This is a genomic window from Tessaracoccus sp. MC1627 (assembly GCF_014164725.1).
Taxonomy (GTDB): domain Bacteria; phylum Actinomycetota; class Actinomycetes; order Propionibacteriales; family Propionibacteriaceae; genus Arachnia.
The window spans coordinates 57,672-115,342 of record NZ_JACJGA010000003.1 but is presented as its reverse complement, the minus strand read 5'-3'; the positions used below and the strand labels follow the sequence as shown (position 1 = coordinate 115,342).

At 69.7% G+C, this 57,671-nt stretch carries 48 protein-coding genes (2 of these 48 cut by a window edge); 20 read left to right on the top strand and 28 right to left on the bottom strand.

All coding sequences use genetic code 11. From position 1 onward, the window contains the following. The 3 genes from H5399_RS08435 to mraZ form a co-directional block, all read right to left on the bottom strand. Positions 1 to 72, bottom strand: the 5' portion of a protein-coding gene (locus H5399_RS08435) for a hypothetical protein (RefSeq protein WP_182782603.1). The gene continues 438 nt to the left of window position 1, outside the view; the window shows 72 of its 510 coding nt (coding positions 1-72); its start codon is at positions 70 to 72; its stop codon lies off the left edge, out of view. Then, on the bottom strand, positions 69 to 1,031 hold the full coding sequence (gene rsmH, locus H5399_RS08430) for a 16S rRNA (cytosine(1402)-N(4))-methyltransferase RsmH (protein WP_182782602.1): 963 nt from the start codon (positions 1,029 to 1,031) through the stop codon (positions 69 to 71). Before rsmH ends, H5399_RS08435 begins: the two co-directional genes overlap by 4 nt. 132 nt (positions 1,032 to 1,163) lie before the next feature. After that, positions 1,164 to 1,598 (bottom strand): division/cell wall cluster transcriptional repressor MraZ, encoded by a 435-nt coding sequence (gene mraZ, locus H5399_RS08425; protein ID WP_182782601.1) that lies wholly within the window; start codon positions 1,596 to 1,598, stop codon positions 1,164 to 1,166. Between the two features lie 233 nt (positions 1,599 to 1,831). Here mraZ and H5399_RS08420 point away from each other — a divergent pair, with 233 nt between their 5' ends. The 4 genes from H5399_RS08420 to H5399_RS08405 all read left to right on the top strand — a co-directional run bounded on the left by H5399_RS08420 (position 1,832) and on the right by H5399_RS08405 (position 7,050). Next, entirely contained in the window at positions 1,832 to 2,731 is a 900-nt protein-coding gene (locus tag H5399_RS08420) for a MoxR family ATPase (protein WP_182782635.1), read from the top strand. 4 nt (positions 2,732 to 2,735) lie between these two features. After that, positions 2,736 to 3,962 carry a DUF58 domain-containing protein gene (locus H5399_RS08415; RefSeq protein WP_182782600.1) on the top strand — a complete coding sequence of 409 codons (1,227 nt, stop codon included), beginning with the start codon at positions 2,736 to 2,738 and terminating at the stop codon, positions 3,960 to 3,962. Then, positions 3,959 to 6,112: a transglutaminase domain-containing protein gene (locus tag H5399_RS08410; RefSeq protein ID WP_182782599.1), complete on the top strand. Its 2,154-nt coding sequence runs from the start codon at positions 3,959 to 3,961 to the stop codon at positions 6,110 to 6,112. Before H5399_RS08415 ends, H5399_RS08410 begins: the two co-directional genes overlap by 4 nt. Before the next feature lie 542 nt (positions 6,113 to 6,654). Further along, entirely contained in the window at positions 6,655 to 7,050 is a 396-nt protein-coding gene (locus H5399_RS08405; RefSeq protein ID WP_182782598.1) for a DUF3040 domain-containing protein, read from the top strand. A gap of 6 nt (positions 7,051 to 7,056) precedes the next feature. Here H5399_RS08405 and H5399_RS08400 read toward each other — a convergent pair whose 3' ends face one another. From H5399_RS08400 to H5399_RS08380, 5 genes are read right to left on the bottom strand one after another with little or no spacing between them, the layout of a single operon-like run. Beyond that, positions 7,057 to 7,794 carry a gamma-glutamyl-gamma-aminobutyrate hydrolase family protein gene (locus H5399_RS08400; protein ID WP_182782597.1) on the bottom strand — a complete coding sequence of 246 codons (738 nt, stop codon included), beginning with the start codon at positions 7,792 to 7,794 and terminating at the stop codon, positions 7,057 to 7,059. 37 nt (positions 7,795 to 7,831) lie between these two features. Beyond that, on the bottom strand, positions 7,832 to 9,031 hold the full coding sequence (gene dinB / locus H5399_RS08395) for a DNA polymerase IV (protein WP_182782596.1): 1,200 nt from the start codon (positions 9,029 to 9,031) through the stop codon (positions 7,832 to 7,834). Between the two features lies 1 nt (position 9,032). After that, positions 9,033 to 12,845 carry a DNA polymerase III subunit alpha gene (locus H5399_RS08390; RefSeq protein WP_182782595.1) on the bottom strand — a complete coding sequence of 1,271 codons (3,813 nt, stop codon included), beginning with the start codon at positions 12,843 to 12,845 and terminating at the stop codon, positions 9,033 to 9,035. Further along, positions 12,845 to 13,303, bottom strand: coding sequence for an SAV_6107 family HEPN domain-containing protein (locus H5399_RS08385; protein ID WP_182782594.1), 459 nt, complete (start codon positions 13,301 to 13,303; stop codon positions 12,845 to 12,847). Before H5399_RS08385 ends, H5399_RS08390 begins: the two co-directional genes overlap by 1 nt. Next, positions 13,303 to 13,659, bottom strand: a complete 357-nt coding sequence (locus H5399_RS08380) for a DUF6504 family protein (protein ID WP_182782593.1) — start codon at positions 13,657 to 13,659, stop codon at positions 13,303 to 13,305. Before H5399_RS08380 ends, H5399_RS08385 begins: the two co-directional genes overlap by 1 nt. 209 nt (positions 13,660 to 13,868) lie before the next feature. Between H5399_RS08380 and H5399_RS08375 the strand changes: the two genes are divergently transcribed. Then, the gene (locus H5399_RS08375) at positions 13,869 to 15,038 is read left to right on the top strand and encodes a hypothetical protein (protein WP_182782592.1); all 1,170 of its coding nucleotides are present in this window, start codon (positions 13,869 to 13,871) and stop codon (positions 15,036 to 15,038) included. Position 15,039: 1 nt separating this feature from the next. On the opposite strand, the gene H5399_RS08370 is transcribed toward H5399_RS08375, so the two are convergent. Beyond that, on the bottom strand, positions 15,040 to 15,885 hold the full coding sequence (locus tag H5399_RS08370) for a formate/nitrite transporter family protein (protein ID WP_220489354.1): 846 nt from the start codon (positions 15,883 to 15,885) through the stop codon (positions 15,040 to 15,042). A 516-nt stretch (positions 15,886 to 16,401) separates the two neighbouring features. Here H5399_RS08370 and H5399_RS08365 point away from each other — a divergent pair. Next, positions 16,402 to 18,600, top strand: a complete 2,199-nt coding sequence (locus H5399_RS08365) for a UvrD-helicase domain-containing protein (RefSeq protein ID WP_220490917.1) — start codon at positions 16,402 to 16,404, stop codon at positions 18,598 to 18,600. A gap of 279 nt (positions 18,601 to 18,879) precedes the next feature. On the opposite strand, the gene H5399_RS08360 is transcribed toward H5399_RS08365, so the two are convergent. Continuing rightward, positions 18,880 to 19,779, bottom strand: a complete 900-nt coding sequence (locus tag H5399_RS08360) for a methylenetetrahydrofolate reductase (RefSeq protein WP_182782591.1) — start codon at positions 19,777 to 19,779, stop codon at positions 18,880 to 18,882. A 37-nt stretch (positions 19,780 to 19,816) separates the two neighbouring features. Here H5399_RS08360 and H5399_RS08355 point away from each other — a divergent pair, with 37 nt between their 5' ends. Continuing rightward, positions 19,817 to 20,908 (top strand): polyprenyl synthetase family protein, encoded by a 1,092-nt coding sequence (locus tag H5399_RS08355; protein ID WP_370585722.1) that lies wholly within the window; start codon positions 19,817 to 19,819, stop codon positions 20,906 to 20,908. A 47-nt stretch (positions 20,909 to 20,955) separates the two neighbouring features. Further along, a complete protein-coding gene (locus tag H5399_RS08350) occupies positions 20,956 to 23,301 on the top strand; it encodes an HAD-IC family P-type ATPase (protein WP_255422174.1) in 2,346 nt (781 codons plus the stop codon). On the opposite strand, the gene H5399_RS08345 is transcribed toward H5399_RS08350, so the two are convergent. Further along, positions 23,291 to 23,971, bottom strand: coding sequence for a thiamine phosphate synthase (locus H5399_RS08345; RefSeq protein ID WP_182782589.1), 681 nt, complete (start codon positions 23,969 to 23,971; stop codon positions 23,291 to 23,293). The two genes, H5399_RS08350 and H5399_RS08345, sit on opposite strands and share 11 nt — an antisense overlap. A 150-nt stretch (positions 23,972 to 24,121) precedes the next feature. Between H5399_RS08345 and H5399_RS08340 the strand changes: the two genes are divergently transcribed. From H5399_RS08340 to H5399_RS08330, 3 genes are all read left to right on the top strand, one after another. Continuing rightward, positions 24,122 to 26,302 (top strand): Stk1 family PASTA domain-containing Ser/Thr kinase, encoded by a 2,181-nt coding sequence (locus tag H5399_RS08340; protein WP_182782588.1) that lies wholly within the window; start codon positions 24,122 to 24,124, stop codon positions 26,300 to 26,302. Between the two features lie 269 nt (positions 26,303 to 26,571). Next, on the top strand, positions 26,572 to 27,468 hold the full coding sequence (locus H5399_RS08335) for a DMT family transporter (RefSeq protein WP_182782587.1): 897 nt from the start codon (positions 26,572 to 26,574) through the stop codon (positions 27,466 to 27,468). Between the two features lie 257 nt (positions 27,469 to 27,725). Next, positions 27,726 to 28,934, top strand: a complete 1,209-nt coding sequence (locus tag H5399_RS08330) for a hypothetical protein (RefSeq protein ID WP_182782586.1) — start codon at positions 27,726 to 27,728, stop codon at positions 28,932 to 28,934. 237 nt (positions 28,935 to 29,171) lie between these two features. Here the strand turns inward: H5399_RS08330 and H5399_RS08325 are convergent, their stop codons facing one another. From H5399_RS08325 to H5399_RS08305, 5 genes are all read right to left on the bottom strand, one after another. Then, positions 29,172 to 30,200, bottom strand: a complete 1,029-nt coding sequence (locus H5399_RS08325) for a GntG family PLP-dependent aldolase (protein WP_182782585.1) — start codon at positions 30,198 to 30,200, stop codon at positions 29,172 to 29,174. Then, a complete protein-coding gene (locus H5399_RS08320) occupies positions 30,197 to 31,582 on the bottom strand; it encodes a class II 3-deoxy-7-phosphoheptulonate synthase (protein WP_182782584.1) in 1,386 nt (461 codons plus the stop codon). The genes H5399_RS08325 and H5399_RS08320 overlap by 4 nt, the downstream gene beginning before the upstream one ends. Positions 31,583 to 31,749: 167 nt before the next feature. Beyond that, entirely contained in the window at positions 31,750 to 32,391 is a 642-nt protein-coding gene (locus H5399_RS08315) for a response regulator transcription factor (protein ID WP_182782631.1), read from the bottom strand. Between the two features lie 22 nt (positions 32,392 to 32,413). After that, positions 32,414 to 33,625 carry a sensor histidine kinase gene (locus H5399_RS08310; RefSeq protein WP_182782583.1) on the bottom strand — a complete coding sequence of 404 codons (1,212 nt, stop codon included), beginning with the start codon at positions 33,623 to 33,625 and terminating at the stop codon, positions 32,414 to 32,416. Further along, a complete protein-coding gene (locus H5399_RS08305; RefSeq protein WP_182782582.1) occupies positions 33,618 to 34,376 on the bottom strand; it encodes a 1-acyl-sn-glycerol-3-phosphate acyltransferase in 759 nt (252 codons plus the stop codon). The genes H5399_RS08310 and H5399_RS08305 overlap by 8 nt, the downstream gene beginning before the upstream one ends. A gap of 660 nt (positions 34,377 to 35,036) precedes the next feature. Between H5399_RS08305 and H5399_RS08300 the strand changes: the two genes are divergently transcribed. Next, complete coding sequence (locus H5399_RS08300) at positions 35,037 to 35,819, top strand: carboxylesterase (protein WP_182782581.1); 783 nt, start codon at positions 35,037 to 35,039, stop codon at positions 35,817 to 35,819. Between the two features lie 54 nt (positions 35,820 to 35,873). On the opposite strand, the gene H5399_RS08295 is transcribed toward H5399_RS08300, so the two are convergent. Together H5399_RS08295 and H5399_RS08290 are read right to left on the bottom strand one after the other, a co-directional pair. Further along, entirely contained in the window at positions 35,874 to 36,968 is a 1,095-nt protein-coding gene (locus H5399_RS08295; protein ID WP_182782580.1) for a C40 family peptidase, read from the bottom strand. A 119-nt stretch (positions 36,969 to 37,087) separates the two neighbouring features. Continuing rightward, positions 37,088 to 37,294, bottom strand: a complete 207-nt coding sequence (locus H5399_RS08290; RefSeq protein WP_182782579.1) for a hypothetical protein — start codon at positions 37,292 to 37,294, stop codon at positions 37,088 to 37,090. A gap of 62 nt (positions 37,295 to 37,356) precedes the next feature. On the opposite strand from H5399_RS08290, the gene H5399_RS08285 reads away from it, so the two are divergent. Beyond that, positions 37,357 to 39,123 (top strand): DEDD exonuclease domain-containing protein, encoded by a 1,767-nt coding sequence (locus tag H5399_RS08285; protein ID WP_182782578.1) that lies wholly within the window; start codon positions 37,357 to 37,359, stop codon positions 39,121 to 39,123. A gap of 102 nt (positions 39,124 to 39,225) precedes the next feature. On the opposite strand, the gene H5399_RS08280 is transcribed toward H5399_RS08285, so the two are convergent. Next, positions 39,226 to 39,792 (bottom strand): RES family NAD+ phosphorylase, encoded by a 567-nt coding sequence (locus H5399_RS08280; RefSeq protein ID WP_182782577.1) that lies wholly within the window; start codon positions 39,790 to 39,792, stop codon positions 39,226 to 39,228. Between the two features lie 74 nt (positions 39,793 to 39,866). Further along, positions 39,867 to 40,652 carry a hypothetical protein gene (locus H5399_RS08275; protein ID WP_182782576.1) on the bottom strand — a complete coding sequence of 262 codons (786 nt, stop codon included), beginning with the start codon at positions 40,650 to 40,652 and terminating at the stop codon, positions 39,867 to 39,869. Positions 40,653 to 40,793: 141 nt separating this feature from the next. Here H5399_RS08275 and H5399_RS08270 point away from each other — a divergent pair, with 141 nt between their 5' ends. Genes H5399_RS08270 through H5399_RS08260 form a run of 3 tightly spaced genes read left to right on the top strand, consistent with a single transcriptional unit; the run spans position 40,794 to position 42,819 of the window. Continuing rightward, positions 40,794 to 41,138: a PLD nuclease N-terminal domain-containing protein gene (locus H5399_RS08270; RefSeq protein ID WP_182782575.1), complete on the top strand. Its 345-nt coding sequence runs from the start codon at positions 40,794 to 40,796 to the stop codon at positions 41,136 to 41,138. Continuing rightward, positions 41,135 to 42,067 carry an ABC transporter ATP-binding protein gene (locus H5399_RS08265; protein WP_182782574.1) on the top strand — a complete coding sequence of 311 codons (933 nt, stop codon included), beginning with the start codon at positions 41,135 to 41,137 and terminating at the stop codon, positions 42,065 to 42,067. Before H5399_RS08270 ends, H5399_RS08265 begins: the two co-directional genes overlap by 4 nt. Further along, complete coding sequence (locus tag H5399_RS08260) at positions 42,064 to 42,819, top strand: ABC transporter permease (RefSeq protein ID WP_182782573.1); 756 nt, start codon at positions 42,064 to 42,066, stop codon at positions 42,817 to 42,819. Before H5399_RS08265 ends, H5399_RS08260 begins: the two co-directional genes overlap by 4 nt. Before the next feature lie 126 nt (positions 42,820 to 42,945). Here the strand turns inward: H5399_RS08260 and H5399_RS08255 are convergent, their stop codons facing one another. Next, positions 42,946 to 43,422 carry a UPF0158 family protein gene (locus H5399_RS08255; protein WP_182782572.1) on the bottom strand — a complete coding sequence of 159 codons (477 nt, stop codon included), beginning with the start codon at positions 43,420 to 43,422 and terminating at the stop codon, positions 42,946 to 42,948. Between the two features lie 451 nt (positions 43,423 to 43,873). Between H5399_RS08255 and H5399_RS08250 the strand changes: the two genes are divergently transcribed. After that, the gene (locus H5399_RS08250; RefSeq protein WP_182782571.1) at positions 43,874 to 45,976 is read left to right on the top strand and encodes a nuclease-related domain-containing DEAD/DEAH box helicase; all 2,103 of its coding nucleotides are present in this window, start codon (positions 43,874 to 43,876) and stop codon (positions 45,974 to 45,976) included. Between the two features lie 296 nt (positions 45,977 to 46,272). On the opposite strand, the gene H5399_RS08245 is transcribed toward H5399_RS08250, so the two are convergent. Both H5399_RS08245 and H5399_RS08240 read right to left on the bottom strand, forming a co-directional pair. Next, positions 46,273 to 46,782 carry a peptidylprolyl isomerase gene (locus tag H5399_RS08245; RefSeq protein WP_182782570.1) on the bottom strand — a complete coding sequence of 170 codons (510 nt, stop codon included), beginning with the start codon at positions 46,780 to 46,782 and terminating at the stop codon, positions 46,273 to 46,275. 58 nt (positions 46,783 to 46,840) lie between these two features. Next, positions 46,841 to 48,286, bottom strand: coding sequence for a MauE/DoxX family redox-associated membrane protein (locus H5399_RS08240; protein ID WP_182782569.1), 1,446 nt, complete (start codon positions 48,284 to 48,286; stop codon positions 46,841 to 46,843). Between the two features lie 257 nt (positions 48,287 to 48,543). Between H5399_RS08240 and H5399_RS18520 the strand changes: the two genes are divergently transcribed. Continuing rightward, positions 48,544 to 49,497, top strand: a complete 954-nt coding sequence (locus tag H5399_RS18520; RefSeq protein ID WP_182782568.1) for a hypothetical protein — start codon at positions 48,544 to 48,546, stop codon at positions 49,495 to 49,497. Between the two features lie 550 nt (positions 49,498 to 50,047). Here H5399_RS18520 and H5399_RS08230 read toward each other — a convergent pair. From H5399_RS08230 to H5399_RS08220, 3 genes are read right to left on the bottom strand one after another with little or no spacing between them, the layout of a single operon-like run. Continuing rightward, positions 50,048 to 50,965: a hypothetical protein gene (locus H5399_RS08230; RefSeq protein ID WP_182782567.1), complete on the bottom strand. Its 918-nt coding sequence runs from the start codon at positions 50,963 to 50,965 to the stop codon at positions 50,048 to 50,050. 4 nt (positions 50,966 to 50,969) lie between these two features. Next, positions 50,970 to 51,500, bottom strand: a complete 531-nt coding sequence (locus tag H5399_RS08225; protein WP_182782566.1) for a hypothetical protein — start codon at positions 51,498 to 51,500, stop codon at positions 50,970 to 50,972. Then, entirely contained in the window at positions 51,500 to 53,368 is a 1,869-nt protein-coding gene (locus H5399_RS08220; RefSeq protein WP_182782565.1) for a hypothetical protein, read from the bottom strand. Before H5399_RS08220 ends, H5399_RS08225 begins: the two co-directional genes overlap by 1 nt. A gap of 59 nt (positions 53,369 to 53,427) precedes the next feature. Here H5399_RS08220 and H5399_RS08215 point away from each other — a divergent pair, with 59 nt between their 5' ends. After that, positions 53,428 to 53,697 (top strand): hypothetical protein, encoded by a 270-nt coding sequence (locus tag H5399_RS08215; RefSeq protein ID WP_182782564.1) that lies wholly within the window; start codon positions 53,428 to 53,430, stop codon positions 53,695 to 53,697. Between the two features lie 1,168 nt (positions 53,698 to 54,865). Beyond that, positions 54,866 to 55,534, top strand: a complete 669-nt coding sequence (locus H5399_RS18515) for a serine O-acetyltransferase (protein ID WP_370585721.1) — start codon at positions 54,866 to 54,868, stop codon at positions 55,532 to 55,534. Between the two features lie 47 nt (positions 55,535 to 55,581). On the opposite strand, the gene H5399_RS08205 is transcribed toward H5399_RS18515, so the two are convergent. Together H5399_RS08205 and H5399_RS08200 are read right to left on the bottom strand one after the other, a co-directional pair. Next, positions 55,582 to 56,748 carry a nucleotide sugar dehydrogenase gene (locus H5399_RS08205; protein WP_182782563.1) on the bottom strand — a complete coding sequence of 389 codons (1,167 nt, stop codon included), beginning with the start codon at positions 56,746 to 56,748 and terminating at the stop codon, positions 55,582 to 55,584. A 99-nt stretch (positions 56,749 to 56,847) separates the two neighbouring features. Continuing rightward, positions 56,848 to 57,671, bottom strand: partial view of a lipid II flippase MurJ gene (locus tag H5399_RS08200; RefSeq protein WP_182782562.1) — the 3' portion only. 649 nt of this gene lie beyond the right edge of the window; only the last 824 of its 1,473 coding nucleotides appear in the window; the start codon falls outside the window, past its right edge; the stop codon is at positions 56,848 to 56,850.

Here is a 57,671-nt window from a genome sequence, read left to right as displayed (position 1 = left end):
GCCGGGCATCCTGACGACGCGCAGGCGTGGGGCGGGCGGGCTCCCGGCGGCGGTGATCGGCTGGGCGCTCATGCGGTGGCCTCCCTGATTCGTGTCGCTGCCCTGAGCCGCGCGGAGGCGGCCCGGGGGTTGCTGGCGGTCTCGTGCTCGCTGGGCCGCTCGGCGCCGCGGGTCAGCAGCATCAACTCGGCCTTGAGGTACTCGGGGACGACGGGGAGGTCGCGGGGTGCGCGGTCCGCGGACTTCGCGGCCAGGGTGCGCTTGACCAGGCGGTCCTCCAGCGAGTGGTAGCTGAGCACCGCGATCCGGCCGCCCACGGCCAGGGCGTCGACGGCCGCCGGCAGGACCCCCTCGAGGGCGGCCAGCTCCCGGTTGACCTCGATCCGCAGCGCCTGGAAGGTGCGCTTGGCGGGATGGCCGCCGGTGTGGCGGGCGGCGGCGGGGATGGCCGCCGAGATGGTCTCCACCAGGCGCCCCGAGCTGGTGAACGGGGCGCGCTGCCGCTCGTCGACGACGGCGCGGGCGATGCGGTCCGCGAACCGCTCCTCGCCGTACCACTTGAGGATCCGCGACAGTTCACGGGCCGGGTAGGTGTTGAGCACGTCGGCGGCGGTGGGGCCCTCCGTCGGGTTCATCCTCATGTCCAGGGGCGCGTCGACGCGGTAGGCGAAGCCGCGCTCCAGGCGGTCGATCTGGAGCGAGGAGAGGCCGAGGTCCAGCAGGATGGCGTCCACCTTCGCGACGCCGAGCTCCTCCAGCACCTCGGGGAGCTCGTCGTAGACGGCGTGCACGAGGGTGGCCCGCTCGGCCAGCGGGCCCAGGCGGTCGCGGGCGACGGCGTGGGCGTCGGGGTCCCGGTCGATGCCGATCAGGCGGGCCTCCGGGCAGGCCTCCAGCACGGCGATCGCGTGGCCGGCGAGGCCGAGGGTGCCGTCGACGTAGACCGATCCCGGGCGCTGCAGGGCCGGGCGCAGGAGTTCGACGATGCGGTCTTTCATGACCGGTTCGTGAACGTCCGCGTAGCCCTGCATGTGTTTCGACCCTTGTCTTCTGATGGAAATTCGTCCGTCTCGTGCGCCCCACCCGGAGGTTCCCTTCCGGAGTGGACCTGACATCGGGGAAGTGAGGTCAGGGCCGCCGGCCGGGAGCCACCGGGTGGGCCGTCAGAGCCTGTGGAAGGCGCTGAGTTCGTCGTCCATGCCGGCGAAACCCTCTTCGCTGGCCGCCGAGTAGGTCTGCCAGGTCTCGGCGTCCCAGATCTCGGCGCGGTTCATCGCTCCGATCACCACGACGTCGCGATCCAGGCCGGCGTAGTCGCGCAGGATCTGGGGGATGGTCACCCGCCCTTGCCGGTCCGGAACTTCGAAGCTGGCGCCCGCCGTCATCATGCGCTGATAGTCGCGGACCTGCTTCACGGTGCTCGGGGCGCTCATGGCCTCTGCCATCAGCGCCTCGAACGTGTCCTTGGGGTAGACGGCCAACGCCCGCTCCTGGGTGCGGGTGACCACCAGTCCGGCCTCCAAGGCGTCGCGGAACCTGGCGGGCAGGATGAGGCGCCCCTTCTCGTCCAACTTGGGTGTGTAGGTCCCCAGAAACATCGGTGTGCGCCCCCCTTCGCTCCACTAGCCATCCACTTCGCTCCATTTCGCCCCACCGTACCCCACTTCCCCCCACAAGGGCACCACTTTGTGGCGTGTTGGCTGGTCGTTGCCGCTGGCAACTACGCTGGAACCGCCGTCCCGGCCCGCCACCAGAAGGAGTCCCGGTGAACCAGCCCGTCACCCCCTCGCTCGCCGAGGTCTCCAAGCTCGCCCGCGACATCGCCGCAGAGATGGGCCGGGTGATCGAGGGCAAGCCGCATCAGATCCGGATGGCCGTGGCGGTGCTGCTCGCGGAGGGCCACCTGCTCATCGAGGACGTCCCCGGGGTGGGGAAGACTGTGCTGGCGAAATCGCTGGGCCGCGCCATCTCCGGCAACGTCAAGCGCATCCAGTTCACGCCTGACCTGCTGCCCAGCGACGTGACCGGCGTGTCGGTGTTCAACCAGGCCACGCGCGAGTTCGAGTTCAAGCCGGGCGGCATCTTCGCCCACATCGTGCTGGGCGACGAGATCAACCGCGCCTCCCCCAAGACGCAGTCCGCGCTGCTGGAGGCCATGGCCGAGGGCCAGGTGTCCGCGGACGGGCACACGTATCAACTGAGCGAGCCCTTCATGGTGATCGCCACCCAGAACCCCATCGAGATGGAGGGCACCTATCCCCTCCCCGAGGCGCAGCGCGACCGGTTCATGGCGCGCATCACCATGGGCTACCCGGCGCGGCAGGCCGAGGTGGCGATGCTCACCCACAACGCCGGCGGGGACCAGTTGGCCAGCATCTCGCCGGTCACCGACGCCGCCGCCATCGCCGCCGCCGTCCGCACCATCCGCAGCGTCTACGTGGCCCCGGTGATCAACGACTACATCGTCGCCATCTCCGAGGGCACCCGGCGCCACCCGGACCTCCGGCTGGGGGCCAGCCCCCGCGCGTCGCTGCACCTCATGCGGGCCTCCCGCGTGGAGGCCGCGCTGGCGGGCCGGGACTACGTGATCCCCGAGGACGTGCGCAGCCTCGCGGTGGCCGTGCTGGCGCACCGGGTGCTGCCGACGGTGGAGGCCCAGGTGTCCCGGCGGGACCCGGAGAGCATCATCGGGGCCATCGTCGACGCCACCCCCGCACCGAACCGGGGCTGAGGCGTTGCCCAAGCGGGGAACCCGGCTGACGGGCCGCGGCATCATGCTGCTGGTCCTGGGTGTCGCGGCCACCGCCGGGGCCGGCTACCTGGGCGAGCGCGACCTCATGTGGGTGGCGCTGACCCTGGCGGTGCTGCCCCTGCTCGCCGCGGGCTACCTCGTGCTGGCGCGCCCACGCGTCAGCCACCAGCGCTCGCTCACCCCGCCCACCATCCCCGTCGGCACCTCCACCCGGGTGGTGCTGCAGGTGGCCAACCAGTCGCCGGCGCAGGCCAGCGCCCTGCGCTTCCTGGACACCGCACCCGACCCGCTGGGGGGTGGGGCGGCCTTCGTGATCGCCCGCGGCTTCGGCCGGTGGCGTCAGGCCGTGGGCTACACGTTGGAGGCTGCGCTCCGGGGGCGGTTCGAGATCGGCCCGCTGCTGGGCTCCGCCGCGGACCCGTTCGGCCTCGCCCTGCGCACGTTCACGGCTGCCGGCGAGACGACCCTCCTGCGGGTCACGCCTCGGGTGTGGCCGCTCGGCGAGCTCACCGGCGGGGCGGGGCTGGGCGCGGCGGGCGACGCGACCCCGCAGCGGATCGGGCAGGCCGGTCAGGACGACGTGCTGGTGCGCGAGCACCGCCACGGCGACGACATGCGTCGGGTGCACTGGAAGATGAGCGCCAAGCAGGGCGACCTCATGGTCCGGCTCGAGGAGCATCCGTGGGACCCGTCGAGCACGCTCATCGTGGACAACAGGCTCGACGCGCACCTCGGCGAGGGCCCCACGGGCAGCCTCGAGTGGGCGGTCTCCGCCGTCACCTCGATCGCGGCGCTGCTGGTGGAGGGCCGCTACCGGCTGTCCGTGGTGGCGCCGTCGGGGACGGTGTTCGAGTCTGGCCACGCCGTCGGGCACGGGGCGCGGCACGCGATGGTGGAGGCCATGACGGACCTGGCGCCGTCGGAGGAGACGTGGCTGGGGCGCGCCGTCACGGACACCGAGGCGCTCACCTCGGCGTCCTCGATCGTCGCGGCGACGGGGCTGCTGCGGGCGGCGGACGCGGCGGCGCTGGTGGCCGCCGGGGGGCGGGCGCGGAGCCTGGTGGCGCTGGTGCCGGACGCGCGCGCCTGGGGGGCCGCCGACGACGAGCACGACGACGCCTGCAGGCTGCTGCGCAACCACGGCTGGACCATCGAGGCCTACGCGCCGGGTGAGCCGATGCCCCAGGTCTGGAAGCGGGTGTCGCGGTGAGGTTCAGCTACCACCCGTGGACGAGCCTCGTGGCCGCGGTCGCGCTGTGGCTCGGGCTGCTGCCGCTCTCGACGATGGTGCAGGGCGCGGGCTACCTCGTCGAGTCCGCCGTCGTGCTGGGGATCGTCGGTGTCACCGGGGCCGCGCTCGCCGCGCTCCGCCTGCCACGGATGCTGGTGCTGATGCTCCAGATCCTGGCGGGCGGCGCCTACGTGGTGTGGCGGGCGACGTCGCTGGCCGGCGCGGGCATCACGGATCCGCTGGGCTCGATGCAGGCGCTGGTCGCCGAGGGCGTGGTGACCATCCGCACCGGGGCGGCGCCCGTGGAGCCCTCCCCTGGTCTGATGTGGCTCATCGTGGCGCTCACCGGGCTACTGATCCTGGTGGTGGAGCTGCTGGTCAACGTCCTGGAGCAGCCGGCGTGGTCCATCGCGCCGGTGGCGCTGGTGTACGGCATCGCGTCCATCGCGGTCATCGACGAGCTGTCGTTCGTGTTCGTGCTGCCCGTGGTGGTGGGCTACCTGGCGCTGCTCGTTAGCGCCACGGGGCTGGCCGACGAGGTCACCGGCAAGGCGTCGCGCGTCGGCGCCTACCTTCTGTCGCGGGCGCAGGTGGCGGTGGCGTTCGGGGCGGTCGCGGTGGCCCTGGCGCTCGTGCTCGCCCCGCTGGTGCCGCTCGGGCAGAAGCAGCCCTGGAACAGCGACGGCCCGGACGGCCCCATCCAGCTCAGCGACCCCACCGTCCGCCTGGAGCAGGACCTCAAGCGGCCCGCGGACACCCGCATCCTCACGTATCGCACCTCCAACGACGAGAGCGTCTACATGCGCACCGTCGCGCTGCCGGAGCTCACCACCGCAGGGGCGCGCCTGCTCCCCATGCGCCTCTCGCGGATCGGGCTGGCGGGCGCCCACACGTTCCCCGGCGAACGCGTGGAGATCGACGTGGCCATGGCCGGCGTGCCGTCGGAGTACCTGCCCGCCCCGTTCGCGGCCGAGTCCATCGACGCCGACGGCAGCTGGAGCTTCGACCCGGACACGATGAGCATCGTGGCCTCCGGCCCGGACCGCCTGGAACAGACGATCGACCTCAACTACTCCGTGGTCTCCACCCTGCCGTCCCCGTCGCGGGAGGACATCGAGGCGGCCGAGGCAGGCGGCGGCGTCAACGCCGTCACTGTCGCGGTGCCTGAGGGGCTCGCCCCCGTGGTCACGGACCTGACCGCCGACGTGGTCTCGGAGGCCGCCACCGCCGGCCAGAAGGCGCTGGCGATCCAGGAGTTCCTCCGCTCGGACGCCTTCACCTACTCGCTCGAGGCCCCGCCGTCGACCGGCTCCGACGCCATCAGCGCCTTCCTCCTCGAGGAGCGTGCAGGCTACTGCATCCACTTCGCCGCGGCCATGATCACCATGTCCCGCCTCGAGGGGATCCCCGCGCGGATGGCCGTCGGGTTCGCCCCCGGCGAGCGCCTCGAGGACGGCACCTTCGAGGTCACCGCGCACGACGCCCACGCCTGGCCGGAGCTCTTCCTCGACGGGCTCGGCTGGGTGCCGTTCGAGCCCACCCCCGCGTTCGACGGCCCTCCCGAGTACACCGATCCGGCCACGCAGCCCTCAGTCGCACCGTCGGATTCGCCGTCACCCAGCCCGTCGACGCCCACGACCCTGCCGTCTGCGCTCCCCTCCGAGGAGCCGATGCCCACGTTCCAGCCCAGCGCCCCGGGCGGCGACGGCGACGTGGGATGGCTGGACTGGCTGCTCGCCGGGATCGCGCTGGTCGCGCTGAGCGTGCCCGCCGCGGTCCGGCGGGGGCAGCGGTGGTGGAGGCTGCGCGGCGGCCAGGAGGCGAGGGTCGCGGCCGGTTCGGCGTGGACGGAGGTGGAGGCCCTGTTCCGGGACTTCCGCCGGCCCTGGCCGGACGGCTCCCCCGGGCCGGTGTCGGAGTCCGTGGACCTTCCCCCCAACGGCGCGGCGGCGCTGCGGGAGCTCGCGCACACCGTCGAGGTGAGTAGGTTCTCGCGTGACGCGGCGGATCCTGGGCGGCTGCCCGCCCAGGTGCGCGCGGTGCGGGCCTCGCTCTGGGCGGACTCCTCGGCCATGGTGCGGGCCAGGGCGATCCTCCTGCCGGCCTCTCTCTGGCGCCTCCGCCGCTGATGAGGCTTCGCGGCACCTCTCCGCGGGCTGAGGAGCGAGGAGCGCAGCGACGAGCCTCGAAGCCTAAAATGAGTGACCTTGTCAGCTTACGTTTCTGAGGCTTCGTCGCCGCTTCGCGGCACCTCAGCCAGCGGAAAGGTCGCGCCGAGCGGAGCGCAACGACGAGTTCCGCCGCCCCGCGGGCAGAGGAGCGAGGAGCGCAGCGACGAGCCTCGAAGCCCAAAAAGAGTGACCTTGTCAGCTAACGTTTCTGAGGCTTCGAGGCCGCTTCGCGGCACCTCAGCCAGCGGAAAGGTCGCGCCGAGCGGAACGCAACGACGAGTTCCGCCGCCCCGCGGGCAGAGGAGCGAGGAGCGCAGCGACGAGCCTCGAAGCCCAAAAAGAGTGACCTTGTCAGCTAACGTTTCTGAGGCTTCGAGGCCGCTTCGCGGCACCTCAGCCAGCTGAAGGGGCGATCCTCCTGCCGGCCTCTCTCTGGCGTCGACTTCCCGCCGGTTGACCCGGCGCATAGACTGGAACGAAAGGTCGACGAGGGAGAACCAATGGCGCTTTCTGAGCAGGAACGAAAGCTGCTGGAGCAGCTTGAAGCGTCCCTCATGGCCGAGGACCCCAAGCTCGCTGACACGCTGAGCGGGTCGTCGACCATCCGCATTCACCGCCGCAGGGCGGCCATCGCCGGCGTGGGGTTCATCGCCGGCGTCGTGGTGTTGTTGGTGGGGGTCCAGGTGCACCCCGCGGTGAGCGTGCTCGGCTTCCTGCTCATGCTCGGCGCGGCGCTGATCGGCATCAACTCGTGGCGCAGGGTGGGTGACGAGGGCGCCCAGCCCAGCAGGCGCGGGCCCAGCGCGCCGCGGCCCTCGCCGTCGACCAACCCATCGCAGGACTTCATGGACAAGCTTGAGGAGCGGTGGCGCCGTCGCCAACAGGGCGACCTCTGATCCTCCTCAGGCGCTGGCGCGGGGTGCCTCGGTGCTGCGGATGTGCGCGGCCAGCCAGCCCAGCAGACCGGTGAGCTGATCCGGCTCCGCCCCCTCGTCCTCCGGGTGCCATTGCACCGCCAGGACGGGGCGGTCCGGGTCCTCGATCCCCTCGATCACGCCGTCGTGCGTGGCCCACGCCGTGGGCCTCAGGCCCTCGCCCAGTCGTTCGACGCCCTGATGGTGCGAGCTGCGCACCGTCAACCGCTCAGCTGGGAGCGCGTCCGCCAACCGCGACCCGGCCTCCACGTCGACGAGGTGGTCCAACATGCCGCGCTGGCCGCCGGGGAGCCGGTGGGTCTGGGCGGTGAACAGGTCCGGAGACAGGTTCCCCCCGTAGGCCACGTTGATCAACTGCATCCCGCGGCAGATCCCCAGCAGCGGACGGCGGTCCGCGCGGCAGGCCTGCACCACGGCGATCGAGCGGCGGTCCGCGGTGCCCAGGTGGTCCCCGGACCCGGGATACTCGTTCCTGCCCTTGTAGACGCGCGGGTCCACATCGTGCCCGCCGAGCAGCACCACCGCGTCCGCGGCAGCGAGCGCCGCGTGCCACACGTGATCCCCGCAGTCCTGCATGCCGATGAGGGTGGTGGTCCAGCCGGCCTCGCGGGCGAGGGCCACAGTCCGGTCCGCCAGCGCCACCAGGAGCTCACCGAAGTGGCCGGGCTGATAGCGGGAGGCGGGCGCGATGACAAGGAGTTTCATCTCCCCCATGCTGCTGGGGGACCGTTGCGAATGTGTATCAGGCATGGATCAGGTGTGGATCAGTTCGCTCATCCCTTCGGCGGGTGAGGGTGGCCCGCCGCACGGCGTGCGGGCCGAACCGCAGCACCGCCTTGTCGATGGCCTGCTCCGCCTCCGTCCATCCGCGGGCCGGCTCGTCCAGCGCGGGCTGCTCGTAGGTGCCGGCCTTCGGCACCAGCTTCTCCATCCGCACCCCCACCCTGCGGATCCGGGCGCGCTGCAGGTTGAGCTTGGTGAACAGCCGCATCGCCTCGGCGTAGATGTCGTTGGTGCGGTCCGTGGGGGCGGAGATCGTGCCGGTGCGCGTGATGGTGGTGAAGTCCGCGAACCGCACCGACAGCGTCACCGTGCGCCCCACCATGGACTGCGCCCGCATCCGCGACGCGGTGCGGTCCGCCATCCGCAGGATCTCCGTGGCCACCACGCCCGCGTCGTCGGTGTCCTGCGGGAACGTCTCCTGCGAGCCGACGCTGTGCTCGGCGGGCTCTCGGGCCAGGACGGAGCGGTCGTCGCGGCCCCAGGCAAGGTCCAGCAGGAGCGCGCCCTGCCCGTCGCCGAGCGCCCGCTGCAGGGTGGAACGGGGGGTGTTGGCGATGTCGCGGACGGTGCTGAGGCCCAGCCGGTGCAGCCGCGCCGCCGTCGCCTCCCCCACCCCCCAGATGGCCTCCACCGGCAGCGGGTGCAGGAATGCGATCACCTCCTCGGGGCGGACCCGCACCAGGCCGTCCGGCTTGGCGGCCTTCGACGCCAGCTTGGCGATGAACTTGCTGGGGCCGATGCCCATGGAGCAGGGCACCCCCTGCTCGTCCATCACCTGGGCGCGGAGCGTCTCCCCGATGGCAACCGGGTCCCCGCCGAGGCGGCGCAGCGCCGTGGTGAGGTCGATGAACGCCTCGTCGATGGAGGCCATCTCCACCCGGTCCGTCACCGTGTCGAAGATCTCGCGGATGCCGTCGGAGACCGCCGTGTAGTGGTCGAAGTCCGGGTGGATCACGGCCACCTGCGGGCACAGGCGCCTGGCCCGGCTCGACGGCATGCCCGCGCCGATCCCGAACCGGCGCGCCGGGTAGTTGGCCGAGAGCACCACCCCGCGGGTGGAGCCGCCGACGAACATCGGCACCTCCCGCAGCTCCGGGTGCCGGGCCATCTCCACCGACGCGTAGAAGGCGTCCATGTCCACATGCGCGATGACTGGCATCTCATCTCCCTGAGCTTCCCGGGCTGGAGTGCCACAGCTTGCGTGGCGCCTCGGCGGCGCCGGTGCCCGCCGGCTTGATGTCCGCGTAGGGCGACTGCGTGAACCCGCTGGCGTGCACCAGCACCCGGCGGCGCCCCATGCCGCCCGCGCGGGTGTGTTCCTGCGGGTCCGGGGGCGGCTCCTCGTCGACGCCCGGTGCGGGCTGCGCGGCCGGGGCGTGCCGCTCGGCCGGCGCGGGGTGCCACTGGCCCACCAGGGAGTAGCCCACGGGCACCTCGTCGATGATGGCCACCACCGCCGCGACAGCCTCGGCCTCCGTGGCCCCCTCGGCCAGCGCCGCCCGCCACGCCTCGTCGAGCCGGCCCAGGTCCCAGCAGCCGGTGGCGCGGATGGAGACCCCCCGCGGGCCGGTGCGGCGGACCTTGCCGCGCACCAGCACCATCCAGGAGGCGAACACCGTGGCCGCGTACGGGCCCTGCGCGTCCTCGAAGAAGGTGGCGTCCACCGGGCCGGTGGAGTCGTCCAGGGTGAGGAAGATCACGCGCCGCCCGGAGCGCACCGGGGGCGTCTGGGTGGCCACCTTCACGCCCGCGACGAGGATCTCGGCCTGGTTGCGCTGCTGCAGCAGGGTGCGCGAGCTGGTGGCGCCGAGCGCCCGCAGCAGCGGCAGGTAGCGCTCCATGATGTGGTGGCTGACGTCCAGGCCGAGGATCTCCAGCTCCGCCTTCAGCCGCTGCTCGTCGTCCATCTCCGGCAGGCCGGTGACGGGCACGTCCGCCGTCGGCTCCGTCTCGGCGACGCCGAAGTCCAGCGCACCCTGCACCGCCTGCGGCGGGTGGCCCGCCCGCTGCCGCTGCGCCCAGGCGAGTTCCCCGGGGTCCGTCCCCGCGACACTCCTGCGCCGCCCCTTCGCCCGCGACACCACCCGCTCGTCCGCCCGCCGCTGCCGGTGCAGGTCCGCCAGCGCCAGCAGCAGGTCCCGGCGGGTGATCTGGCCGCGCCGCTGCACCGGGGCGTGGCGGCCGATGCGGTAGAGGGCGTCGAAGGCCCCTGCCAGGATGAGCCGTTCGACGACGGGCTCGGCCACCCGGGCCCGCCCCCAGAAGTCCGTGAGCGAGGCGTAGGGCTGCCCGGCGACGATGCGCTCCATCTCCGCCTCGGCGATGCCCTTGACGTCTGCCAGCGAGAGCCGGATGCCCCAGCCGTCGACCTGCGGCAGCCCGTCCGTGGTGGGCGGGGCGCCGATGGCGAGGTGCTCCGGCAGCGCCATCGGCTCCTCCGCGGCCTCGCCGTCGGCCAGCGCCTCGGCGCGGTACTGGGCGGTGCTGCGGTTGACGTCCAGGCCCAGCACCGCGATGTTCATGCGGCGGGCCTCCTCCAGCAGCAGCCGCTTGGGGTACATGCCCGGATCATGCGTGAGGATGCCGGCGAGGAAGTGCGCCGGGTAGTAGCGCTTCAGCCACGCCGACTGGTAGGTGGGCAGCGCGAACGCGGCGGCGTGCGCCTTGCAGAACCCGAAGGAGGCGAACGAGACGAGGATCTCCCAGATCTGTTCGACGATGTGCTCGTCGTAGCCGCGGGCGCGGGCCTTGGGCCAGAACCACTCCTTGACCTGCGCCTGGCCCTCCTTGTCTCCGAGCGCCCGGCGCACCTCGTCGCCCTGGGCCAGGGTGCAGCCGGTGGCCACCGAGATGATCTGGATGATCTGCTCGTGGAACACCACCACGCCCTGGGTCTGCTCGAGGGCCGGGATGAGGCTGGGGTGCAGGTATTCGGGCTGCGCCCAGCCCTGCCGCGCCTCCAGGAACGGGGTGATCATGTCCGACTTCACCGGGCCGGGACGGAAGAGGGAGATGTCGACGATGAGGTCGTGGAAGGTCTCGGGGCCGAACTTGCCCACCAGCTCCCGCTGGCCGGGCGACTCGATCTGGAAGCAGCCGAGCGTGGCGCGGTGGGCGATCATGTCGTAGACGGCCGGGTCGTCGAAGGGGTCCAGGTCGTCGATGAGCGGCGGGGGCCCGGCGGGCGAGGTGCGCGCGATCTCCGTCAGCGCGTGCGACATGGCCGACTGCATCCGGATGCCGAGGACATCCAGCTTGAGCAGGCCCAGGTCCTCCACGTCGTCCTTGTCGAACTGGCTCATGGGGTAGCCGCCGAAGCTGGCCTCCAGCGGGGTGCGCTGCCCGAGCGACGAGTCGCTGAGGATCACGCCGCAGGGGTGCAGGGCGATGTGCCGGGGCAGGCCGTCGAGCGATTCGACCAGCGAGAACAGCACATCGAGGCGCTCCTCCCCCAGGCCTGCGGCGCGCAGCTCGGGCAGGTCCCGCAGGGCGGCGCGGGCGTCTCGGGCGCGGATGTGCGGGAAGGCCTTGGCCATGGCGTCCACCTCCACGGGCGGCAGGCTGAGCGCGGCGCCCACATCGCGGACGGCGTGGCGGACCCGGTAGGTCTCGATCATGGCCACGCAGGCCACCCGCTGGCCGCCGAACGTGGCCAGGATCGTGTCGTAGACCTCGGTGCGGCGGGCTGATTCCACGTCCAGGTCGATGTCCGGCAGCGCCACCCGCAGCGGGGAGAGGAACCGCTCCATGATCAGGCCGTGCCGGATGGGGTCCACCCCGGAGATCCCGAGCGCGTAGTTGACCAGGCTGCCGGCGCCCGAGCCGCGGGCCGCGCAGCGGATGCCGAGCTCCCGGATGAGGCCCACCACGTCTGCCACGGTGAGGAAGTAGGACTCGAACCCGAGCCTGCCGATCACGGACAGCTCGTCGTCGAGGCGGCCGGTCACCTCGGTGGTGAGGGTGGCGTAGCGCTGCGCCAGGCCCGCCTCGCAGCGCGCGCGCAGCACCCCGGGCGCCTCGACCAGCGTGGTGCCGAGGGTCTCGAACTCGGGCAGCCGGATCTCCCCCAGCCCGACGTCGCCGACGGGGTCCAGCCGGCAGCGCTCGGCCAGGTGCCGGGTGGCGCGCAGCAACGCCGTCCCGTCCGGCTCCCCCGCCAGGCGGGCCGCCTCCTCCGCCGCGGCCGCCATCGCCTCCCCAGGCTTCAGGTAGCCCTCGGCGTTGCGCCTGTCGATGGTGCGCACGTCCAGCGGGGCCAGCCGGCGGGCGGCGTCCAGCACGTCCGCGGTGGCGGCCTGCTCCCGCCGCGCCATCCGCGCCGCGTTGGTGAGGACGACGGGGACCGCGAGCCGGCGCGCCAACCGGATCATGCCGGCAGCCTGGTGCGCCGACGCGGCCCCGCGCCCGCCCGTCTGATGGTTGGTGGCGGCCAGGACCAGCCCGTGCCCCAGCTCGGAGCGCCACCGGGTGGCGGCGTCCTCCGCGAGGTCCGGGCGGCCGGCGGCCAGCGCCTCGCCCACCTCCGAGTCCGCGCCGAGCAGCACCACCGCGTCGCGCCCCGCGCAGTGCCGCGCGATCATCTCCAGGGTGACCGCCGGGTCCCCCCGCTCGCCGGTGAGCTGGGCGGCGGTGATGAGCTCGCACAGCGTGCCCCACCCGGCCCGGGAGGTGGCCAGCACCACGAGCCGCGGGAGCCGCTCGTCGCGCAGTTGCCCGCCGCGGGCGGCCGTGGGGCGCCTGGTGGGGCGCCAGCCGTCCGGCCGAACCGCCAGGTCAACCCCGACGATGGGCGCGATCCCCGCCTTGAGGCAGGCCTTCGCGAACCGCACGGCGCCGTAGAGGCCGCCGCGGTCCGTGAGTGCGAGCGCGTCCATGCCGTGGCGCACCGCCTCGGCCACCAGCTCGCCGGGGTGGGAGGCGCCGTACTGGAAGGAGTAGCCCGAGGCCACGCGCAGGTGCACGAAGCTGTCCATCACGACGCCTTCGCGGCCGCCTGCTGCCGTCCCGCCTGCTGATGGCCCGCCTGCTGACGACCCGCCTGCTCCCGGCCTGCCTGCTGATGGCCTGCCTGCTGCCGTCCCGCCTGCTCCCGGCGGCCCAGCCAGCGCGCCGTCTCGGCGAGGTACTGCTGCGAGTCGCGGACCAGGTCCGCGGCGTCACGCTCGGTGACCAGCGTCCTGGCGCCCGCCTGCACGGCACGCGCCTTGGGCGCCACCGCGGCGAAGAACCCGGCCCACTCCCCGAACTCCGGCGCAACCCGGTAGAGCAGCGACCACACGTCCTGGCGGGGCCGCGTGCCCACGGGGGCTGCCGAGATGGCGGCGATGGCCACCTGCTCCGCCGAACGGTAGGCGGCCAGGTAGCGCTCCGTCGGCAGGTCCGCGTGTTCGGCCTCGGCGGCGAGACGCCGGGCCTGGCTGAAATCGATCATCAGTCGAGCACCGCCTGCAGCACCCAGTTGTCGGCATCGACGGTGCGCGCCAGCTCGTAGACGCCCCGATGGCTCCCGTTTCCGGCCTCCACCCGCCACACCTCCCGCTCGCTGAGCAGGTCGCCGCGGGCTGGCGGGACTTCGGCTCTGGGGGGCTCCTCCCCGTCCCGGGTGGGGGCGGGGGCGGGGGCGACCTCCTCCCCGCGGGCGGCGCGCACCTGCCGGCCCGACCACCACGGGGTGGCCTGGCTCCAGCGGCCCTGGACCTCCTTGACCAGCAGCAGCCGGTCACGCCAGATGAACTGCCGCGGCTCGTCGCGGAACAGCACGTGGATGGGTTCCTGATATGTGCGCATGGGTGCCTCCCGGGGATCGTCTGATGGACTGTGCGATTCGACCCGGGAGCCCCGGCCCGACGCAGGGGTCGAGGCTGCGCCGGGCCGGAGCGGCCCATACCGCGGCGCCGTGCCCAACCAGAGCTTCCCCGAACTAATCGAACAGGCGTGCGGTAGTTCCTACTATATGCCCCCCCTCCGACAGAACGTCAAGCCCTATCCTGGGCCGCATGCTCACGATCCGAGGCGGCACGCTGGCCGGCATGGCCTGCGCCGCACGGCTGGCAAAACTGGGCCATCCGGTGCGCCTGGACCTGGCCGGCGGACCGCTCGGGGGGCGCTGGGCGGCGGAGCGCGGGCAGCTGCCCCCCGTCGTCACCCTGCCCGCCACCTGGCGCGACCTGTTCAAGAAATCCGGCCGCCCGCTCGAGGCCGAGCTGGCACGGGCCGGCCTGGCGATGGTGGAGGCGCCACCCGCCGTGCACCGCTTCGACGACGGCGCCGAACTGGCGCTGCCCACCGAGCGCGGGCGGCAGTTCGCGGTGCTGAGCGGGCGGTACGGGCAACCCGTCGCGGAGCGGTGGCGCGACCTCCTCGACTCCCTCGACGGGGCCTGGCTGGCCGCGCGGCGGTTCGGTGTGGAGCGGCCGGACGCGCCCCGGACCGCGGAGGACCGGCGGGCGCTGCTGCTGGACCGCCCGCTCGCCGATGTCGCGGACCGGGCGGGGCATCCGCACCTGGCGCGGATCGTGCTGGACCTGGCGCCGGTGGCCGGCACGCGGTCGCGGCGGGCGCCCGGGCTGCTGGCCACCCGGCTGGTGGTGGAGCGCACGTTCGGGCGGTGGCAGGTGGTCGACGACGCCGGTCGCGCGCAGCCGGGCGGGTGCCTGATCGAGCTGCTCGAGGGCCGCCTGGCCACGCGCCGGGTGGAGATCGTCGACGGGGTGGCCGGTGACGGGGTGGCCGGTGACGGGGTGGCCGTGGACCGCGTGGTCGGTGAGCCCGCCGTCGACTGCCTCCCCCGTCGGCCCCGGTGGGGGCGGGCAGCGCTGGCCCCCGCCGTCGGGCAGGCGGAGGTGGATGTCGCGGGCAAGGGGGCAGCCGAGACGGTGGACCACACCGGGCAGGCGCCGGTGCTGCGCTGGCGGATTCCCGGGCGCGAGCTGACGTGGGACTTCGGCCGGGCGTTGCCTGATGTCGAGTGGGGGGTGGAGCCGCGGTCGGCACGGGCGGTGCTGCGGCGGGCGCCGGTGGCATCGGGGAGGCCGGCCGCGTCGTCGTGCTCACCCGCCGGCCCGGAGCCCTGGGCGGAGCTGGCCAGCGCCGCACTGGCCGTCTACGAGGTGCATGAGCGCCTCACCGGCGAGGACGCGCGCCCGACGAACAGGGCGCGGCGGTAGCTCAGCCCGCGCGTCGACCGATCCGGCGGTCGTCGTTGACGTAGGCGTAGTAGATGCCGATCAGCACGCCGCCGCCGATGAAGTTGCCCAGCAGGGCTATCGCCACGTTGCCCATGGCGGGCAGCACGTCGATCCCCTGGGTGAAGCCCACGATGGTGAACAGGACGGTGTTGGCCACCGAGTGCTCGAGCCCCAGGAACGCGAAGATGAACACCGACATCACCATGGTCAGCGCCATGGTGATGGAATCCTTGAGGAAACCGTTGTAGACCAGCAGCATCGCCACGTTGATCATGAGGTTGCAGAGGATGGCGCGGACGAACAGGTCGCCCATCCCCGACGCGGTGGTCATGTAGCCCAGCTTGACCTCCACCGCTCCCAGCATCTTCTCCCCGACGTGCCCGGCGGTCAGCGTGGAGAACCGAGCCATGGTGGCCAGCAGCAACCCGCCGATCGCGTTGCCCAGGAAGCACAGCACCAGCAGCATGAGCCCGCGCAGCTGCCCCAGGCGTCGGTGGTAGACGGCGATGGAGGTGACCATCATGTTGGAGGTGAGGAGTTCGGACTTGGTGTAGTAGATGAACACCAGCGCCCAGCCGAACACGAAGGCGCCGACGGCCTTGCCGAGCCCGTAGCCGCCCTCGCCGAGGGACTCGATGGAGTCGAAGACGGACAGCACCGTGAAGTAGGCCAGGTAGAACAGGCCGATGAGGATGCCCGCCATGGCGGCCCGCTGGAGGTACTGCAGCGTGATCCGGCTGGACATTTCCGCCTTGGTGTCGGCGGCCTCCAACACGGCGTCGATGAAGAAGAGGCCGGGGAACAGGCGTTGGCGAGAAGGGTCCACGCGACAAGTTTGACATGACTAACTTCTGGGGAATAGAGCAGCCCCGACATTGGTTTCGGGCGCATTTGCGTGCACAATTCCGGGACCTACTGGGCTGGGCGGGCGGGGAGGCGCCGGCGTTACTTCTTGCCGCCTGCGCTACTTCTTGCCGCCTGCCCTCCTGCGCTCGGGACCGGACGGCGCCTGCGCTCCTTCTCGCCGCCTGCCCTCTAGCGCTGGCGGCGAGACGCAAGGCAGGCGTGTAGGAGGCGCCAGCGCTAGATCGCAGGCGTCTGGACCTACCGCAGGCGTCTGGACCTATCGCTGGCGTCGAGCGGGATCGCTGGCGTCTGGACCTACCGCAGGCGTCTGGACCTACCGCTGGCGTCGAGCGGGATCGCCTGTCGTCGGCATGCACGGTGGGCACCCGGGGAGCGCCCAGCGTCGGCACACCTCCCACACCACGAACGCCGGTGAACCCCGGCCCATGAACCGAGTAGGCTTGACTGTCTGTCTCAACCGGAGGATGCAAAGAAGTTGACTACATCGCGCGCGGGACTCGAACAAGAGATCGCCCTGGAACAGGGTCATGTCGACAAGGTCTACGCCAACCTGTCCACCGCCACTGCCAGCGCCAAGTCGATGGCCCAGGCGGGACGGGAGATCTTCCTCACCGACCGCACCAACTTCCTCCGCGAGGAGGACGGCACCGCCCTGTTCGAGCGCGACGCGTTCGCCTACCAGGCCGCCCGCCGACTCGCCATCCTGGACGCCGAGCACGACGGCCTGGTCTTCGGCCGCATCGACCTCACCACGGAGGAGACCCGCTACATCGGCCGCATCGGGGTGCGCGACGAGGAGTACGAGCCGCTGGTGATCGACTGGCGCGCCCCCGCCGCCGAACCGTTCTACCGCGCCACGCAGGCCGAACCGATGGACGTGATCCGCCGTCGCGTCCTCCGCTGCCGCGACGACCGGGTGATCGGGCTCGAGGACGACCTCCTCGACGGCTCCGCCGAGTCCGAGCTGCCCATCTTCGGCGAGGGCGCCCTCATGGCCGCGCTCAGCCGGGCCCGCGGGCGCACCATGCGAGACATCGTCGCCACCATCCAGGCCGAGCAGGACGAGGCCATCCGCGCCCCCTACCAGGGCGTCACCGTGATCGCGGGCGGACCCGGCACCGGCAAGACGGTGGTGGCGCTGCACCGCGCCGCCTATCTGCTCTACACCAACCGTGCCCGCCTGGAGAAGGGCGGCGTGCTGGTGGTGGGCCCGTCGAACGTGTTCATGAACTACATCGAGCGGGTGCTGCCCAGCCTCGGCGAGGACACCGTGACGCTGAAGGCCATCGGCGGGATCGCGGGCGACGTGCTGGGCCTGACCAGCGAGCGGGTCGACGGGTCGGCCGCGGCCACCCTCAAGGGCAGCCTCGGCATGCTGAAGGTCCTGAGGCGCCTGGTCCGCACCCCGATGATCGCCCACCCGGAGGCGCTGCGGGTGCGGGTCACCGTCAAGGGTGAGGTGCTCGGGCTCGGCGAGTCCGAGCTGAGCCGCATCCGGGATCAGGTGCTGTCCAACACCAAGCTCAATCGCGGCCGCAAGCAGGCCACGGATCAGGTGGTGCACGCCCTCATCCGGAAGTTCCCCGACGACGTGCCCATCGAGCCCGCCGAGCTGGAGGACAGGGTCCGCGAGCATCCCAGCCTGGCGATGTTCATGCACGCCTGGTGGCCCACCCTCACCGCCACCCGGGTGCTCGCCAGATTGGCGGACCCCGCCGTCGTGGCCGCGGTGGCCCCGGAGCTGTCGGCCGACGAGCAGTCAGCCCTGGTGCGTTCCTACGCGTGGGTCGCGGGCGGGGACGAGGGGCCGGAGATCGTGCGCGGCTGGTCCGTGGCAGACATCGCGCTGCTGGACGAGCTGATCGACGTGCTGGGCGCGGCCCCGGAGGATCCGGAGCCCGAGATGGACGTGTTCATCGAGGGCGGGGACGTGCCGGAGGTGCTCAGCACCACGGATGTGCTGCGCTTCGAGCGGGTGGTGGACCCGGACGAGGATCCGCAGACCACCTACGCGCACATCCTTGTCGATGAGGGCCAGGACGTGACACCCATGCAGTGGAGGATGCTTCGCCGACGGGGCCCCCAGTCGTCGTGGACCATCGTCGGGGACCCTGCGCAGAGTTCCTACCCGGACCAGGAGGAGACGTCGCGGGCGTTGGCGGACCTCGTGGGTCGCGGGCCCAGCCGGACGTTCACGCTGAGCACCAACTACCGCTCCCCCAGCGAGGTGTACGCGATGGCGGCGAAGGTGATCACCAAGGTGTTCCCGGGCGCGGAGCTGCCGAAGGCGGTGCGCTCGACGGGGGTCGAGCCCAGGCTGGTGCACGCCACCTCCGACGCGCTGCACGGCGTGCTGCGCGACGAGCTCATCGAGCTGGCCGGGCAGGTGAACGGCACCATCGGCGTGATCTGCCCGCCGTCGCTGATCCAGGACGTGCAGCGGTTCGTGATGCAGGACGTGCGGCTGCGCGAGTTCGAGAACCGGCTCATCGTGGTGACGGCGCTGCAGGCGAAGGGGTTGGAGTACGACGGCGTGGTGGTGGTGTCGCCGGACGGGATTGTCGCGGAGGCCCCGGGCGCGGAGCGGGTGCTGTACGTGGCGTTGACGAGGGCGACGCAGCGGATGGTGACGGTCGACGTCGACACCTCCGCCTGGCGCTCCCTCCTCGCCTGATCACTCCCTTGGGAGGGACCCGATCGATCCCTGAGGAGGTCCAGCCGCGCAGCGGCCTGGGCCGTCTCGAAGGGTCGTAACCTGACCTGACAAGCAGTCTTGCTCACAGGGTTGCGACACAACCCTTCGAGACACCGCCCGCGCCTCCGGCGAGGCGGCTCCTCAGGGAACGAAGACCGACACCGCCCGCGCCTCCGGCGAAGCGGCTCCTCAGGGAACGAAGACCGACACCGCCCGCGCCTCCGGCGAGGCTGATCCTCAGGGACGAAGACAGACGCCTCAGGGGGCGGGAGTAGCGCCCTTCAGCTCGGCGAGGACCTCACGGGTCGCCTTCGAGCGGTTCTGGGTGAAGAACTGCAACCCGGGGGCGCCGGCGTCCAGCAGCCCGCGACACAACCGCACCGCGGCCGCCAACCCCGCCTCCCGCACCTCCTCCTTCGACGAGCAGGCCCCCAGCTCCGCGACCAACGACGCCGGCAACTCCCGCCCGGACAGGTCCGCGAACCGCTCGATCTGCGACAAGACCGTCAACGGCATGATCCCCGGGATGATCGGCACCTCGCAGCCCAGCCCGCGCATCCGCTCCACCAGTTCGCCGTAGCGCTCCCCCTCGAAGAAAAGCTGCGTGATGGCGAACTCGGCGCCCGCCTCCACCTTGTCCAGGAGGATCTGCGCGTCGAGGTCCGGGTCGTTGCTGGTCTCGTGCGGGTTCGCGAACGCCGCGACACCCACGCAGAAGTCGCCCTCCGCCTTGACGAACTTCACCAGCTCGGTGGCGTTGGCCAACCCGTCGGGGTGCGCAGTCCACGGTCCGCCGCCGGGCATGTCTCCGCGGATGGCCAGGATGTTGGTCACGCCCGCCTCGCGGTACTCGGCCAGCGCCTCGGCCAGCTCCGCCTTCGACTGCGCCACGCACGTCAGGTGCCCCACCGTCAGCGGGCCTCCGGAGGCCGCGATCCGACGGGTGGCGCGGATGGTGCGGTCCCGCCGCGACCCGTTCGCCCCGTAGGTCACCGACACGAACGACGGCTCCAGCGGGGCCAGCGCCCCGACGGCGGCCCACAGCACGGGCTCCTCCTCCTCGGAGCGGGGAGGGAAGAACTCGAACGAGTACAGGGGGCCGTGGGCTGAGCGGATCAGCTCGCCCACGCTCCGCAGGCTCGTCTCGGTGACAGGCATGGGCCAACAATACGAGCCGGGCTACTAAGCTCGAACCGTGAGCCGCTCCCTGGACCCCTCCTCCCCGCTCGGTGCGCCGCTGCTGTCCGCGGTCAGCGAAACGATCGACGCCTACCTGGCCGCTCAGGAGCCCATGCTCACCGCCATCGGCGCCACCGCGCTGCTGGAGGTGGCCCGCGAAGGCACCTCCGGCGGGAAGCGGCTGCGGCCCGCCTACTGCTACTGGTCCTACGTGGCGGCGGCCGGGCACCCGCACGACGACGCGCCCCTCCTCAAGGTGGCCTCCTCCCTGGACCTGCTGCATGTCAGCGCCCTGGTCCACGACGACCTCATCGACGACGCCGACACCCGCCGCGGCCTCCCCGCCGCCCACAAGCGCTTCGAGCAGCTCCACGCCGGGCAGGAGGGTCGCGGCGCCGCCGCCGAGTTCGGCACCTCGTCGGCCATCCTGCTCGGGGACCTGCTGCTGATGTGGAGCGTGGACCTGGTGGACTCCTCCGGCGCCGCACACCTGGACCGGGCGCGCCCGCTGCTCAGCCTCATGCGGGCCGAAGTCACCGCCGGGCAGTACCTCGACGTCGCCGCCCAGTACGGCGTGACCGGCGCGGTCACCGTCGCCGATGAGCTGGACGTAGCGCAGCGCGTGCTGGAGTACAAGTCCGCCAGCTACTCCATCCGTCGGCCCGCCCAGATCGGGGCCGCGCTCGCGGGCGCCGACGACGCCCTCATCGACGCGCTCGGCGAGTTCGGCTCCATCATCGGGCGCGCCTTCCAACTTCGCGACGACGTGCTGGGCGTCTACGGCGACGAGGCCGTCACCGGCAAGCCCTACGGCGGCGACATCCGCGAGGGCAAGCGCACCGTCCTGGTGCTGCGCGCGCTCGCCGACTCGGCCCCGCAGGCCGCGGCCGAGCTGGAGGGCATCCTCGGCGCGCCGGGCCTGACCGACGCAGACGTCTCCCGCGCCGGCCGGCTCATCGACGAGTCCGGCGCCCGCGCCCACGTGGAGGCCATCATCGACGACAGCCTCACCCGCGCGCTCGCCGTGCTGGACAGGGCGAACCTCACCCCCGACGGCCGCACCGCGCTGGGCGAGCTCGCCGCGCGGAGCGTGCAGCGTGCCCACTGACCCGGAACTGAGCGTGCAGAGTGCCCACTGACCCTGAGCTGAGGGGGTTGAGCTCTGCCGAGGTCGCGCAGCGGGTGGCCGCCGGGCAGATCAACACCCTGCCATCGCGCTCCGGCCGGACCACGTGGGGCATCGTGCGGGCCAACGTGGTGACCCGCGTCAACGGCATCCTGTTCGTGCTCTTCGTCATCGTGCTCAGCACAGGCAGCCCGAGCCAGGGGTTGTTCTCAACGCTCATCGTCTTCAACTCCATCATCGGCATCATTCAGGAGCTGCGGGCCAAGCGCACCCTGGACAATCTGGCGGTGGTCGGCGAGGCGCACCCCGTCGTCGTGCGCGACGGCGAGCGCCGCCAGATCGCCCGCGACGACGTGGTGATCGACGACCTCATCGTCGTCCATCCGGGGGATCAGATCGTCGTCGACGGGACCGTGGTGGCGGCGGACTACCTGGAGGTGGACGAGTCGCTGCTGACGGGCGAGGCGGACCCGGTGGCCAAGGGCCCAGGCGACGAGGTGCTCTCTGGCGCCTTCGTCGTGTCCGGGTCCGGCGCCTACACCGCGGAGAAGATCGGCGCCGAGGCCTACGCCGCGCAGATCACGGCGCAGGCCGCGAAGTTCACGCTGGTGCACTCGGAGCTGCGTCAGGGCATCAACCAGATCCTCAAGTACGTCTCGTTCCTGCTGGTTCCGGTGGGCGCGCTGACCATCTACGTGCAGTTCAACCAGCCGGACACGACATGGCAGGAGTCGGCGCTGCGGATGGTGGGGGCGCTGGTGCCGATGGTGCCGGAGGGGTTGGTACTGCTGACCTCCATGGCATTCGCGCTGGGTGTCATCCGGTTGGGCCGGCGGCAGTGCCTGGTGCAGGAGCTGCCCGCGATCGAGGGCCTGGCACGGGTGAGCGTGGTGTGCGCGGACAAGACCGGCACCCTCACCCAGAACGCGATGACGCTCGGCGAGATCGTGTGCCTCGCCGGCGACGACGCCCGCGCCCGCGAGGTGCTCGCGCAGCTCGTTGCGGCGGATCCCGCGCCCAACGCGTCGATGCAGGCCGTGGCCGCGGCCATCGGGCCGGCAGCGGAGCCGTGGCCGGTGACCGCCCGGGCGCCGTTCACCTCGGCCAAGAAATGGTCCGGGGCGAGCTTCGGCACTGGCGAGACATGGGTGCTGGGCGCGCCGGACGTGCTGGCCGAGCCCGCCGTCGCCGCGCACGCCGACGCCATCGCCGCGTCCGGGCGCCGCGTGCTGATGCTGGGCAACTGCGCCGCGCGGGTGGACGACGATGACGCCCCCGGGCACCTCACCCCCCTGGCGCTGGTGGTGCTGGACCAGCTGACCCGCCCGGACGCGGCGGACACGCTGGCCTACTTCCAGGAGCAGGGCGTGCGGGTGAAGGTGATCTCGGGCGACAACGCGGCCTCCGTCGGGGCCGTCACCCGCTCGCTGGGCGTCGACATCGGCGACCCGATCGACGCCCGCTCCCTCCCCGCCGGCGGCTCCGAGGAGCTGGCGGACGCCGTCGAGGCCAACGACGTGTTCGGCCGGGTGGTCCCGGAGCAGAAGCGGCAGATGGTCCGGGCGCTGCAGCACCGCGGGCAGGTGGTGGCGATGACCGGCGACGGCGTCAACGACGTGCTGGCGCTCAAGGACGCCGACCTGGGAGTGGCGATGGGATCCGGGGCGCCGGCCACGCGGGCGGTGTCGCAGATCGTGCTGCTCGACGACAGGTTCGCCACGCTCCCCTACGTCGTCGCGGAGGGGCGGCGGGTGATCGGCAACATCGAGCGGGTGGCGAAGCTGTTCCTCACCAAGACGATCTACGCGGTGGGTCTGGCGCTGGTGATCGGGCTGATGGGGCTGCCGAACCCGTTCCTGCCGCTGCAGATGACTGTGGTGGGGTGGTTCACCATCGGCATCCCGGCGTTCCTGCTCAGCCTCGCCCCCAACCGGGAGCGGGCGCGGCCGGGCTTCGTGCGCAGGACGTTGACGGTCGCGGTGCCCGGTGGCCTCACGGTGACCGCGGTGGCCACGGTCACCTACGTGATGACCCGCGGCTTCGGCGAGGTGTCGGACACGGTGCAGCAGCAGGCGTCGACGGCCACCCTTATCGCGCTGATCATGACCGCCACGTGGGTGCTGGCCACCGTCGCGCGGCCCTACTACTGGTGGAGGGTGGGGCTGGTGGCGTTCGCGTACGGGTTCTACTTCCTCATGTTCTACATCCCCGTGTGGCACGACGCGCTGCAGCTCGACACGACGAATTCGGCGGCGCTGACGGTGGGCCTCGTCGCGGGCGCGACGGGCATGGTCGCGGTGGAGGCGGCGTGGTGGATCACGGCGGTCATCCGCGGCGATTCGACCCGCCTGTGGGCTCCGCCCGTCAGGCCGTGAAGGCGTCCTGGCCGTAGGCCTCGGCGCCCGGCTCCGCGACCCACGCAGCCCTGAGCGCGTCGGCCAGCGCCTGCGTGACGGCGAACGGCTCGTCCGAGCGGAACACCGAGCTCGACACCGTCACCCTCCGCGCCCCCGCCGCGATCACCGCGGCCACGTTGCCCGGATCGATCCCTCCCGCCGCGAACCACACCGGCCCGGCCGGGAGCGCCATCGGCGGGTAGCGCCGAGCCATCTCCTCCAGCGCGTCCGTGACCCGGTCGTCGTCGACGGCGGGCCCGACGAAGGCGAAGTTGAACGGATCGCCGTCCACCGTGTCCCCCTGGTCCGCGCCGTCGATGGAGCGGCCCAGCAGGGAGTACTCGTGCGGCCTCCGGAACCCGAACGGGCGCCAGCCGGGCCGTCGGTAGTACACGACGTCGGCCTTGGACGCCTCGCCGACGTCCGCCGAATCCGTGGCCACGATGGTCTGCAGCCCGAAGAGCCGCCTGCGGGCCACGTCGATCACCTCCGCGGCCTCCTCCACGCTGCGTTCACCGCGCGTGAAGAGGAGCAGGTCGGCGCCGTGGGCCGCGAAGTCCGCGGCCTCCGGCTCAGCCTTGTCCGGCGGGATGACGACGGCGAGGCGCGCCAGGCGCAGGCGGGTCTTGAGTCCGACGAGGGCTGTCATGAAAGCCCAATTTAGCCGCAGGCGGGGCGGCGCGACCCCCTTCTTGGCCGACTCGCCGCGCCTCCGGCGTGGGCTGGACCCCGCGACGGCACTACACTCGGGGTCCAGACGGGCTCGTACGGCCTCTTCCCCGACCGTGCATGGAGTGGTATGAACAGCACTTTCGACCCGTTGGTCGGTCACGTGCTCGACGACCGCTACGAGATTGTGGCGAAAGTTGCGCGCGGCGGCATGGCCACGGTCTATCGCGCGCGCGACCTACGCCTGTCGCGCGCGGTGGCAGTCAAGGTGATGCGCAGCGACCTCGGCGAGGACGACGAGTTCGCGGCCAAGTTCGACCGCGAGGCCCGCTCCGCCGCCGTGCTGAGCCACCCCGCCGTCGTCAGCGTCTTCGACCAGGGCACCTCGCAGGGGCAGCCCTACATCGTGATGGAGTTCATCGACGGCGAGACGTTGCGCCGGGTGATCAGCCGGGAGGCCCCGCTTCCCCCCGAGCGCGCGCTGGAGATCTTCGAGCAGGTGGCCGCGGCCCTGGCGGCCGCGCACGAGGCCGGGGTGGTGCACCGCGACATCAAGCCCGAGAACGTGATGATCACCACGCGCGGGCAGGTGAAAGTGGCCGACTTCGGGTTGGCGCGCCAGGTGGGTTCGCCGCAGATGACGGCCACGGGCGTGCTCGTCGGCACCGCCAGCTACCTGCCGCCGGAGCTCGTGACGCACTCGCGGCCGGATTCCCGCAGCGACATCTACTCCGCCGGCGTCGTGCTCTTCGAGATGCTCACCGGCCGCAAGCCGCACACCGGGGAGAACAACTACCAGATCGCATACCGGCACGTGAACGTCGACATCGAGCGGCCGTCGGATCGGCTGGCGGAGACCGGGCACGCGGCGGACTGGCAGATCCCGGACTACATCGACACGATCGTGCTGGCCTGCGTGGCGCGCGACCCGCGGGCGCGGATCCCCGACGGCCGCGAGCTGCTCACCGCCGTGCGGCGCGTGCGGCACGAGCTGGCCCGCACCGGCGGGTCGGACAACCCTGCGCTGGCGGCCGCGATCCTGCCGGCGAGTCCGGCGGAGGACGAGACGGTCGCGGGGTACCCGCGGACCTCGGAGCGCCCCAGGCCGGTGTCGCCGAACTCGCCCGAGACCGTCGTCGTGCGGCGCGAGGGTGAACAGTGGCGTCCGCAGGGCGGTGGTGTCGCGGGGGCTGGTGTCGCGGGGGCTGGTGTCGCGGGGGCCGGGTTCGCCGCCGGGGTGTCGATGCCGGGATCGACGGCTGGGCCGCGGACGGGGGCCGGGGCTGGGTCGCGGGCGGGGTCGGGGGCGGCCGGGTCGCGCACGGGGCAGTCCCCGGTGTCGCCGAGACCTCAGCCGAGCTCGGCTCCCCGCAGCCACCGCACGCCCGTGTTCCCGCAGCTCCATATCTCGCACGACCCTGTGCATCGACGGCGACGCGGGGTGATCGCGGTGCTGCTGGTCGTGATGCTCACCGCGGGGGCCGGATTCGGCTCGTGGTGGTGGATGGCGGGCCGGTTCACCACGGTCCCCGCGATGACCAACCTTAACGCCGCTAAGGCCGGGGAGGCCGCCACCGCCAATGCACTGGAGGTGTCCTCCAGCGAGGCGTACTCCGAGACGGTGCCCGCCGGGCTGGTGATCAGCACGGATCCGACGGCGGGTGACCGGCTGCTGCGCGGCTCCACGGTCAGCATCGTGATCTCGAAGGGCCCGGAGCGGTACCCGATGCCGGAGGTGGTGGGTGCCGCGTTGGAGGACGCTGAGCGCGCCATCGTCGAGGGCCGGATGACGGTGGGCACGGTCACGGAGGCGTTCTCCGAGACGGCGCCGGTGGGGCAGGTCCTCACCGCGTCGCAGGAGGTGGGGGCGCAGCTGAAGCCTGGCACTGAGATCAACCTGACGGTCTCGAAGGGGCCGGAGCCGATCGCCATCCCCGACACCACCGGAGAGGTGGCCGACGATGCCGTCAAGCGGCTGGAGGAGCTCGGGTTCAAGGTCAAGGTGCAGGAGGAGAACTCCCCCACCGTCGAGGCCGGCCGCGTGATCCAGCAGGACGTGAAGTCCGGCAACGGTAAGCGCGGAGACACGATCACGATCACGAAGTCGCTCGGGCCGGTGATGGTGACCATCCCTGAGGTGCGGTTGAAGAGCACCGAGGAGGCGACGAAGCTGCTGGAGGACCTGGATCTGAAGGTGGAGGTGCGGTTGTCGTCGGACTTCCCGATCGCGTTGAATATCGCCTCCGGCACTGATCCCGCCGAGGGGACGTCGGTCCCCGTCGGCACCACGGTGGTCCTCTTCATCGCCTGACGCCTGCGTTCAGTCCCCTCGCCTGCGATAAGTCCCGACGCCTGCGTTAACTCCCCACGCCTGCGTTAACTCCCCACGCCTGCCCTTTATCGCAGGCGCCTCGCAGTCGCCTGCGTTAAGTCACACCGCCCGTGCTACAGCGCGGGCCGCGAGACTTAGCGCAGGCGCGAAGGCGGGACAGCGATTTCACACAACCGCAGGCGCCGCCAAGGCACCCGTCGACCACGCTCGGAGCCCGTCGAACGACAGGCACGCGCTAGCGTGTCCCGGTGACCTACCCCCGCGGCGCCTGGCTGCCCGTCGCCGCGCTGCTGGTGGCCGCCGTCGCGTGGGGGTCCACCGTCGTGGTCACCAAGAGCGCGTTCGCCACACTCTCCCCGCTCGGCGTCGTCTCCCTCCGGCTGATCCTCACCGGGATCACGCTCGCGCTGATGTTCCCGCACCGGTTGCGGATGCCGCTGCGGGAGGCGGCCACCGGGGCTGGGCTCGGGTTGCTGCTTCTCGCCGGGCTGGCCACGCAGACGCTGGGCCTGCAGCTGATCGCGCCGTCGACCACCGGATTCCTCACCGCCACCTATGTGGTGTTCACCGCGCTGATCACCGCCGTGTTCCTCCGACAACGGCAGCCCAGCGCGACCTGGGTGGCGGTGGGCTTGACTGTCGCGGGGATCTCGGTGCTCGCGCTGGGGCACGACGGCGGCTCGAGCAACTTCGCCGTCGGCGCCGCGCTCACGCTGCTGAGTGCCGCCATCTACGCCGTCCACATCGTGCTGCTGGGACGGCACGTGACCAGGCGCAACGTGATCCACCTCACGCTCGCCCAGGCCGGGTCCGGCGCGGTCACGAGCCTGGTGATCTGGGCGTTGCTACGCGAGCCGGTGCCGTCGGATGCCGTGACGTGGGCGCAGCTGCTCTACCTGGGGATCGTCTGCGGGGCGGTTGCGTTGTTGCTGCAGAGTTGGGGGCAGAGCCACGTCGCGGCCACCCCTGCGGCGGTGATCATGTGCACCGAACCGCTGTGGGCGGCGGTGTTCGCGGTGGGGTTCGGGTTCGAGCCGTTCACGGCGACGATGGCGGTGGGCGGGTCGCTCGTCATGGCCGCGCTGCTGCTCGCGGTCCTCCCCCGTCGCCCCTCGACGATTCCTGAGGTCGCGTCCATCCGCTGACCGTTGCCCCTCTGCAACTTGCTATCCATAGAGCGGCTTCTGTGGATATCCGCAGATGCCGCTCTATGGATAGCAAGTTGCAGGCCCACCCCCGGCCTGATGGCCCCCGAGTGTGTGTAGGTTCGGGCCACGACCCTTCGAGACAGGTCCTCGCCGCTCCACGGGCGGACCTTCCTCAGGGAGCGAAGAGATAGAGACAGGTCCACGCCGCTCCGCGGGCGGACCTTCCTCAGGGAACGAGAAAGGAACAATCCCCCATGTCCGAGATCGTCTGGATCCTGTTCGCCGTCGTCGCGCTGGCCGCCGCCGTGGCCGCCGTGTGGGGCATCCGGCGACATCTGTACGTCAAGGAACTCACTGAGCGCGGCTGGACCTTCGTCACGTCGCCGTCGATCTCCATCGCGTACGGACTCAACGTGCCGCCGTTCGGGATGGGGTTCAAGCGCTCTGTCGACGATCAGATCATCGGCCGTGCCTCCGACGGGACCCAGTTCTCCGCGTTCCGCTACAAGTGCTCGCAGTGGAAGTCGGGCGGCTACGTCGTGACAGTGCCGCTGGGCCGCTCCCTCCTCCCCGCCGAGGTGTTCCACGGCCCCGCGCCGAAGCTGAGCCTCCCCGGGCAGACGATGGTGCTCGGCGAGCTCACCGCGGCCGCCGGTGACCCGGCCTACGCGGAGGCCCTCGTCGAGGCCGCCGCCCCGGCGCTGACCGGGCCGTACCGGGTCACCGTCGACGGCGAGCACCTGGTCCTCGTCGATGCGCCGAAGGAGGCCGACGGGCTGGCCGCGGCCGTCGAGCAGCTCGCCGCGACACGCGCCCGGATCCTCGCCTCCCCCGCCGCGACATTCAAGGCCCCGCTGCCCCCGCCGTCGCTCAGCTTCTACGGCCGCCCGGACTGGACCTACGTCCCCCGCGACGACTCCTACCTGGAGTTCCTCGACCACACCGGCGGAGGCCGCAACCATCAGGCCCTGGACATCATCTACTCCGACAACGAGGGCCTCCCGTTCATGCGGCTGCGCCACGAGTGGGACACCACGCACACCCGCACCGACGCACAGGGCCGCACCCACACCGAGACCCGCCATCACAGCGAGGAGCTGTGCGAGTTCCGCACCACGTTCCCGTTCCAGGACCTGTCGGTGAACTGGGAGTTGCTGGGGCCGTCGCAGAAGTTCGAGTGGGAGGACTTCAACCGGCGCTACAAGGTGCGCACCCCCGCGCCGCGGTTCGCCTCTGACGTGATGCATCAGCGCCAGATGGAGTACCTGATGGCTGGAAACGCGCCGAAGTTCGCGATCTCCGGGGACCGGATCATGGTGGGTGGCGGCGGGAGTTGGGAGCCGGAGGACATCGACGCCGCGTCCAGGTTCCTGCACGGCTTCTTCGCCCGCGTCCCCGACTTCGTGTGGCGGCAGCTCGGCGCCTGGCCGCGGCCCATCCCAGAGCTGGCCTACGACGCCTGACCCACCGCCTCTGCTGCGGGAGCGGGGGGGCGACGTGGCCTGGGTGGGGGGAGGGTTTGAGCAAATGGCAGGGTTCGCGGTGCGGACCACGCTCAGTTCACGCGGGAGGCTCTCCGCGAACCCTGCCATTTGCTCAACGCCCCCCCGGTCCACCGCCGAGGAGAGGGGGTCAGGCCGACGCCGCAGCCAGACCGACGCCGCAGCCAGGGCGGCGCCGCAGTCAGGGCGGCGCCGCAGTTAGGCCGAAGCCGCGGCCAGTGCGGCGCCGATGAGGGCGCCCGCCCCGCGACACTCCTCCTCGGTGACATCCATGTGCGTCACGGCGCGCAGCGACGACGGGCCCAACACGCTGACCTTCACCCCCTGCTCGGCCAGCCGCGCAGCCACCGCAGGGGCCCCGGCCACCGGGATCAGCACGATGTTTGTCTCCACCGAGGCCTCGTCGACCGCGCCCGGGCACGCCTCGTTGATGGCCCTGGCCAGCGTCGACGCCGCCCGGTGGTCATCGACGATCCGGTCCATGTTGTGCTCGATCGCATACAGCCCCGCGGCCGCCAGCAACCCCGCCTGACGCCACCCGGCGCCCAACCGCTTGCGCTGCACGCGGGCCCGCGCCATCTCGTCGGCCGTCCCCACCAGGACGCTCCCGACGGGGGCGCCGAGTCCCTTGGACAGGCAGAACGAGACGGTGTCGAAGAGGTGCCCGTAGTCACTCAACGCCCGGCCCGTCACCGCGACAGCATTGCCCAACCGGGCCCCGTCGAGGTGCGTGGCGACACCGAAGCCCCGCGCGCCCTCGCTGAGGGCGCTGAGCTCGGCGAAGGACTGCACCGTGCCGCCGCCGAAGTTGTGGGTGTCCTCCACCGCGACACAGGCGGTCTCCACCAGGTAGGGCCGGCAGTTCACCGCCACCAGGCTGAGGGCGTCGTCGGCCACCAACCGCCCCGACGTCGAGACCCAGGTCCGCATCGTCACCCCGTGCACGGCGCCGTGCGCGCCCATCTCGGCGCGCGCGATGTGCGCGTACGCGTCGCACAGCACCTCCCGGCCGGGCTCGGTGTGCAGCCAGATGCCGAGCAGGTTGGACAGCGATCCGGTGGCGCAGAACAGCCCCGCCTCCTTGCCGAACAGCCCCGCCACGCGCTGTTCGAGCGCCGCGACACTCGGGTCCTCGCCGTACACGTCGTCGCCGACGGGGGCCTCGACCATCGCGGCCAGCATGCCGGCGCTGGGCCGGGTGACGGTGTCCGAACGGAGGTCGATCACAGTTCCCTCGCCATGTATTCCTGGACCGGGTTCACCCGCTTCAGCCGTCCGGAGCGCAGCCGTTGGGCGACGGTGAACGCCAGCTCCAGCGACTGGTTGCGGTTGAGGCGAGGGTCGCACACCGTCTCATAGCGGTTGGCGAGGTCCTCCTCCATGAGGTTCATCACGCCGCCGACGCACTCGGTGACGTCGTCGCCGGTGAGCTCCACGTGCAGGCCGCCGGGCCAGGTGCCGAGCTCCTCGTGGACGTCGAAGAATCCGTTGACCTCGTCGACGACGTCGGTGAAGGAGCGCGTCTTGTAGCCGTTGGCGGCCTCGAAGGTGTTGCCGTGCATCGGGTCGCACACCCATGCCACCTTGCGGCCCGTGGCCTCGACGCCCTTGATGACGCCGGGCAGGACGTCGCGGACCTTCTTGGCGCCCATGCGGGTGATGAAGGTGATCCGTCCGGGGACGCGCTCCGGGTCCAGCCGGTCCGCCAGCGCGATGGCCTGTTCGGCGGTGGTGGTGGGGCCGAGCTTGATGCCGAGCGGGTTCTGCACGCGGCGCAGCAGCTCCACGTGGGCGCCGTCGAGCTGCCGGGTGCGTTCCCCGATCCACAGCATGTGGCCGGAGCAGGTATAGAGCTCCTGCGAGCGGGAGTCGACGCGGGTGAGCGCGCGCTCGTACTCGAGCAGCAGCGCCTCGTGGGAGGCGTAGAAGTCAACGGTGTTGAGGGCGGAGTCGTGGACGCCGCAGGCCACCATGAACGCCAGGGCGCGGTCGATCTCGGAGGCGAGCTCCTCGTATTCGGCCTCGACGGCGGAGTCGCGGACGAACTGCCCGTTCCAGGTGTGCACGCCGCGGAGGTCTGCGAAGCCGCCCTTGACGAAGGCGCGCACGAGGTTGAGGGTGGCGGCCGAGGAGTTGTAGACCTGCAGGAGGCGGCCCGGGTCGTGGGCGCGGTCCTCGGGGGTGAAGTCGAAGCCGTTGATGGCGTCGCCGCGGTAGGCGGGCAGCGACACGTCTCCGCGGGTCTCCATGTTGTTGGAGCGCGGCTTGGCGTACTGCCCGGCGATGCGGCCCACCTTGATGACGGGGACCTGCGCGGCGTAGGTCATGACCACGGCCATCGAGAGCTGGACCAGCAGCTTGGACTTGATGTTCTGCGCGGTGACGGCGGCGAAGGTTTCGGCGCAGTCGCCGCCCTGCAGGAGGAACGCGCGCCCGTCGGCGACGTCGGCCAACTTGGCGCGGAGGTCGTCGCACTCGCCGGCGAACACCAGTGGGGGCAGCGACTCGAGCGCGTCGATGGTCTTGTCCAGGGCGGCCTGGTCCGGGTACGACGGCTGCTGGACCATCGGCAGCGCGCGTAGTTCTTCCCGGGAGATGATGCTCGACATGGTGCGTAGGTTACTGCACCGCCCGCAGACCCCCCGCCCCGGGAACCGACGGTGGACCCCCCTGCTGGACCCAGTGCTGTTCCGAGGGCGGACTCGTCACGGCGTTTCGACGCGCGCTGCGCAGCTGCGCTGCTATTCGCGGCTCAACGAGCGGGGGGTGCGGGGACTCAGGCCGAGGGGTCGTGCCACCCCTGGTCGATCGCGTACAGCGTCAACTCCACCCGGTTGTGCAGCTGCAACTTCCGCAACACGTTGTGCACGTGGTTCTGCACAGTCCGGTGCGACACGAACAGCTCGTCGGCGATCTCCCGGTACGCCATCCCCTTCGCCACCCGCCGAAGCACCTCGATCTCCCGCGACGTCAGCCCCGGGCTCTCCTCGTTGAGCGCCCGCGCCACGTTGACCATGCGGCGGAACTCCCCCAGCACCAGCCCGGCCAGCCCGGGCGTGAACACCGCGTCGCCCGCCGCGGTCCGGCGCACGCCGTCGATCAGCTCCTCCTTCGACGCCGACTTCACCAGGTAGCCCTTCGCGCCGGCCTTCATGGCCCGCAGCACGTCGTCGCGCTCCCCCGACGCGGAGATCACCAGCACCTGCAGGTCCGGGAACTCGCGCAGCAGCAGCTCGATGCAGGTGGCGCCGTCGGGCTCGGGGATCTTGAGGTCCATCACGACGATCTCCGGCTTCGCGGCCCGTGCCCGGGCGACGCATTCGACGCCGCTCTTGGCCACCGCGACGATCTCGAATCCCACCTCGGTGAGGTCCTCGCTGAGGGCGTCGATCCACATGGGGTGGTCGTCGACGAGCATAACGCGTCGACGCTCGTGGACCTCAGGCGTGTGCGTCACTGCTGCTCCCTGCCTTGCCATCGATGGGGAACCGCAGCTCCCATTCCGTCCCGGCGCCCGGTGAGGTCTTGAGCATCGCGGACCCGCCGAGGGCCGCCATCCGCCCCACGATCGAATCCTTGATGCCCATCCGGCCGGACTCGGCGGCCTGAACCACCTGGTCCGGGCTCATGCCGACTCCATTGTCGCGGACCCACAGGATCACTTCGTCGTCCCGCTCCTGATCCAGCAGGATCCACGCCTGGGCATCCGCGCCGGCGTGGGAGGCGACGTTGGTGAGGATCTCGGTGAGGGCCGCCTCCACCTCCTCGGCGAGGCCGCGCGGCACGGTGACGCCGCTGGCCATCGTCGAGACGGTGACGTTGCCCGAGTGGTAGCGGTCAAGGGCGGCGGCGAGGTCCACGCGCTCGGTGTGCTGGACGGGTGCGTACTCGCGGTCCTGGAGGAGCACCCGCAGCTGGGCCTCGGACTCCCGGGCCAGGGCCGCCAGCCGCACCCCGCGACCCCCGAGCGACGGCCCCTCCCGCTCCACCAGCGCCAGCACCTGGAGGGCGCCGTCGTGGACGATGCGTGAGAGTCGCTGCCTCTCCGCGAGCGCGGCGGAGCGGGCCCGTTCCTGCTCCTGCTCGACGAGGGTGGCGCGGAACTGCTCGATGAGCACGCCCAGGCAGGCGATGAGGACCACCGTCACGAACGACGCCCCCAGCCGTTGCAGCTCGAAGTGCGACGGCGCCCCCAGCAACGCCGCGGAGGTCACCAGCGCGAACCCGACGCCCCATCGGGTGCCGAGGAAGATGGCGGCGTAGGCGGCGCAGCCGCTGATCCAGTAGCCGGCGAGCGACAGCGGCGCCCCGCCGGGCGGCACCGTGAGCAGCGTGGTGAGGATGAGCGCGACCGTCACGCCGAGGTCCGCCACATGCGCCTGCCACGTGCGGTGCGCGGGGGTGCGCATCCGCCACGAGATGAAGCAGTGCCAGGCGATCAGCGCGACGGTCGCGGCGACGACGCCCACCGGCCGGTCCGTGTAGTGCACCACATAGAAGAGGTTGACGAAGACGGCATGCAGTCCGAGGAGGGATCTGGCCACCACCGCGACACCGTAGACGCGGCCGAGGAGGTCTGAGGGGTCGCGGAATCCGAGGGTCCCCACGGGCGGCCGGCGCAGGGTCGACGGCGGCCGGGGCCGGTCACTCACCCGGCCTGGCCTCCACCTGGGGCTTGGGCCCGCCGCCGGGGCGCGGGAGGAGGAAGGCGTCGGAGCCGGGGACTTCCAGGTCGCCATGCTTGACCCGCGCGGCGTAGACGTCTGCGTACTCCTGCCCGGTGAGCTGCTGGATGGCGGCCAGGACCTCGTCGGTGACCCAGCGGAGGACCTTCGTGTTGCCGGGCGTTTGCCGGAACTCGGAGAAGTCGAGCGGCTTGCCGATGATGACGACGGGGCGTTTCGCCCACGGGATGCCGAGGGGGCCCTTGTGGGACTTGGTGCCGATGACGCCGACGGGGATGACGGGCACGTCGTTCTGGAGCGCGATCCGCGCCATGCCGGTCTTGCCCTTGTAGAGGCGGCCGTCGGGCGAGCGGGTGCCCTCGGGGTAGATGGCGACGACGCGGCCCTGGGCCAGCACGTCGGAGATGGCACCGAGGGCGTCGGCGCTGGCCCGGCCGCCGCTGCGGTCCATCGGCACCATGCCCACCACGGTGAGGAACCAGGCCATGGCCTTGGCTCCGAGCCCGCCCTGGCCGACGAAGAGTTCGGCTTTGGCGGGGAACGTGAGAGGTCGCGGCATCATGGCGGGGACGACGAGGGAGTCCAGCGCGCCGATGTGGTTGCTGGCGAGGATGGCGCCGCCGGTGCGTGGGAAGTTCTCCGCCCCGATGACCTTGGCCCCGTAGCCGTACTTGACGAGGGGGCGGGCGAGGAGGGTCTTGAAGAAGCGGTACCACATGGGCCGAAGTCTATGGCAGCGCTCGTCCGCTGATCCGGTCCCTGACGGGCCCGGCGCCGCACCGCGGTTGGCCGCCTGCCGCTGTCCGCCTGCCTTGGGGACCGACGCCTGCCTTGGGGACCGACGCCTGCCTTGGGGACCGACGCCTGCCCTACTGACGAACGCCTGCCTTGTGGGCGGCCCGCCAGCGCTAACTCTGGCCGCCAGCGTTACAGAACAGGCGCCAGAAACTAGCGCTGGCGTCACGCTCGCCACCCCATCGCGCCTGCCCTACAGATCGACGCCAGCCCTACTTACCGACGCCTGCCCTGGGCACGGACGCCTGCCGTACTGACGGACGCCAGCCTTGCGGGCGACGACGCCAGCGGTAACTCCGGCCGCCTGCGCTACAGAACAGGCGCCAAGAATTTGCGCAGGCGTCACGCTTACCACGCCTCGCTAACGCAGGCGTCCGTCACCTAGGCAGGCGTCCGTCGGTAGGGCAGGCGCTCACCACGCCCTCACAAACGCTGGCGTCCGGCTGTAACGCTGGCGTCCATCTGTAACGCTGGCGTCCATCTGTAAGGCTGGCGTCCGTCGGTTAGGCAGGCGTCCGCCACCCAGCCACCCGCCACCCGCGACCCAACCCCGGGCGATCCGCATCGGGCCTATCCTCGATCCATGTTCTTCTCGACGCCGTTCTCCCGCCCCGCCGCGACACCCGTCTGGCCCGAGGCCCGGCCCCTCCATCTCGGCGACGGCGACATCGGCGTGGTGATGTGCCACGGCTTCACCGGCTCGGTGGCGTCCATCCGCCCGTGGGCGGAGGCCCTCGCCACCCCCGCCGAGGAGTACCCGGGCGTGCGCGTGGTCGCGCCGAGGCTGCCCGGACACGGCACGTCGTGGCAGGACATGGCGCGGATGCGCTGGTGGGATTGGTTCGGCGCCGTCGAGGACGCCTATCTGGAGCTTGCGGGCGAGCAGAAGCGGGTGTTCGTGGCGGGGTTGTCGATGGGCGGGGCGCTGGCGCTGCATCTGGCCGCGCGGCACACCGTCGCGGGGGTGCTGCTGGTCAATCCTGCGATCGCGTCGCGGGATCCGCGTTACCCGGTGGCGTCACGGCTGCGGCACGTGCTGCCGCCCCAGAAGGGGATCGCTTCGGACATCGCGCAGCCGGGTGTGGTGGAGCCGGCCTACCCAAAGTTCGCTGTGGCCAGCCTGGGCACGATGATGGATCTGTGGAGGGAGGCCCGCTCCGGGCTGCGGCGCATTGACGCGCCGGTGCTGTTGATGCGCTCCCCGCAGGACCACGTCGTCGACGATCTGGGCTCGGAGATCATCAAGCGTGAGGTGCGCGACGTTCGGTTCGCGTCGTTGCAGCGAAGCTTCCACGTGGCGACGATGGATTATGACGCGGACCTGATTGTCGCGGAGTCGCGGCGGTTCATCACCAGCGTCCACTGACGCGGGAGTGGAAGAAGGCCGCCGAATCCGGCGGCCTTCTCACAGAAGCAATGCTCAGCCGACGACGCGGCGCACGCCCGTGATCGGCATCGAGTGCAGGCTCGTGACGTTGACGCCGCTGCGCGGGTTGGCCGCGTGGACGATCTTGCCGTTGCCGATGTACAGCGCAACGTGGCTGACGGGGCTGTAGTAGAAGACGAGGTCGCCGGGCTGGATCTCAGACAGCGAGACCTTGCGTCCCTCGCTCGAGTACTGCGTCCTCGACGAGCGGCTCAGCGTGATGCCGACCTGGCGGTAGGCGTAGCTGGTGAGGCCGGAGCAGTCGAAGGTGTTGGGTCCGGAGGTGCCCCACACGTAGGCGCTGCCCACCTTGGCGAGGGCCGCGTTGATGGCGCCCTGGACGCGCGACGACGAAGCGGCGGTCACGGGAGCCGTCTGGGTCTCTGCCTTCGGCGCCGACGACGCGGTGGTCTCACGCGAACGGCTGGTGGTGGCTGCTTCCGCGGCGCGTGCCTCGGCTGCGGCCTGCTCGGCTGCGGCGCGGGCCTGACGCTCGGCCTCGATGGCGGCGAGGCGCTGGCGCTCTTCCTCCGAGAGGCGGTCGTAGACGCGCTGGGCCTCGGCCTCCTTGGCTTCGAACTCCTCGGCGAGCACGGTCTTGGTCGCGAGTTCCTTCTTGACGGTGGCCTCGGTGGCGGCCGCGTCTTCGCGGAGGGTGGTGAGCTTGGCCTGGTCCAGCTGGAGCTGCTGCACGCCGGCGTTGGAGCGGTCTAGCTCGCTCTGGTAGGCGGCGAGCCCGCTGAGGAAGTTGTCCGAGGAGCCGCTGGTGAGCAGCTGCGCGGTGACACTGAAGGAGTCGTGGCGCATCTGGAGGGTGGCGACGTCGCCCATCTCGTCTGCGAGCGTGGAGACCTTCGCCTCCTGCGTCTGCAGGTCAGCGGCGATGGTCTTCAGCTTGGCCTCGGCCTGCTGGGCGCGCTCGCTGGCCTCGATCAGCTCCTGATCGATGGCCGACGACTCCTGCTGAATGCGGGCCAGCTCTTCGCGGGCCTTCTCCACAGCGGCAGGGTCAGCCTGGGCGGCGACGCCCATGGTGGCGACGAGGGCGGCAGCGACGATCCCGGTCAGGGCGAGTCGGACTCGGTTCACGTGTACTCCAAGCGTTGGGCAAGTCTGAGAGAATCTTAAGCGCCCTCAGGCTTTTCTCAAAATGCCCACGGAAGTTAGTGTCACCCGTCGGACGTGCCCGCCTGGAGGCCTTGTCAGACTCACATTGCCTGATGGCGTATGTCGTCGTCCGGGTGGCTCAACCGCAGCGGTGGGACCAGCCCGGCGTCGGCCAGGACGGTGAGCGCCCGTTGTTCGGAGTCCTCGAGGCCGACGCCGGGCGGGCCGAGGAGGACGGAGATCACGCAGTCCGCGCACGCGTCTCCGCGCACGGTGCAGGTGGTGCAGTCAACATGCAAGGTAGCCATGACGCCACCCTTTCCCACCCCTCCGACAGTTTCTGTCAGACCCCGCCCCTACCGTGATCCCCATGCCCGAGATCTCCGCCGCCCAACCCTCGTTCGAGGACCTCGGCGTCCACCTCTCGCAGGTCACGTTCGTCGTGGTGGACCTCGAGACGACGGGGGGCGCAGCAGACTCCGAGATCACCGAGGTGGGCGCGGTGAAGGTGCGCGGCGGCCAGGTGATCGGCGAGTTCCAGACCCTCGTCCGCCCCTCCACCCCCATCCCCGCCATGATCCAGGTCCTCACCGGCATCACAAACCAGATGGTGGCCACCGCTCCCCCGCCGTCGCAGGTGCTGCCCGCCTTCGCGGAGTTCGCCGCGGGCGCGGTGATCGTGGCGCACAACGCCCGCTTCGACACCGGCTTCCTCAAGCGCGGCTACGAGCAGCTCGGTCTCGCCTGGCCGCGCCCCACCGTCGTCGACACCGTCGCCCTGGCCCGCACCGCCCTCCTGCGTGACGAGGTGCCCAACTGCAAGCTGGCCACCCTCGCCCGCTTCTTCCGCGCCGGCACCGAGCCCAACCACCGCGCCCTCAGCGACGCCCGCGCCACCGTCGACGTCCTCCACGGACTGCTGGAGCGGGTGGGCAACCTCGGCGTCCACACTCTGGAGGACCTCACCGAGTTCGCGCTCCAGGTCTCACCGGACCGGCGCGCCAAGCGCACCTGGGCGACAGGCGCCCCCGAGTGCGCCGGCGTCTACTTCTTCTACACAGATTCGGTCACCCCCGACGGCGAGAAGAAGCGCGAGATCCTCTACGTCGGCAAGTCCACCAACCTGCGCCGTCGCGTCCGCTCCTACTTCTCCGCCGCGGAGAAGCGCGGCCGCATCCACGAGATGGTGCGGGTGGCCTCCGGGGTGGAGTTCGTCAAATGCGCCACGGACCTTGAGGCGGAGGTGCGGGAGCTGCGGATGATCGAGTCGCTCGCCCCGCGCTACAACCGCCGCTCGAAGAACCAGCGGAAGGTCAGTTGGCTCAAGCTCACCGACGAGGCGTTCCCGCGGCTGTCGATCGTCACGCAGGTCAAGCAGGAGGGCACCTACTTCGGCCCCTTCCGATCCCGCGACGCAGCAGACGAAGCTGCGCTCACCCTCTACGACGCCTTCCGCCTCCGCCGCTGCACCACGCGCCTCTCGGCCAAGAAGGCGTCCGCCTCCTGCGCGCTGGCGGAGATGGGCCGCTGCGTGGCGCCCTGCGAACTGGGCGACGGCGCGGCGCAGTACCCCGCCATCGCGCAGGCCGTGTCCAGCAGCTGGCTGGGCGACGTCCGCCCCGTGCTGCGCAGCGTGCGGGTGCGGATGCGCAAGCTGGTGGCGCAGGAGCGCTTCGAGGAGGCGGGCACCATCTCGGACCGGCTGACCGCCTACTACCGCACGTCCATCCGCTTCCATCGCCTGCGCTCCCTGGCGCTGTGCCGGCAGCTGGTGGCGGCCATCCCGTCGGCCGCGGGCTGGGACATCCACATCATCCGCTACGGCAAGCTCGCCGCCGCCACGACGGCGCCCTCAGCCCGCGCCCGCGCCGCCGCAGAGGAGGCCATGGAGACAGCCGAGACGGTCCTCCCGCCCCGCGGCGGACTGCCGGCGGGCAGCGTCGAGGAGGCGGAGCGCATCGCGGCGTGGCTGGAGCTGCCGGGTGTCCGGCTCATCGAGACCGACGGCGAATGGGCCTGGCCCCTCCACGCCGGACTGCCCGACGGCGCCCTCGCCGAAGAGCTCCTCGGCCCGGCCCCACCCCTGCCTGTCGACGATCCGCTCGGACGGACGGTCGCAGCCCTCCTCGCGTCCTGACGGTAATCATCATGTCACTCAGACATGTACATTCTTGGCCTCAATTCGTACATGTCCTGCGGACATGTCGACGCCGTCACCATGTCGATGCCGATCGAGCAGTCACGGGATGACTCTGGCTCTCGCCCTGGTCACCGTCCTTCGCACCTTCGTGCGCAGCTCCGCCGTCCAACCCGACACCTCAGCGGCTCCCCGGCTTGGGCGGGGACGCCCCTCGGGCCCAAAGAGCGCCAGCGCATTGACGGCGCCTGGCGTGAACCGGGGGGCGTAGGACATGGCGCTGAACCCGGCGGATGAGAACGCCGCCGCATGCCGTTGGGTGAGCCCATAGCCCGCCCCCGCCGAGATCTCGCGTGTGACGTAGCCGGCGGCTTCGACACTCTGAGTATCTGCGATGTCCTCAGGCTCACAGAAGGGCCTGAGGTCGACGCTGGAGACGGTGGTGCCGTCGAGTGCGACGGGTGGGAGGATCGGATGCGTCCCCCACACCTCCCCCAGCCGCTCTCGCACAGCGGCCTCGATGCTGTCCGCGAAGTAGCAGGTTCCTTCCGGCTGCGCCAGGTCGAAGCGCCCGTCCCCTGGCGGAGCGGACGCGAACCACCAACAACCACGATCTGGCTCCGCCGGGTACCCATCCGAGTGGGCCCGGTACCAGTAGCTCAGATCCACGCCCGTGCTCCTTGGGAAGTCCGCGGCAAGTTCCGTCGAGGGATGCGGTTCTCCGAGGCTGATGTCCTCACGGCTCACCGGAGCATCCTCTCGACGTCGGCATGCGCGAGCGCGAGGACGGCGGCCGGATCCCTACCCTGGGCCAGCCAGTTCGCCGCGGAGACCTGGCCCAGTGCTCCTTGTGGTGTGGTCAACCAGAGCGCCTTGGACAGGCCATCCTTTGCCACCCGGTTCAACTCGCTCAGAACCTCCGACAGTCCAGCCAGCGGCTCGAGGTCTGGCGTGAACTGCCACGTGGGGTAGAGAAGGGCGCCGTCATCAGCCGGGACGGCGAGCAGCGTGTTCCGCTGGACCCGACCTGTGAGCGCCTGACGCGTGACGCCCAGGCGTCGCCTGAGCCCTTGCGTGTCGAAGTAGGGACCCAGGGCCTCCGTGGGGTCATCGTCGTCGGGGAGGCGGTTGGCGAACGCTTCGACCGCGGCTTCCGCCTCGCTTTCGGTCAGGGTGCCGGCGCCGACCCGTTGAACGAGCACATCGTGGAGACGATGAAGCACGGCTTCCGGACGGACACGCCCGGGCGCGGCCGTCAGGTCATCGTCATCGACGAGGCGGACGAAGGAGCCGGTCTTTTCGACGGAGACGCGCAGGACGCCGCCCACCGCCTTGGCGTGACCACTCTTCCCTTCCTCAACCAGCAGCAGGCGGTCCTGCTTGCCCGAATGCGACCTCTCCAGCAGGAGCGTGACAGGGACGAAGTCCGCATCAGTGACATCCTCCACCTTGGTGATCCCGCGCTCCCGCTTCGCGCCCATCCTCGCCCGGAGCGCCCTCCTCCGGGGGCTTCTCAGCGACCTTGCCACGTTGACCTCCTTGCATCCATCGTCAACCCAGTCAATGGTACACCCGTGAGGAAGTCTGGGACTAGGCTTGACTAGTGGCGAAGGCACCACGACGGATCCCTGCCACAACCGCGCCTTCCGCCCGACAGAAGGGAACCACCCATGCCTCTCAACCAACTCCTCGACCTCCCCACCGGCGTCCTCGTCCTGCTCGGCGTCGTCATCGTCATCGAGCTGGCGCTCCTCATCGTGGGCGTCGTCGCCTGGGCCCGCACGCCCGACGCGCAGATGCCCCGGCCCAACAAGTGGGTCTGGCTCGTGCTCATTCTCTTCGTGCAGATCCTCGGCCCCATCACCTTCCTCCTGGTCCGGCGAAGCGAGGCCAAGTACGCGTCCGCTGCCGTCCAGCCGGAGGCGCTGCCCGGCGCCCGCCACGCGGCGAGTCGCACCGCTGCCGACACCGCCGACCTCCTCTACGGCCGACGCGAGGACAAGGACCCCAGGTGAACGTGGTTGAGACCAACGGCCTCACCAAGCAGTACGGCGAAGTCCGCGCTCTCGACGGAGTCTCCCTGACGGTGCCGGAGGGGTCGGTGTTCGGCTTCCTCGGCCCCAACGGGGCGGGCAAGACCACCATGCTGCGCATCCTGCTGGGTCTGGCGCGCCCCACCTCGGGAGGCGCCACGATCTTCGGCCACGACACCGAGTCCGGCCGCGACGCGATCCACGCCCGCGTCGGGTTCCTGCCGGACGTGCCGGGCTTCTACCCGTGGATGACGGGCGCGGAGTTCATGCGGTTTGCCGGCTCCCTCTTCGGGATCGCGGAGCCGGTCCTCGCCGAGCGCGCCGACGCCCTCCTCGAGATGGCCGGGCTGGCCGGCAACAAGAACCCGGTGGGCGGCTACTCGCGGGGCATGAAGCAGCGGCTCGGGATCGCGCAGGCCCTCATCAACGCCCCGGACCTGCTGATCCTCGACGAGCCGACCTCCGCCCTGGACCCCCTCGGCCGCGCGGAGGTGCTGCAGATGATCGCTTCGCTCAGAGGCCGCACCACCGTCCTGTTCTCCAGCCACCTGCTCGGCGACGTGGAGCGGATCTGCGACCAGGTGGCGGTCCTCGACCGTGGCCGGCTCGTCGTCCAGGGCACCGTCGCCGACCTCCGTCGCTCGCACGGCGGTTCGACGACGGTCCGCATCGCCGTCACCGACGGCATCGAGGCGCTCACAGCGGCGGTCGCGGCCGAGCCGTGGTGCGTCCGCCACACCCCCGTGTCTGGCGACGATCAGGCCATCGACGTCATCGTCAGCGATCTCGCGGCCGCGCGGCAGGCAGCGCCGGGCATCGTTGCCGGGCTGGGGCTGGGGCTGCGCCGCTTCGACGAGCTCGAGGTCTCGCTGGAGGACGTGTTCGTGGGCCTCGTGGGGGTGAACCGATGAGCTTCCGAGCCTTCCTGTCCAAGGACCTGCGCGAGATCCTCCGCACGTGGCGGATCTTCGTGCTGCCGGGGATCCTGCTGTTCTCGGCCGTCACCGGACCCCCGACGGCCGCCTACACCGCTGAGCTGCTCGCCACCCTGGGCGGCGACATCTTCGCGGGCGTGATGCCGGACCCCACCTGGGTGGACTCCTACGCCCAGTGGACCAAGAACCTCAGCCAGATCGTCGGCTTCGCCCTCATCATCATGCTGGGTAGCGCCATCTCCGGCGAGAAGCGGGCGGGCACCGCCATCATGGTGCTGACCAAGCCGGTGTCGCGCGCGGGCTTCGTGCTCTCGAAGTTCGTCTCGACGGCGATCCTCCTCATCGGCGCCACCCTGGTCGGGATGCTGGCGACCTGGGGCGTGACGCTGATCTGGTTCCCCGACGCGCCGTTCGGCCCGCTGCTGGCGGCGACGGCGGCGTGGCTGCTGTTCGCCCTGTTGCTGGTGGCGGTGGTGCTGCTGGGCTCGGCCGCCGTGGACTCGGGCGCCGGCGCGGCGGGCATCGGTCTGGGCTTCTTCTTCCTGCTGATGCTCTCGGGGATCTGGGGCCCGATGCTCCGCTGGACGCCCGCGGGGATGGTCAACGCCCCGGTCGCGCTCGGGGCGGACGTCGCGGTCGACATTCTGTGGCCCGCCCTCACGACGGCATTCCTCATTGTGGCGCTGGTGTGGGCTGCGGTGAAGGTCTTCGAGCGTCGCGAGCTCTGACCCTTTCTTCGTGGGCTGAGCCCCTCCGCTGGCTGAGGTGCGAGGAGCGCAGCGCCACCTCCGCTGGCTGAGGTGCCGCGCAGCGGCCTCGAAGCCTATGAAACTCGAGCTGACAAGGTCACTCTTTCAGGCTTCGAGGGTGATGTTGTTGTCGTCGGCCCACTTGCGGGCGATCCTGGTGAACTGCTCGTCGCGGTAGCGGTACCAGGAGTCGGCGAGGTCGTGGCGGTGGACGAGGTCCTTGAACCTTCGGAACGCGCCAGCGCGGTGCAAACCGTCCCACAGCTGTTGCCGCAGTCCAGACTCAGGCAGGGTGTCGGTGAAGTCGACCATGATGGAGTGCTCGTCGACGTCGAACTTCGTCGGCAGGGGCACGAACCGGTCGGTGGCGTCCTCGAGTATCAGGAGGGCGAGCTTGAGGGAGTCCACGTCGCCGCTGTTCGTGTAGGTGGCCGCTTCGGCCAAGTCGGCGGCTTCGGGAAGGTCCTCTGCGGTGGAGAGTTCGTCGCCCAAGACCCAGACCAGTTCGTCGTCCTGCCGGTCGTAGTAGCTGTGGCAGTCATCGCCCATCGTCAGAGCGTCTGCCAAGTCGGCGAGTCGCACAGCCACATCCACTCCACATCTGATGAGTCGCTTCAGCGTAACCCTTTCCGAGCCTGCCTGGAACACCGTCAAAGGCGGGATCGTCGTGGTGGTGGCTGCGGCGGGTGGCCCGCCCCCTTCGTTGGTTGAGGTGCTCGACGCGCAGCGGCAAGCCCCCCTCGTTGGCTGAGGTGCCGCGTAGCGGCCTCGAAGCCTATAAAGCGCGAGCTGACAAGGTCACTTTTCTTAGGCTTCGAGGGCGCTCCGCGCCGCCTCAGCCAGCGGTAGGGAGGCCTTTGCCTGTACTGAGGCGCGAGAAGCCAAGTGGCGCACCTGCACCGCGAGTTCTGACTCCCGCTGCCTGACTGACCCGCTGCACGCGCCCACTGCAATACTGAGGGCGCTCAACCCGCCCCACCCAGCACCGAAGGCCTCACCGTGATCCAGCGCCGCGACACCGGACGGACCCCGCATGGTCGCCGGTGACTCCGCCGGCGCCGAGTCCCGACGCCAACTCGCCCTCGCCGACGCCCACGCCAAGGCCGCCGCCGAGGCCCGCGCCGCAGCGGGCCGCTTCGGGATCGCGGAGACCACCGAGCGTCAGACCGCCCGCACCCTCGCTCCCCTCTCCGCGCTCGGCTACTTCCTCCTGCCCGACCGCCGCTGGCCCGGCACCCGACGCGCCCAGGTGGATCTGGTCGTCGTCGGCCCCGGCGGCGTCTTCATCGTCGACACGAAGGCCTGGAAGGAGGTCGGCATCGACAACGGCCGGGTCCTGCGCGGCGACGACGACGTCACCGACGAACTCCTCATGCTCAACGACCTGGTCGACGTCACCCAGGCCGACCTCGCCGAGGTTGGCCTCGCACCCGGGGAGGTCCGCTCCCTCGTCGTCATGGCTGGACGCGCCGGCCTCGACGCCACCGTCAGCGGGATCCGCATCGTCGGCGAGCGGGACGCTCTCAGCGCCATCGCCCGCCACGGCAATCGGCTGACGCCCACGCAGGTCGACACCGTGATGGGCCGCGCGCTCAGCTTCTTCCCTCAGGCCTCCGCCCCCGCGCCTGTGACCGTGACCATCCCCGCGCCTGTCGTCCCAGCGGCCCCCAGCCCCGTCACCCCACCCCCGCCACACCTGGCCCAGCAGGACGCACTCCTCACCCCCGAGGAGGTCAACGACGCCCTCCTCGAGGGCATCCTCGCCCAGCCCATCGAGGAGTGGATGTCCTTCCTCCATCCGCAGCAGGCGAAGCTCGTCCGACGCTCCTTTCCGGGCCCGTCGCGCATCCGCGGCCCGGCGGGCACCGGCAAGACGGTCGTCGGCCTGCACCGCGCCGCACATCTCGCCCGCAACCGACCCGGGCGCATCCTGGTCACCACGTATGTCCGCACGCTGCCCGACGTTCTGCACGAGCTGCTCCGACGGTTGGCGCCGGAGGTGGTGGACCGTGTCGAGTTCGTCGGTGCGCACGCCTTCGCGCGCCGGATCCTGCGGGAGCGCGGGGTCCCTCACCGCATCGAACCCGCCCAATCACGGGAGGCCTTCGACGCCGCGTGGCACCGCGTCGGTGCCCCATCAGTCCTCGGTAGCTCGCAGGACCGGCGCTACTGGGAGGACGAGATCGAGCACGTGCTCAAGGGCCGAGGCATCACCAGGTTCGAGGACTATGCCGATCTCGCGCGCACCGGGCGGCGCCGCACCCTGCAGCTCTCGGGGCGTGAGGCCGTGTGGCGGCTCCACGAGGCCTACGATGCCGAGCTGCGCAGCCGCGGGATCATCGACTACGCGGACCTGATCCTCCTGGCCGAGGCCGAGCTCCGCCGGGAGCCCATGACCGGCGCGTACTCCGCGGTCATCGTGGACGAGGCGCAGGACCTGTCCTGCGCCATGATCCGCATGCTGCACCTGCTGGTCGGCGACGAGCCGGATGGGTTCACGCTGATCGGGGACGGCCAGCAGTCGATCTACCCCGGCGGATACACCCTGGGCGAGGCCGGGATCTCGGTCGCGGGCCGCGGCGTGGTGCTCGACATCAACTACCGCAACACCGCCCAGATCGTGAACTTCGCCCAGCGCCTCGTGGCCGGCGACGAGTACGCCGACATCGAGGGCGTCCTCGCCCGCGGCGACGTGCCGGCAAGCGTCCCGCGGAAGGGAGCAGACCCGGTCATCGCGCACTGCGGCAGCCGTCGCGAGCTGAACGATGCCCTCATCGCCCGGGTCAGGAGCGTCACGACGGACATCGGCACCGGCATCGGCGACGTGGCGGTGCTGTGCATCTCGCGGTGGGCGGCCCGCGACGCAGCCCGGGCCCTCGAGCAGGCTGGCTTCCCTGTCGTGGACTTGGAGAAGTACAACGGCGTCCCTGTCGACGCGGTGAAGGTGGGCACCATCAAGCGTGCGAAGGGCCTGGAGTTCAAGCAGGTTCTCATTCCCGACATCCGCAACGAGCACACCATCACGGAGCCACCGGCCGACGACACGGCCCGCGAACGTTGGGACCTCACCCGCCGTGAGCTGTATGTCGCCATGACGAGGGCCCGCGACGGCCTTTGGGTCGGCATCTCCAACTGACCACACACCCGCCCGATGGCTGATCCTCGACGCGCCCCTTTCGTGACTGAGGTGCTCGACGCGGCAGCCGCGAGCCCACTTCGCTGGCTGAGGTGCTCGACCCGCCACGGCGAGCCCACTTCGCTGGCTGAGGTGCCGCGGAGCGGCCTCGAAGCCTATGAAACGCGAGCTGACAAGGTCACTCTTCTTAGGCTTCGAGGGCGCTCCGCGCCACCTCAGCCAACGGTAGGGGCCTCAGCCAACGAGAATGCGAAACGCCCGCCGGCGTCAGCCGGCGGGCGTCCCAGGGGTTCAGATCAGGCGACCGTGACCGAGTTGATCACAACCGGCTCGACCGGGTTGTCACCCCGTCCCACCTTCGTGCTGGCGATCGAGTCGACAACCTTCTGGCTCTCGGCATCCTTCACCTCACCGAAGATGGTGTGGCGACGGTTCAGGTGCGGGGTGGGGCCCACCGTGATGAAGAACTGGGAGCCGTTGGTGCCGGGGCCGGCGTTGGCCATGGCCAGCAGGTAGGGCTTGTTGAACGTCAGCTCGGGGTGGAACTCGTCGCCGAACTGGTAGCCCGGTCCGCCGCGACCGTCACCGTTCGGGCAGCCGCCCTGGATCATGAAACCGTCGATGACGCGGTGGAAGGTGAGACCGTCGTAGAAGTTGCCGGTGGTCTTCTTCCCGGTGGCGGGGTCGGCGTATTCCTTGGTGCCGGTGGCGAGGCCGACGAAGTTCTCGACGGTCTTGGGGGCGTGGTCGGGGAACAGCTCGATGACGATGTCACCGTGGTTCGTGTGGAGCGTAGCGGTGCTCACGCGTGTCCTTTCGTTGCCTTCTTGGTCGGGTCCAGTGTGTCAGAGCCGGGCAAGCGGGTCACTCCGCGGGAGGGAGCTGGGCCTCGATGTCGGCCACGAACTGCTCCACCTCGTCGATCCCGGTGACGGGTCCGCCGGCGATCATCCCGTCTGCGCCCAACAGCACCGCAGCCACCTGGCCGGTCGCGCCCAGTGCCTTCGCCGCGAGGCCGGCGTGGTCGTACAGCGACACCCTCTCCACCGCCGCCGGGATGGTGCCCGCCGAGCGGGGGCGGATCGACGGCACCAGCCGCACCTGCAGCACCGGCAGCCGGGTCTGCCACTCCTCGATCGCGGCGATCCCGGCCCGCGCGGGCGAGCACAGGCAGTTGATGGTGACCAGCAGCTGCGCCTGCTGCCCGGCCAGCGCCCTCAGAGTGATTGGCTCGCCGTCGGGGCGAAGCAGCACGCCGTCGGGGATGGGAAGGCGCTCGTAGTCCTCGAGGCCGTCGTCCTCCTCCTCGACGACGGCGGGCTCGGGCGCCACCGCCACGGGCTCCCGCTCGGCTTCGACGGCCGCTGCGGCGGCTTCCAGCACCGGGCGGAGGATCAGGTCCCGCACCTGCTGCTCGCCCGTCACAGGGGAACCCATCACGGACCCAGCGGCGTCCAGCTCCACCGCCGACGGCGTGAACGCGCCGCCCAGCGCCTGCGCGACGTTGGAGCCCCAGTCCTCGTGGAGGTGGGCGAGGTCCTTCCACTTCGGGTCGTCCAGCTCGGAGCCCGATGGCCGCACCGGGATCACCGCGCGTCCGGGCACCTGCTCCAGCCACTGGGGAAGTTGGTCGAGCACCCGCTCGCATCCCCCGCAGCCGGACACCACGAACAGCAGCACCGCCCCGCCGTGCTCACGGCCCAGTGCCCGGAGCCGAACCCGTTCGCCGCTGTCGACATCCGTGAGGGCGAGGTTCGGCGCGAAGCCGAGCGCGCTCGCCGCCGGACCGCCTGCCTGCTCAGGCTGCGGCCCGGGCAGCAGGGACAGGGTGACGACGAGGGCGCTGAGGGCCGACATCGCGAGCCATCCCCAGCCGTCTGCGTCCAGCCCGTAGACGTCCTCTCCGGCGATCACGGCCATGAAGCCGAGCAGGGCCAGCAGCAGGAAGAGGACGTTGCGGGCCAGGGTCCGCGGGGACACGTCGTGCGAGCCCAGGGCTCCGAAGCAGTTGCAGCGCACCGGCTCGTCGAACCGGAGCGCCCGCGCGATGATGAAGGTGTAGGTGCCGAACAGCGCCACCGACGCCACCGCTCCCCCGACGAGCACCCAGCCGGACCCCAGCACCAGCACCAAGGCCAGCAGCAGTTCCCCCCACGGCAGCAGTGCCGGGGCGGGCGAGCGGCGCAGCCACCCGGGCAGCCGGAGCGCCTTGAAGGCGTCGCGGGTCTCGCTCATGGCGGCCAGCTTCGCCATCCCGGAGATCGCCAGCAGGACGGCACACGTCAGGTTCCCCAGCACCAGATAACTCACTCGACGACCATATCCGTTGGCTGAGGTGCCGCGAAGCGGCCTCGAAGCCTATGAAACGCAAGCTGATCCGCTGGCTGAGGTGCCCCCGAAGCGGCCCTCCCCCGCTGGCTGAGGTGCCGCGAAGCGGCCTCGAAGCCTAAGAAACGCGACCTCTCCCGCTGACCCGACCACGCAATCCTTCAACCCCTGTTGCATGAACCCCACAAGCAGGTAGCGTAGAAACTGCTCGATTACGAGCCACAACAGAGGAGGAACTTGTGAAGAAGTCACAAGAGCTGAAGAAGGCCGCCGCGGAATCCGCTTCCGCCGCCGCCGAATACGGACAGCACGCACTCAAGGAAGGCCTTGAGCGTGCCCAGGACCTGCTGGACGAGGCCCGCCACCAGGCCGGCCCGCTCCTGCACGACGCCAAGGTGCGTTCCGCGGACTTCGCGTCCCGCCGGCTCGATGACCTGGAGCCCGTCCTCAAGGACGCGCTGGACAAGGTGAACCCGGCCGTCGAGGCCGCCCGCGAGCTGCTGGAGGACGATCTCCTGCCGAAGCTCCAGGACGCCCTGCACGCCGCCGCCGAGCACCCCGCCCTCGTGGAGGCCTCCAAGCGTGGTGGCGCTGCCGTCGCCGCGCTGAAGGGTGAGCTGGAGGTGAAGCCGAAGAAGTCCAAGACCAAGGCGTTCTTCCAGTTCCTCGCCATCGGCGCCATCGTCGCCGGCGCGGTTGCCGCGGTTCGGCACTTCCTGGCCCCCAAGGACGACGGGTGGACGGCGCACGAGCCATCGAAGGCGTACGTCAACAACAACGACACCTTCTCCACCGCCGCCAAGTTCGCCGCCGACACTGCCCCCGAGCCGGAGGCCGACGAGGTGGTCGAGCCCGCGGAGGTGCCCGAGACCGAGACCGAAGTCGAAGAGGTGAGCGTCTTCGACATTGCGGCCGAGGAGCAGCCGAACGACGGCGCACCCGAGGAGCCGTACAACGACGGTGGCACGCCGGAACCTCTGGACGAGCCGGGTGTCGCGGCAGACGAGAACTCCTACGGTGAGGGCGCCTACATGGGCACCGAGCCGCCGGAGGGCTTCACCATCAAGGGCAACGAGCGCTCGAAGAAGTACCACATGGAAGGTAGCGGTGGCTACGACCGCACCATCGCCGAGGTGTGGTTCAACTCCGAGGACGCGGCCAAGGCCGCCGGCTTCACGAGGGCCCAGCGGTAGTCCCCTAACAGCAACTGACAAGGGTGGCGCTCCCATTTCGGGGGCGCCACCCTTGTTTTGCGTCCACCACCCGCGGCGATCCGCGGGTCACTTGTCAGTGATGTGTCAGGTTCAGATCCTGGCGTCCGCAGTCGCGTGGCATGCCGGCGTCGCCGAGAGCGACCAGCGTCGCGCCGAGGTCTTCCTCGACAAAGACGGCCGCTGCCTCGGTCAAGGGGTCGCCCAGCGCAGGTCTCCGGGATCGGGAAGCCTCGTTGATAGCTCTCCTCCCGTTCGTGGGCGGGTGACGTGGGCGGGCCGATGGCCAGGATCGAGCGGTCGATCCCTGGCGTTGCATCGAAGAGGAACCGGGCGCCGTGATAGGAGAACTCAGTCAGCGCAGCCCCTGCATGCTCCGCCAGATAGGCGTCGGCGGCAGCATCGATGGCCGCATCGGCGAGATCAACGCCAGCCGTGCGGGCGTCAGCGACGACGTGCTCAAGCTCGAGTGCCCAATCGTCGCCCTCACCTCCAGCACCACGAGACTCCGCAGCGTCTGGATCTCCGGAGGTCACTGCATCGCCGCCTTGCGTTGCGACTCGAACAGCTTCCCGGTGAGCTCGCCCTTGAAGAGGTCCTCGCTGAGCAGGTGGAGAAAGCCGAAGCGCTCCTGCGGATCGAAGTACAGCTTCCCGTCACGGACGATGGTGTCAGGGTCAAGCTCGACGGAGCGGGCGTAGTCCGCCACCTGGGAGAGATCGACGTTCTTCAGGTGCCCACGGCGTTTGATGTCGCGCAGGCGGCGCCACGTACGGGAGTCGCGCAGGGCGGTGTCGCGCAGCCGGTCGATGCTGGCGTCGTCCATTGCGAGAGCATCGGTGATGCCCGTGATCCACGTTGAGACGTGCCGTTCAACGATGCCCGTGTCTCGCGCGAGTCGCTCGAAGGCGGACTGGTTGAACACGATCGCCCACGCGACTCCGATGACCACATCGAACGCTTCGGTGAAGGTGAAGATCGGCTCGCTGACGGCCTCCAGCCGCTCCCGTCCGATGGCGAGCAGCCTGCCAGGCTTGGCCACCAGTCGCGGGTCGGTGCGCCGGATGAAGGCCACGCGGTCGTCGCCCGACCCGACCCCGACGGCATAGAAGCCGATGTCGGCATCCAGGTCCCTCGGGCTGACGGGGGCTAGATCGCCCACGTGGTGAACCGCGGATCTCAGCTCAGCGAGCTCATCGAGCGACGAATCGTCCTGGAGAACGAAGTACTCCCCCGCCTGGAGCTCGGACAGCGCGGTGTACTCGATCGGCGTTCCTTCCGCGATCCGGGCGCGTGCAGCGCGGATGTAGTCGCGAAACGTCTCGGCGGCATCCTCGGCGAGCCTGACGCGGCGCAGGTCACCACCCTGCTCAAGGGTGCGTCCGACGACGAGGGAGAGGGACCCATCGACGCGCGCATCGATATCGCCAAGGACCCGTTCTGGCGTCATGCGCTCACTTCCCGTTCCACTTCTCGACAAGGATGCTGGCGGACACGTCGACCAGAGGACGCTCTCCGACCCAGTCGGCGACCTCGCTTCGGGCAATGAGCGCGTAGGAGGCGGTTGCGGTCTTCGCCTTGTACACGCGGTAGCCGATCAGGTAGAGCAGAGGGTTGACGTGAACCCGGCCCGTGGAAACGTGGATCAGGAAGACGAGGAACAGCGCCCCGGCCGCGATGATCGCGTTGAGCTGCGACGCCGACGGATCTATGAGAACGGGGACGATGTACGCGGCGATGTATCCGATGACCTCCTCGGAGGCGTCCTCGATCTCAGTCAGCTCGAACTGCTCGGGATTCCCTGTTGCGACGAGCACCCCACCCACAACTAGAACCAGCACTCCCGCCGCTGCCAGCGCGAAGAACACCCAGGACCACCACTGAGTCCCGGAACGCAGGGCGACTAGGAGAAAGGCCGGGGCGAAGGCAGCAAGGGCCAACTCGAGTCTGACTCGCAGCGGGCCCCGGCGCGGCGGGCGCGTCATCATCTCGAGCCTTCACTGGGCGGCGGCACCCGAGAGTCCAGCGAGGGGCGCACCCGCCCGTCCTCGTCGATCTGCGCGACAGTCCACCAGCGCTCACGGGAGCCGAGAAGCCGGTCCGCGGGTGCGAGTTCGAGTACCGCATCCTTGCCCCGGAGGAATGCGACGACGGGTGCCGCCTCACGCAGCGTCCCCCACGAATACACGTGGACGCGGACCTCAAGGGACCCGTCCAGGCCGGGCGCTAGATCGATGATCTCGGGGCCACCGTCGAATGCGTCCTTGCGCAGCACCGAGTGTGGGGAAACGGGTGTGCTGTGGGAGGTTTCCGACTCGCCAGACCGCAGGTACAGGTCCAAATCCCGAACCCGTCGTGACCATCGGAGCTCGATCCGGGTCGGCCGCGACAGGGGCGAAGACGAGGACGGCGGCGGGGGCGAAGGTGCGGGTGGCGACGGGGGGAAGAACGAGGCGATGACGGCGCGGAACGCCGCTGATTCGCGTGGGCGGTCGGGCCTCACGTCTGGGTGCAGGAGCGCGCGATCGGGATCGGGAACCGCGTTGAGGATGCCATGACCGAGTGGGCCGTGTGCCACCAGGAACACTGTCGCGCCGGGCAGGGACCCCACGTAGTCCCGCAGGGTGACAGCGTGCCGACTGGCCGCGGGGGCCTTGTACTGCTTGACCTCAACGGCCACAACGGTAGTCCCGTCCGCGCCGCGCTGGAATCGGTAGTCGGGCTGGACACTAGCCTTGCGGCCCCCGCCCAGTTCCCCGATTCCTGGTGAACGGACCTCCGACCACAGCGCGAGATCGCCGCTGGGTGGATCAAGATGCGCCAGGAGCGTGGGCCGGAACGGGAACCGCAGAGCGCCGTCCGTCACGACGAACTCGAGTCGCGAGTGCAAGGCGCGATCCAGCTGCGTCGCGATCCAGGCGGAGTAGAGCTCGTGGCGCTTGCCCCACGAGGGAAGCGACAGAACATCGGTCAGCTCATCGACAGCCTGCTCGACTGTCACCTCCTCGGCTTCGGGGGACTTGAGTCCTTCCAGCCAGCTGTCCAGCGCGTCGAGCGTTTCCTTCGAGGCCGCGATCGTTCCCTCCGCTATGCCTGCAGTCCACCTGTGAACGGCAGAAGCCACGTGATGGGGCCAGTTATCGGCCGCCACCTGTGCCATCTCGAAGAGTTCGGGATCGAGCTCAATCTCCGCAGACGAATCTCTGAACAGCTGACGCACCTCCACCGTGTTGGCGCCGATGCTTTCAAGCCGAGTCAGCGTATACCGCACGACCGCGATGATGCGACGAGCCGAGTCGTCCACCCGCGCATCCCCTGTCGGGTCTGCATCGGGAACAGCGCTGTCAAACCGCCATTCATCCGGGTGTCCCGCTCCGTTGCTGGCGCCGACACGTTCGATCCACTCCCAACACCGGAGATCCCAGATCGGGAGCTGCCATGCGTGATCGGGCCGGAGTAGAAACGGCCGCAGGTGCACGACCACCTGCTCGATACGTCGAAGGCGCTCCCGAAAGGCGGCGAGGGACTCGTCAATGACGTCATCCTCGGAGAACTCGTAGACGACACGGATGCTCTCCCCTGTGCCGGTGGAGGCGCCCACTCGCTCCAGGAGGCGGAGCAGGTCACGCTGCATCCCCGCGAACGAGGACACAAGAGGCGCGAGCGCGTGGATGAGATCCCGCGCGGTCCAGTTCGCTGCCTCCAGGGCTCGCGGCACTGAGCCGGCCCCGTAACCCTCCAGAACTGACCGTCTCCTCAGCACATGGTCGGCGACATCGGAGTCGTAGTCCTGCGGGCGGAGTACCCGAGATCTCTCCCATTCACGCCACAGCTCAGACGCGGTCGACCACATGATTCCCCCTACCCACGGAATCATCATGTCAGAGGTCGGCTCTCCGGCGACCGGAAGCATTGCGCCCAGATTCAGGCGGCCGCCTGCGATCATGCCTGACACCCGCGGCACGCGGGAGGGACGGAGACGCTTGGGCCACGCGCTGCCCCAAGGACGACGGCTGGACAGCGCACGAGCCGTCGAAGGCGTATGTCAACAACAACGACACCTTCTCCACCGCCGCCAAGTTCGCCGCCGACACTGCCCCCGAGCCTGAGACCGAAGCCGCCGAGGCGAGCATCTCCGAGGTTGCGGCCGAGGAGCAGGCGAACGACGGCGCCATCGAGTAGAAGGTCGACGAGCTTCACCACCAAGGGCAATGAGCGCTCGAAGAAGTACCAAATGGAAGGCAGCCGTGGCTACGACCGCACCATCGCCGAGGTGTGGTCAACTCCGAGGACGCGGCCAAGGCCGCCGGCTTCACGAGGGCTCAGCGGTAGTCAACTACAAGCACCAAGAAGGGCGGCGCTCTACAAGAGGGTCGCCGCCCTTCAGTCTTCTCGTCACCCCTACCCCCAAGGTCATGGGCCACAGCGGGGGCTGGGCAATTTGCCACCTCCCCTGAAATATGAAAACAAGTGACTCCTTACGATGCCAGACGCAGCATCGAGTGATGAGCAGGCGGAGTCTGTAGTGCTTCAGTCCGCACTCCCCCATCCAGGCGCCGCGATACAGGTCCGTCCCGCACCTGGCACCGACAGAAGGAGCTTCCGCACGGAATCAGCGGCACCGCCCTGCCAGTCCCGTCCGCCACCGCCCAGTCTGCTCCTCGACCCGATCTCGCCCTTCCTCTTGAAGGTCCGGCTCGACGACCACCAGTCGACCTTGGAAGCAACGTGGATCCCACATAAACTCACCGCCTGCCGGTGCTGGATTTTCGACCTGACGCTCATCGCAGCGTCAACTCCTCCAGCGCAAGTTGGGCGACCGCCAACACGCAAGACTGACAGACCTGACTTCCACAACTTGACCCTGATTTAGTGCCCCGCCAAGGAGCCGCAAATGGACCAATCTTCTCGCACCAGGATCAGGACGAGCAGCCGAGGCCTTCCGTCGATAGTTGACCACTGCGCCGCTGCGTGGAGCCCGGCCGCTGGCGCCGTTCCGTGCCTCGGGGGACGGACGGTTTTGTCCGCAGGGCCACTTCGGGGGCTGAGAGGGCCCTCTGGAGGTCAGGCGTACCGACTGACAAGGGCGACAACACTTGGCTCATGGGGCTCCGCCGCGGCGCCAAGCGTGCCGGAGAGGTCCACGCACCTACCTGGGGGAGCAAGCTCTGCCCCGCGATTTAGTGCCCCGATGTTCAACAGTAAGCTCTATTGACTAGGGCTTCTACTCGCGGCCGCGGCGATCCAAGGAGGCTGTTGTGGAAGTCAGGACAGACGCTCTAGTGAGCAGAAGCACGACAAGCGCCCGGAAGCTCCCGGGCTGCTCGCACGGAAACCCCACTCTCGTCTCATGACATACTTGGACAGCCACGCATCCAAGGAGGTCTCCGGCATGACAAGACTGAAGGCTGGGCACATGCACACTGCTGCGGAACACGGCTCACTCGAAGTGATTCGAGCCGACCTCCAACGCATGAATGGCGATCAGAGCCTTGCTTCAGCTCTACGAGCCATACGCTCACCAAGCTTCCGCCATCTGGTCTATCTTCGCTTTGCTCAGACGTTTGCACTCCCTCACCCTGCAGGGATCGCCGCTCGAGTACTTCTAAACGGAAGCCGCCGCGCACACGGGTTCCGCATTCCGATACGAACCAGAATCGGCAAGGGCCTCTATATTGGACACCCTGGAACTATCGTGATCAATGCCGACGCCACTCTCGGCGATAACTGCAACATAACTCACAACATAACCATCGGACAGACAAACCGCGGTTCGCGACAAGGGTCGCCGCGGATCGGCAACTCCGTTTGGATAGGAACCGGAGCCGTCATTGTCGGGGGAATCGTGATCGGGAATAACGTCCTCATTGCTCCAAATGCCTTCGTGAATTGTGATGTTCCTTCTAATTCCCTGGTTCTCGGGAATCCCGGTGTCATTCACCAAAAGACTCCGGACGTGGTCTCGGGCTATGTTCAGAATCCCACTGGGCGCACTACAAGCTCGGGGCCGACAAATTGACACTGTCAGTCATCCGTTTGCATTGATCGCTGAGACTGTGTGAACTGCTAATCGCGACCGAAGACGTCCCGAGAATAGACCTTCGTCGACACGTCGCTAAGGTGCGGCGCACGGCGATTCGACACGATGATGTCTGATCGCCTCTTGAAATCATTCAGATCATGCACAATTTCGACTCCGAAGTAGGTCGACTCACTCATTGCTGGTTCGAAGATGATGACCTCGACGCCCCGTTCCCTAATGCGATTCATTACCCCAATAACCGCTGACTCGCGGAAATTGTCCGAACCCGTCTTCATCGCAAGTCGATGTATGCCAACAACACTCGGCAATCGGCGCAAAATGTCCTGTGCTATGAAATCCTTCCGCGTAGAGTTCGCTTCGACAACCGCGGCGATCAAATGCTGCGGAACATCCGAGTAATTAGCGAGAAGTTGCTGTGTGTCCTTCGGGAGGCAATAGCCACCATATCCGAACGAGGGGTTGTTGTAGTGCGCTCCGACACGTGGATCGAGTCCCACTCCTTCGATAATATCAGCCGCGTTGAGCCCTCTGACTGCAGCGTACGTGTCGAGTTCATTGAAGTAGGCAACGCGCAAGGCAAGATAAGTATTTGCGAACAGCTTAATTGCCTCCGCCTCAGTCGGATTGACGAAGAGGATTGGGACATCCAGCTCTTCCGCCACCTCGATCATCAAGTCCGCAAACAGGCGGCCAGCATCCCCCATGTCTCCTACCACGATCCGCGAGGGATGTAGGTTGTCGTGCAATGCACGACCCTCTCGCAGGAACTCCGGCGAGAAAACGATTACAGAATCGGGATGACGCTTCCGCAATCGTTCAGTGAACCCAACCGGAACCGTGGACTTGATGACTACGACGGCTGATCGGTTCGCAACCACGACCGCTGAGATCACGCTCTCGACAGTACAAGTATCGAAGCAGCCAGTAACTGGGTCATAATCCGTGGGTGTGGCGATGACGACCACATCAGCGTCTCGGTACGACGCCAGAGCATTTGTTGTGGCATGAAGGTCAAGTTCCCGTTCTGTCAGATATTCGGCCAGCTCAAGGTCCTCAAGCGGACAGCTTCGGGCATTGACCAGGCGCACCCTCTCAGGATTGACGTCGACTGCTGTAACCTGATGGCGCTGGGCAAGCAGGACTGCGAGAGACAACCCGACGTAGCCAATTCCAACAACAACAATTCTCATGACCTAATCTCCTTGACTGTAGGACTTGGGAAAAATCTCAGACTTCCGAGGCCTACCTGACTAACGCTTCCAGGAACAACACGAAAGAACCCAGGGGGGTCATCCCTGACTATTGATTCCTCTCAATGCTGCAATGAGATTGCGACGACTTAGCGCGAACACAAGGGCCACGCAGACAATTGCAACTACGGCAACGGTGAAAGCGGGAGCGACTGGGAGATCCCGGAACACCCAATTGATTGCTGAGCCGAAGGGCACCACAAGAACCAAAGAGCCTGCATAACGAAGCAGCGACGACCTGTCAAATAGATCTCCCGCACTTGCATGAATCTGCCTGGCACTAAACCGAAGGAGCACCATCGTTGTGAGGACATTGACCACAACCGTCGCGACTGCTGGCCCTTCGAAGCCGATCATCTGATAGCCGACAAGTGACATCACGGCATTAGCCGCAAGCGACACCAAGGAAACTCGCATCAAGATCGCACTCCTCCCGGCTGCACTCAGGATTAGCGAGAACCCAGCAAACCGGATCATCGAAGACACCAGATAGATTCTGAAGACGGTCACTCCAGGGAGATATCGCTCACCGTACAGAACCAAGATTATCTCCTCTGCCAAGACTATGCACACCACTGCGAAGGTCATAGTCGTGAGGTATCCGATTGTTAGGTAGTGTTTGAACAGAACCCGTGCTCGGTCCCATTCAGATTCCGCGATCAAGCGCGTGACTGTCGGGATGACGACGGTCAAGAAGGATGAGGTGATGACATCGAGCGGCAACTGTATGGACGCGTTCGCATAAATTGCGTAATTTGCTGTTGATTCATTCTTCGCGATCACAAGCGCGCCGAACTGACGCGATAGTGACGAGCATGCAACATACAAGGCCATCGGGAGCGAGAACGAGAGGATATCTCGAA

Coding starts and splice junctions, on each gene's coding strand:
- rsmH (WP_182782602.1), bottom strand. CDS start 1,031: ATGCAGGGCTACGCGGACGTTCACGAACCGGTCATGAAAGACCGCATC.
- mraZ (WP_182782601.1), bottom strand. CDS start 1,598: ATGTTTCTGGGGACCTACACACCCAAGTTGGACGAGAAGGGGCGCCTC.
- H5399_RS08420 (WP_182782635.1), top strand. CDS start 1,832: ATGGGCCGGGTGATCGAGGGCAAGCCGCATCAGATCCGGATGGCCGTG.
- H5399_RS08405 (WP_182782598.1), top strand. CDS start 6,655: ATGGCGCTTTCTGAGCAGGAACGAAAGCTGCTGGAGCAGCTTGAAGCG.
- H5399_RS08400 (WP_182782597.1), bottom strand. CDS start 7,794: ATGAAACTCCTTGTCATCGCGCCCGCCTCCCGCTATCAGCCCGGCCAC.
- dinB (WP_182782596.1), bottom strand. CDS start 9,031: ATGCCAGTCATCGCGCATGTGGACATGGACGCCTTCTACGCGTCGGTG.
- H5399_RS08390 (WP_182782595.1), bottom strand. CDS start 12,845: ATGGACAGCTTCGTGCACCTGCGCGTGGCCTCGGGCTACTCCTTCCAG.
- H5399_RS08385 (WP_182782594.1), bottom strand. CDS start 13,303: ATGATCGATTTCAGCCAGGCCCGGCGTCTCGCCGCCGAGGCCGAACAC.
- H5399_RS08380 (WP_182782593.1), bottom strand. CDS start 13,659: ATGCGCACATATCAGGAACCCATCCACGTGCTGTTCCGCGACGAGCCG.
- H5399_RS08375 (WP_182782592.1), top strand. CDS start 13,869: ATGCTCACGATCCGAGGCGGCACGCTGGCCGGCATGGCCTGCGCCGCA.
- H5399_RS08360 (WP_182782591.1), bottom strand. CDS start 19,779: ATGCCTGTCACCGAGACGAGCCTGCGGAGCGTGGGCGAGCTGATCCGC.
- H5399_RS08345 (WP_182782589.1), bottom strand. CDS start 23,971: ATGACAGCCCTCGTCGGACTCAAGACCCGCCTGCGCCTGGCGCGCCTC.
- H5399_RS08340 (WP_182782588.1), top strand. CDS start 24,122: ATGAACAGCACTTTCGACCCGTTGGTCGGTCACGTGCTCGACGACCGC.
- H5399_RS08330 (WP_182782586.1), top strand. CDS start 27,726: ATGTCCGAGATCGTCTGGATCCTGTTCGCCGTCGTCGCGCTGGCCGCC.
- H5399_RS08320 (WP_182782584.1), bottom strand. CDS start 31,582: ATGTCGAGCATCATCTCCCGGGAAGAACTACGCGCGCTGCCGATGGTC.
- H5399_RS08315 (WP_182782631.1), bottom strand. CDS start 32,391: ATGCTCGTCGACGACCACCCCATGTGGATCGACGCCCTCAGCGAGGAC.
- H5399_RS08305 (WP_182782582.1), bottom strand. CDS start 34,376: ATGTGGTACCGCTTCTTCAAGACCCTCCTCGCCCGCCCCCTCGTCAAG.
- H5399_RS08300 (WP_182782581.1), top strand. CDS start 35,037: ATGTTCTTCTCGACGCCGTTCTCCCGCCCCGCCGCGACACCCGTCTGG.
- H5399_RS08290 (WP_182782579.1), bottom strand. CDS start 37,294: ATGGCTACCTTGCATGTTGACTGCACCACCTGCACCGTGCGCGGAGAC.
- H5399_RS08285 (WP_182782578.1), top strand. CDS start 37,357: ATGCCCGAGATCTCCGCCGCCCAACCCTCGTTCGAGGACCTCGGCGTC.
- H5399_RS08270 (WP_182782575.1), top strand. CDS start 40,794: ATGCCTCTCAACCAACTCCTCGACCTCCCCACCGGCGTCCTCGTCCTG.
- H5399_RS08260 (WP_182782573.1), top strand. CDS start 42,064: ATGAGCTTCCGAGCCTTCCTGTCCAAGGACCTGCGCGAGATCCTCCGC.
- H5399_RS08250 (WP_182782571.1), top strand. CDS start 43,874: ATGGTCGCCGGTGACTCCGCCGGCGCCGAGTCCCGACGCCAACTCGCC.
- H5399_RS08230 (WP_182782567.1), bottom strand. CDS start 50,965: ATGACGCCAGAACGGGTCCTTGGCGATATCGATGCGCGCGTCGATGGG.
- H5399_RS08225 (WP_182782566.1), bottom strand. CDS start 51,500: ATGACGCGCCCGCCGCGCCGGGGCCCGCTGCGAGTCAGACTCGAGTTG.
- H5399_RS08220 (WP_182782565.1), bottom strand. CDS start 53,368: ATGTGGTCGACCGCGTCTGAGCTGTGGCGTGAATGGGAGAGATCTCGG.
- H5399_RS18515 (WP_370585721.1), top strand. CDS start 54,866: ATGACATACTTGGACAGCCACGCATCCAAGGAGGTCTCCGGCATGACA.
- H5399_RS08205 (WP_182782563.1), bottom strand. CDS start 56,748: ATGAGAATTGTTGTTGTTGGAATTGGCTACGTCGGGTTGTCTCTCGCA.